The sequence below is a fragment of the Gilliamella sp. Lep-s35 genome, from assembly GCF_009795845.1.
In the GTDB taxonomy this organism is placed as follows: Bacteria; Pseudomonadota; Gammaproteobacteria; order Enterobacterales; family Orbaceae; genus Gilliamella.
On record NZ_WTEX01000013.1, the window covers coordinates 1 to 57,671 of the forward strand.

Below are 57,671 nucleotides of genomic sequence, written 5' to 3' on the forward strand. Positions count from 1 at the left end.
GGTTAACGATTTATAATACCGAAAGACCGCATGAGGCACTAAATAATATGACGCCGATTGAATTTAAAACACAAAAACAGGCAGCATGATTTTCTACGTGAGTTGTGTACTAAGCTTGGGGTATTTACAATATCAAAATGGGTTTATTGAACGATTTAACCGTTCGTACGGTACAGAGGTATTGGATTTATATCTTTTTGACAAGCTGGAACAGGCAAGCAAGGTTACCGAAGAATGGCTAACAATTTATAACACCGAAAGACCGCATGAGGCATTAAATAACATGACGCCGATTGAATTTAAAACTCGAAAACAGGTAGCGTAATTTTTTAGGTGGGTTTTGTGCTAAAAATGGGGTATTTACAGATTTATATTTAAAAAAATACACATTATTATTTGATATCTGTTGGATTAGTATATCTATTTCCATTGGAACAATACTCTTTCTTTACCAGCTCCTATACTCTTTCTTGAAATCTTTATCAAAGGTATTTCCCCTGTATTTTTCGTATGTGTTCCTCCGCACGGTATTTTATAATCACCACATATCCAATATCTTACATCAGGATATTTGGGATCTACCTCAATTGGAGTGGGAATATTATCAAGGATAATTGAATTGGCTTTTTCTTCTATTATTTTTATCTCTTCCTGGGAAAATCTATAATCCGTAAGAAAATCAAGGCGACCACCCTGTGGTTTTATATGGCATCCGAGTATATGGGTCACAATATCGCTCTTAAGCAAGTCTATAGCCATATACATAACATGAGTAGCTGAATGACTTTGAGTTAATAAATTTCTTCTGTCTGTATTTATTGTAATGATTACTTCATCTCCAGTAGTAAATTTATTTAATAAATATAAATCTTCAGAAAATATTTTATGAATTATTTTACCTCCAATTTTACAATCTGGATAATTAATGTTATTTATTTTGGATGTTTCTATTAATTGAGTGTCAATAAAATTTATTTTTATACTTGGATCGTTTTTTAAACACATTTCCCCGTGATCTCCCTCTTGACCGCCCCCCTCTGGAAACGCTATAGTAGAATCGAGTTCAATATATTCTCCATATATATTAATTATTTTTGCTGTTAAACATTGTATATCTGGGTACAAATAATACGCTTTTATTGTATTCATAATTAAGTGACTTTAAAGTTAAGGATATATTAAATAATATGTTAAACATCATAAGTTATATTGGCAATACTCCCATTGTAAAATTAAAAAATATTTTTGATTATAAAAAAGCACCCATATTCGTAAAACTTGAAGAATTTAATCCAGGAGGTAGTGTAAAATCCAGACCTGGCAAATTTATGGTTGTGGATGCCCATCAACGTGGAATTTTAAATAATAAAAAAATAATTTTAGAAGCAACAGGAGGCAACACAGGCTTAGGAATTACACTTTCAGCTATAAATCTTGGCTATAAAGTTCACTTAGTTATCCCCGATAATTTCAGCCGTGAAAAAATTAAAACATTAGAAAGTTATGGTGCTAAAATTATTCTTTCCGATCATAAAACAGGCCCTGGTTCTCATATTCGTCTCGCCAAAAAAATTTTGGAATCTGAAAATAAATACATAAATTTAGATCAATTTTCTAATCCTGCTAATCCATTATCACATTATTTAACAACTGGCCCTGAAATTATTAATCAATTAAATATAAACAACGTAGATGTTTTTGTTGCAGGGATAGGGTCTGGAGGTACCTTAATGGGAGTGGGAAAATATTTAAAAGGGATAGATAGTAAAACTAAAATCATTGGAGTTCAACCTGAATAATGTGATTTTTTAAATAATAAATTTTCCTCACATAAAATAGAAGCCATTGCTGTCGGAATCATTCCATCTATTGTGGATTTAACTATTATAAATAAAATGATTAATGTTAACTTTGAGGAAGTTATGGATTTAAGAAATTGGTTAAGCAAAAAAAATGGATTATTTGTAGGAATTTCATCAGGAGCTAATATTTTAGCTGCTTTTAAAGAAGCGATGAACCATGAAAAAAATAAAATTATTGTAACAATAGCACCTGATAGCGGTAAAAGTTATATGGAATATTAAAATTATGATAAATTCAAGCATCTCAGATGAAAGTATTTTACTCTCTAAAATTATTTATTTATTAAATAGATTCAACATAAAATATTTATCAAAAGAAGACATTATTTATTTATATGATTCATTAGAAAAGGATAAAAATGCGTTTTTGCAAAAAGATCCTTCAACTCAGGGGGGCTCTACCTATTTATTGTTATCTTTTTCTTCATTTGATAGCGTAGTTGGATATCGTATAGCAAATTATATTTATAAGAAATATGAAGAAAAAATTGACGCAAAAAAAATTTCTGAATATATAAAAGTAAAAACAGGAATAGAAATCCATCCTGCCTCAACAAAGGTTGCAATTTTGTGATAGATCATGGTGTAGGAACGGTCATTGGAGAAACCTGTATTATAGGTAATAATTGCTATTTTTTGCAGAATATTATATTAGGTTCCTCAAAAATTGCGCAGAATAAAGAAGGGGGAAGACATCCAATAATTGGGCACAATGTCGAAATTGGCGGATATGTAAGAATATTCGGGAGAATTACAATAGGTAACAATGTAAAAATATCTCCGCATTCTATTATTTATAATGATGTTCCTGATAACCACATTGTAACAATAAAAAATACTAAACAATATATTAAGGTAGCCGTTCAATGAGATACTTATATTTTTTCCTTACATTACTCTTTGTGTCATTTTTAGCCACTGGAGGGATCTTTGTCAAATTAAGTGAATTAGGACCTATTAGTACAGGTTTTTATAGGGTACTGTTTAGCATTCCAATACTATATCCTTTTTTTAAAATAGAAAAAAGAAATAAAGTGATCTGTAAAGATAAACTTTTACTCTATATTTCTGGAGGATTTCTAGCAGGGGATTTAATACTGTGGAATATATCTTTTTCATATACGACAGTCGCAAATGCAAATTTATTAGCAAATTTAGTCCCTTTTAGTATAGTGCCGGCCTGCTATTTTTTATATAAAGAAAAAATATCAAAAAAATTTTTACTAGGATTGTTTTTAGCTTTATTAGGGCTTTTTATCCTGATCACCGGTAAACAAAATACTAACGAAGGAAATGTCTTTGGTGATTTTCTTGCATTTATGACATCTATTTTTTATGCCTTATTTTTACTCATTGTTTACAAAGTAAGAACTAGAGTATCTAGCGTACAAGTTATGTATTATAGTGCCTTTGGTTCAGTTGTTGTCCTTTTATTAGCCAGTTTAATTATGGAGGGAGTTAGTTACCCTACAAGTTGGAGAGAACTATGGCCTCTTATTGGGTTAGCTATTTTTTCCCAAATACTAGGGCAAGGTGGCCTTAGCTATATTCTAGGAAAAATATCTGCTAGCCTTGCATCAATATTAGTTCTTATGCAGCCTGTTATTTCCGCATTATATGCTTATATTCTTTTTCATGAAAATCTATCTCTCCAAGAAATTCTAGGAATATTTATTGTTATAGTCGGGATTTTCTTTGCTAAAAATAAATAATCTTTCTATCCTTTTTTAAGACTGAATTCGGTACAATTTAGAATTCAGTTTTTAATTTTTGTAGTTGCTGAAGTGGATGGAAAATTAGTTACAGCTTTCTATCAAAAAGAATTCAAAGAATTAGTATGTAAATACCGCTTTTGGGGCGAGGCTCAAAGATCAATTTTACATTGATATAGTTAATAAACAAGTTGTTATATTACTTTTTTAACTGTATTACGATATCGCTTTTGGGCACACAACTGCAGGCTAAAATTTGATTATTTCTTTTTATTGCTGATTGCGTTAGTGGATTGACTTTGCCTTTTTTCAACACAACTAAGCAACGACCACATATACCAGTACGGCAAGAATAAGGTAATGTTATTTTATTTTGTTCTAATTGTTCTAAAATGGTTTGCTTATTATTACCTTTAATGGTTTTTTCTTCGAAAATAATTGAATAACACTGTTCTTCACTTTTTTCTTCAGGTGGGAAAGCTTTAATGTAGTTTTTGGCCGGTTGCCGTGCCAATACTTCTATTTTATCATCAACTGAAATTTTTCCATGGTCTCGAGCAATCATATTTACGCCAAAATCGATTTGTCCTTGTTCATCTGTTCTAAAATACCCTAATGTTTTAAGCGGTTCATTATTATTTAATGGTTTTCCTGTATTAACATTCATTGTGGTTAATATACAACGAGTACAAGGCTTTACAATATCAAAGATTACCTCACCAATTTTAATTGTTTTCCAACCATCTTCGGCAAAAGGTAGTGTACCTTGAATAATAATATTTGCACGAAACTGTCTGATATCAAGTTTTTCTGGGCATAGATGTTGTAAATAATCAAATGAAGATTTATTTATTAGCAAATAAGGATAACCATCAGCAAAACTGACAGGTATTTTTTGGTAGCGTTTTGTGCGACGTGATAATTGATGTCCAAGCCAACGTAATTGCACATCCTTTTGTAAAAACTGGCTTATGAATTGGTTAACCTTAATTGGTGCTATATATGAAGTAAAACGGTTTCCAAAGACTTCGGTTGGTTCAGCATTATTCGAAAAATCGTCTAAATTTATTATGATCTTTTCTCCTGATGGAAGTGTGACATGGATATCATTTTTTATAATAGCTGTTTCTACTTTTAAAAGCTCAGGATATTGCCTTGCAGTAATGAACGTACCATCAGGTTCAGTAATCATCAAAATGCGATCATTCTCAAAGCCACCGTCAACGGCGTTGGCTTTTGTTAATGATATACCTTGCGTCGATTTGACAGGATATATATAGATCTGGTTAATAGAAATCATGATATATTAAGTTAACTATAAATGTGTTGGTATGATTATATAAATATTAATTAATAAATTATAGATAATAATGTAACTCTACTTGATATTATAAAAATATGTTATTTAATTATAATGTTAAACTTTTAATTCTGTATAACTAATTTCTACAATAGAATAATAAACTTTTCCATTAGGCGTCATAACGACTATTTCATCATCAATTTTATGTCCAATTAAAGCTCTGGCAACAGGACTATTTATTGATATCCAATTTTTTTTAGGATCAAACTCGTCAGCTCCAACAATACGATAGATACGCAAATTGCCATCTTCATCCTCTAATTTTATCCAAGCACCAAAAAACACTTTTCCCTCTTGCCTTGGATCTGGATCGACAATGACCAGTGACTCTAATCGCTTGGTTAAGAAACGTACTCGCCTATCGATTTCTCGTAATCGGCGTTTACCGTAGATATATTCGGCGTTTTCACTACGATCCCCTAAAGCTGCAGCATCTGATACTGCTTGAGTAACTTTAGGTCTTTCCTCTTTCCATAAATATTTTAGTTCACGATCAAGCGCTAAGTAGCCTTCTCTTGTTATGTAATCTGCTTTTTTCATATCATGCTATATCTATTATATCGTTTTTCTTTGTTTATTAAGATTGTTTGTATAAAACTTAAAGCTATTTTTAGTTGCAGGAATTTTAAAGTATAAATAGTGAGAATAATTCTTACATCTTATAATTATATCTCGACAAAAGATTTTTTGCAGGTCAAGAAAAATATCCGTTTTAATGCTTGCTTAGTTGATTAATATAAAAATAAACCCCGAATAATATCGAGGTTTGTCAGTGAGTTGCACCATTTTAAATGGAACATTTTTATAAGTAATATCAATTGAAAACCGACTTACTAAGCTTTGTATTTTTTCATGACAATTGAGGCATTAGTACCACCAAAACCGAAACTATTTGACATGACTGTTGTTAGTTCACGCTCGGTTGGTTCAGTAATAATATTCATGCCAATTGCAGCTTCATCTAATTCATCAATATTAATGCTTGGGGTAATAAAGCCATGCTCTAACATTAATAGTGAATAGATAAGTTCTTGTGCACCAGTTGCACTTAGTGAGTGACCCGTCATTGATTTAGTTGATGAAATAGCGGGAATATTATCACCAAATACTTGTTTAATTGCCCATAATTCTTTGACATCACCCACTGGGGTTGATGTGCCGTGAGTATTGATATAATCAACAGGAACATCTAAATCTTGGATAGCAAGTTGCATACAACGCATTGCGCCTTCACCCGATGGGGCAACCATGTCATGACCATCTGATGTTGCGCCATAGCCAACTAGTTCACCATAAATGTGAGCACCACGAGCAAGTGCGTGTTCTAATTCTTCAACCACAACCATACCAGCACCGCCAGCAATAACAAAACCATCGCGGTTTTTGTCATAAGCGCGTGATGCCTTTTCTGGGTTGTCATTATATTTGGTTGATAAAGCCCCCATGGCGTCAAATTCGCATGACATTTCCCAACAAAGCTCTTCACCACCACCTGCAAATACAATGTCTTGTTTACCAAGTTGAATTAGCTCTGCTGCATGCCCAATACAGTGAACTGATGTTGCACAAGCTGATGTCATTGAGTAGCTAATACCTTTAATTTTAAATGGCGTTGCTAAACAGGCTGAAATCGCTGATGACATTGATTTGGTTACCGCATAAGGTCCCACACCACGTAATCCCTTTTCTTTCATTCCAGCAACAACATTATATTGCGTCTTGGTTGAACCACCATAACCTGCAATTAACCCAGTACGAGGGTTAGAAACTTGTTCTGGTGTTAATTTGGCATCCTCAATTGCTTGTTGTAAAGCTAAATAACCATAAATAGAAGCATCATTCATGAAGCGAACAATTTTACGATCAATCAGTCCGGTTGTGTCGAGTTTGACATTTCCGCATACATGGCTACGCATTCCGCTATCTTTCATTTCTTGGGAAAAAGTAATACCGCTACGACCTATTTTTAGTGATTCTAAAACTTCTTTAGTATTATTCCCAATACTTGAAAGAATTCCTAACCCTGTAATTACAACACGTTTCATTTACTATTTAGCTCCTAAGTTATTTGGCTTCATACTTAAAGTGTGTTGATTATAGCGTACGCTTGTAAGCTGAACAATACCTTAGCTCTTTTTTTATTTTAAATAAAATTTTAGCTTGTTATTTTTTAGTAAAAATAGAATATTTGTTTTGTTATTGAGTAGAAAAGTGCATGGTTTTGGTTGCATCCAATAATAAGATTGCTATAATGCTGTATATATATACAGTTTAATGGTGGTTTTAATATGAATGAAAAAATGATAACGAAGCTTGAAATATTAGCTGAATCGGCGAAATATGATATCTCTTGTTCGTCAAGTGGTGCGTCAAGAAGTAACAAAGGTAGAGGTATTGGTAATGCGCATAAATCTGGAATCTGCCATACATTTACTGCTGATGGAAGGTGTGTTTCGTTACTTAAAATTATGTTGACGAATTATTGTATGTTTGATTGCGCTTATTGTATTAATCGACAAAGTAACGACATACCAAGAGCAGGCTTTACACCAAGAGAGTTGGCCGATTTGACCATCGAATTTTATCGTCGCAATTATATTGAAGGTTTGTTTATTAGTTCAGGCATTGTAAGAAACCCTGATCATACGATGGAAAAGATGATCAGAGTGGTAAAAATCTTGCGTAATGAGCATGGTTTTAATGGTTATATTCATATGAAAGCGATCCCTGGTGCAAGTAATGAACTTATTGATCAAGCAGGTTTATTGGTTGATAGGATGAGTGTTAATTTAGAAATCCCAACCGAAGAAAATCTTAAATTATTAGCGCCCGATAAAGATCATCAAAGCATTTATCAACCAATGCGCCAAATTCATCAAAATTTGCTAGAAAATATTGAAGATCGCAAAAAATTTCGATCTACCCCTAAATTTGTACCTGCAGGGCAAAGTACGCAAGTGATTATAGGTGCGACAGATGAATCAGATAAACAAATTTTGCAATTAACGTCTAAGCTCTATAAAAGACCAAGCATGAAACGAGTTTATTATTCGGGATTTATTCCTGTAAATGGCTACGATAAACGTTTGCCCGTTGTTCAAGATGTACCCAGAATGCGTGAAAACCGTTTATACCAAGCGGATTGGTTATTACGTTTTTATGATTTTAGTGTCGATGAAATTGTGAACGATCAGCATCCTGATCTTGATTTAACAGTTGATCCTAAGCTGGCTTGGGCAATTCGCAATCCACAGTATTTTCCTGTTGATGTTAACCGTGATAGTTATCAAAAAATTTTGCGTGTGCCAGGTATAGGGGTTAAATCAGCAAAGTTAATTGTGATGGCAAGGCGTCACCGTAAACTCACTTTTGAGGCACTTAAACGTATTGGGGTAGTTTTAAAACGTGCAAAGTTTTTTGTTGTGTGTCATGAAATGAAAAAATTTAAATTGCTTGATTCATCGGCCGATTATATCCGACTTACTTTGCAAGAACCGCCTTTGCAAGAACGATCTTTATTAGAAGATAAGCCAAATAATGCTCCTGAGCAATTGGCGATGGGGTGGTAAAGTATGTTAGCGTTTTATTATGATAAAAGCTTTGAAAGTTTGCTTTGTGCAGTTTTTGATGCTTTTAAACTTAAAAAAATGCCAGAATGTTTGTTAACGGCACAGCAGGTTGAGCCTTTGTTAGTGTCTGACAGGCATCATGTTGAATTTAGTGAGCTTAAATATGAGCGAGTGCGTGTGGCATTAATTAAAAAGGTTAGCAAAATTGCACTTCGCCATTTAATGTATGTGTGGCTATCAGAATTGCCCGAAAGCGATTTGACTGTTTTTCGTTATATTTGTAAGGTTTTTAAATCATCTCAATCAATCGAAACTGATTTTGCTGATCACGATGTGTTAACCGTGCATGATATTGCAAAAAAAGTAAGTCGAGAACGGCATCGTGTGATGCAATTTGTACGCTTTAATGCTATTAGTCATCCACTTAACAGTGAATTTGAGCATCATGATAATAATGATAAAGTGTATTTTTCGGTTATCGCTCCTATTTATAATGTATTACCATTAGTTCTTAGCTTTTTTAAAGCGCGTTTTGCCGATCAAAAATGGGCGATATATGACGAAAAGCGTGAATATGGTTATTTTTATAATTTACACACTATTGAGCCTGTTTCGCTTGTTAATAAGGATGATTTGATTATTCACAGCCAAGTTAATCAGCAATATCTAACGAAAGAAGAAGCATTATTTCAAACCATGTGGCAACGCTATTGCAATGCGTTAACTATCAAAGAACGTATCAATCCTAAATTACAACGGCAACAGATGCCAAGTCGATTTTGGCATTATCTGCCAGAAATGAGGCCAGTATTAAAATAAACCTTTAATTAAAATGACTTATATTTAAGGAAACGACGCATTGGAATGATAACACATTTCAAACAAAAAAATTAAGGGGTAACTGTTTTTTAAATTCAACGGGAGGCAAATAGCCTAACGAAGAATGTAATCGTTTATGATTATACCAATAAGCATAAGCCGAAAAAGCGCGTTGTAACTCAGCCGTTGAGTTGAAACTCAATTTCAGGATAAAGCGTAAACAGCGTATTCCACCCCGAACCCCTAAAAAGTTATCGGTTCCTAATAAACAAGGTGAATGTTGGTCAATGGATTTTATGAGTGACAGCAGCCGTAATCAACGTCGCTTTAGGACATTCAATGTCATCGATGACTTTAACCGAGAAGCATTAGGCATTGATATTGCGGTCAGTTTACCTGCAGGTAGAATCATTCGTTATCTGGATAAACTGGCTCAATACCATGGTTATCCGTTAAAAATACGGGTCGATAATGGGCCAGAATTCACTGGAAAAACGTTTACTAATTGGGCAAAATTACATGGTATTACTATTGATTATATTGAGCCTGGTAGCCCATATCAAAACGGTTATATTGAGCGATTTAACCGAACTTATCGAACCGAGGTGTTAGATTTATATCTTTTTAACAACCTAGAGCAAGCAAGGAGAATGACTGAAGAATGGTTAACGATTTATAATACCGAAAGACCGCATGAGGCGTTAAATAACATGACACCGATTGAGTATAAAACACTAAAACAGGCAGCGTGATTTTCTATGTGAGTTTTGTACTAAGCTTGGGGTATTTACATTCCGCTTATGCCAATTCATTAAAAAATAATAAATGATTAATAATAAACAATGGTATTAAGATAGTGACAGACCATTTCATATAACCAAAAAAGCCTGGCATGTTGATTTTGTGTTGCGTTGCAATACTTTTAACCATAAAGTTAGGAGCGTTACCAATATAACTTAATGCTCCCATAAATACTGATCCCATTGATATGGCGAGTAATGTTTTTGTCATTGTTGTCATTAATATATTGGCATCACCTGAAGCTAAATTAAAAAATACCAAATAAGTCGGTGCATTATCTAAAAATCCTGATAATAATCCCGATAACCAAAAATATCGGCCATCAATGGGATTACCTTGTTCTGAAGTCACAAAAGATACCAAAGGTGCTAAGGCACCATTGCTACCTGCTCGTAATATCGCGATAACTGGGACTATCGTAATGAAAATACCAATAAATAGCTTAGCAACTTCGATTATGGCATCCCAATTAAATTCGTTACCTGCTCGCACTTGTTTTGGGGTGATTACTATTGATATCAGGCTGATTAGCATAAACATTCCATCGCGAACTAAATTTTGTAACGCAATATTTACCCCTAAAAAGCTAAAACTCACCGATGATTGCCAAATACCCGACAGCAACACACCTATGACAATGGCGATCAATAAAATAATATTAAACTTGCCATAAACCTTAACTGGGTGTGGTTTTGACATTAGAATGTTGGCCTGTATTTTTCCATATTGTTGGCGGAAATAATAGTTATCAATCACATAATAAATGGCTAATAACAATATAGCGTTTAGTAATACGGGTAATAGCATATGCCTTACTGTCCAAGTAAAATTAACTCCTTTTAAAAAGCCAATAAAGAGCGGTGGATCGCCTAATGGTGTTAATCCGCCACCTATGTTAGCCACTAAAAAAATGAAAAAGATAATAGTGTGCGTGGCGTGTTGGCGTTGGCGATTGGCCCTAATTAAAGGACGAATCATCAACATTGCTGCACCCGTTGTACCCATAATTGAGGCCAGTAAGGTGCCTATAGCTAATAAACCAACGTTTAATTTAGGTGTACTAATAACTTCACTTTTAATCAAAATTCCACCCGAAACGGTAAAAAGCGCCAGCAATAATAAAATAAAAGGAATATATTCAACAATAATGGCATGTACGGTTAAGTCGATAGTCGGTTGTAGACCAAAGAAGTAAAACGTAAAAAATAAAAACAGTAAGGTCCAAATAGCAATGATTTTTCCGTAGTGATAATGCCAAAGTCGCGATAAAAAAAGCGGCATTAATGCAATGGATAATAAAATTCCGATGAATGGAATTGAAAAATAAAGCGATAAATCATGGCCATTTAAACCAGTAGCAAAAGTCCCAGATGAAAAGAGAGATAAGGTAATAAAAGTAAAAAATGTTTTCATATCAGATTAAAGACTTTATGGTGATAATATTTTATATAAGGAACAATTATAGCAAAGAGTTTAAAAAATTACTTTAAAATCAATTAATAAAGAAGAGTAAAATTAATTGTTTATCTGAAATATTTTACAAAATCAATGGTGAGTGTGATGATGACTAAAAATACTGGCCAATTCAACACAATATTGCTATAGCATAGGCAATGGTTTTTTCGCATATTACAGATAAAAGCGTTATAATAGCGTGCTATTTGATTATAGAGAGTTTTTCATGCCGACACCGTCATCCATAAAAAAGTCCCAATTACATTGCCGAAACAAACATCAAGACGGTTATGATTTTGCAAAGCTTATCAATATACTACCCGAGCTATCTCACTATGTAAATCGAAATCCCTATGGTAATTTATCGATTGATTTTGCCGATCCGATGGCGGTTAAAATGTTAAATAAAGCTTTGCTGTTTAGCTATTATCAGATGAGTTATTGGGATATCCCAGACGGTTATTTATGCCCGCCTATTCCTGGTCGAGCGGATTATATTCACTATTTAGCCGATTTATTAGCGCAAGACAATCAAAATCATATCCCAACAGGTAAGCAAATTAATGTATTGGATATTGGCGTTGGTGCTAATGTGATTTACCCTATTATTGGTTGTGCTGAATATGGTTGGTCATTTGTCGGGAGTGATATTAATTCAGTTGCGATCAAAGTTGCTTCGTTAATAACACAATCCAATGCGTTATTAAAAAATACTTTGCAGTGTCGATTACAAAAAGACAATAAAGCGATTTTTAGGCATATTATTAAGCCTAACGAGTTTTATACCTTAACGTTGTGTAATCCACCTTTTCATGCTTCGGCACAAGACGCGTTGGCAAGTACGCAAAACAAACTGAAGAAGTTAGGCAAGTTAACGTCTTCCACTCAAAAAACTGTGCTTAATTTTGGTGGGCAACATGCCGAACTTTGGTGTCAAGGTGGTGAAAGTACTTTTATTAGTAATATGATTAACGAAAGTACTCAATATAAAACTCAATGCTTGTGGTTTACTTCATTAGTGTCGAAAAAAGAGACCTTGTCGGTAATCAACAAAAAATTAAAGCAAGCTAATGTTGTTGAAAGCCATATTGTTCCTATGGCTCAAGGGCAAAAAATCAGCCGATTTGTTGCATGGACTTTCTTTAATCAACATGAACGCCAACAACTTTTATCAAAAAACACCTTAAGAACAGAAGTTTAAAAATTATAACTAAATATTTTTAAATAATTTTTTGATGAAATATTGCTTGAGTGCGTTTAGTTCATTTCTATAAATATTTCGATAGCTTATTGTCTTGCTTTTGGTTAAGATGGGTGATTATTTAATCACCACCGTTAACTCACCTAAATCTTCAATAAGCATAGGAAATACCGATATGAATAGTAATCAAACAGCTCAGCTCATTAAGCAGCTACAAGGTATTGTTGGACAAAAATACACGTTAACTAATCCTAACCATACGCTACCTTATCGCCAAGGTATTCGTTTTGGTGAAGGTGATGCATTGGCTGTTGTGTTGCCTGGAACGTTAGTTGAGCAGTGGCAGGTGTTAAAAGCGTGTGTTGAAGCGGATGTTATTGTTATTACACAATCTGCAAATACGGGCTTAACAGGGGGCTCAACACCAGATGGTAATGATTATGATCGTCCTATTGTGATTGTCAGTGCTCGCCGTTTGGATGGCATTAACGTGATTGAAAACGGCGAGCAAGTTGTTTGTTTGCCGGGTAGTACGTTATTTCGGTTAGAAAAAGAGTTAAAAAAATATCATCGCGGTCCTCACTCAGTTATTGGGTCATCTTGCATTGGTGCATCAGTGATGGGGGGTGTATGCAATAATTCAGGTGGAGCGCTTATTCAGCGTGGTCCTGCTTATACGCAAATGGCGGTGTTTGCTCAATTAGATGCGCAAGGTCAGTTGCACTTAGTCAATCATTTAGGTATTGAATTAGGAGATGAACCAGAAAAAATTTTACAAAATCTGCAAAATCATGCTTATAGTGATAAAGACATTAAGCGTGATGCAGGCTTAGGTCATGATCATCATTATTGTGATCATGTTCGTGAAATTGATGCCGATACGCCTGCTCGGTTTAATGCTGATCCAGCTCGTCATTATGAAGCCTCTGGCAGTGCAGGCCGTTTGATGGTTTTTGCTGTGCGGCTTGATACTTTCCCTTTAGAGAAAAAATCAGCCGTATTTTACATAGGTACAAATGATATCAATGAATTAAATGGTATTCGTCGCCATATTTTAGGCCAATTTAAAACATTGCCTGTGTCGGGCGAATATATACACCGTGTGGCGTTTGATATTGCCGCGGTTTATGGTAAACCGTCCTTTTTAGCTATTAAAAAGCTAGGTACGGATATGATGCCACGCATGTTTGTGTTTAAGAACTTTGTTGATCGTGTTACGGCGAAAATTCCATTTTTTCCAAAGAACTTTTCAGATCGGTTTTCTATCTTTGCTTGCAAATTTTTGCCAAATCATTTACCAAAATCAATGCGTGATTATCGTGATCGTTATGAACATCATCTTATTTTAAAAATGGCCGATGATGGGATTGCAGAAGCCGAGGCTTTTTTAAAAGATTATTTTCAAAATAAAAATGGTAATTACTTTTTATGTGATGAAAAAGAAGCCGAAGCAGCAATGCTACACCGTTTTGCAGCAGCAGGTGCGGCAACGGCTTATCGTAATGTACATAGTAAAACGGTAGAAAACATCGTTGCATTAGATATTGCATTAAAGCGTAATGATACCGATTGGTTTGAAACGCTGCCAGAAAACATTGATCAAAACTTTATTTATAAAATGTATTATGGGCATTTTTTCTGTTATGTATTTCATCAAGATTATATAGCTAAAAAAGGGGTGGATTGTGATAAAGTTAAGGAGGAGATTTTAGCATTGCTTGATCAGCGTGGTGCGCAATACCCAGCCGAGCACAATGTTGGGCATTTATATCATGCCAATGCGGATTTGAAAAAATTCTATCAAGAACTTGATCCAACAAATAGCCTTAATCCTGGTATAGGTAAAACCTCTAAGAAGAAAAATTGGGCTTAATTCTTTGTTGTTAACGTTAAATTTTAGGGTTATAAACAATAAAAACCGCTAGGAACCCATCTAGCGGTTTTTATTTCAGTATCCTAATGTAATAAATCTACTATCACACTATTTAATCACAATAATTTTTTTAATTGATATAACATTTCTAACGCTTGTTTTGGCGTTAATGCATCAGGGTCGATCTGTTTTAAGGCTTCTTCAACTTCTGATGGTTCTGGTTCGTCAATAAAGGAGAGTTGCGATTTGTCGACATGGCTGTTAGCCGATTGTTTTGAGATCACTTCTAACTCTTTTAGTTTTTGTTTAGCACGTTTTAAAATCGGTCTTGGTACACCAGCAAGCCCAGCAACGGCAATCCCAAAACTTTTACTAGCAGCGCCTTCTGAGACTTCGTGAATAAAAGCCACTGTGTTGTCGTGTTCAATGGCATCAAAGTGGATGTTATAAACGCCTTGCATATGCTCAGGAAGTTGTGTCAGTTCGAAGTAGTGCGTGGCAAATAGTGTCATTGATTTGATCTCATTGGCAAGATTTTCAGCACAGGCCCAAGCAAGCGAAAGCCCATCATAGGTTGAAGTCCCTCGACCAATTTCGTCCATTAAAACAAGGCTTTGCGCTGTCGCATTATGCATAATGTTGGCTGTTTCGGTCATTTCTACCATAAAGGTAGAGCGCCCCGAAGCTAAGTCATCACAAGCCCCAATACGGGTAAAAATACGATCAACTGGCCCAATTACTGCTTTCGATGCAGGAACAAAACTACCAATGTAAGCAAGTAAAACAATTAATGCTGCTTGGCGCATGTAAGTGCTCTTTCCGCCCATGTTAGGGCCAGTAATAATTAGCATTCGCCTTGCTGGTGAAAGGTGTAGCGAATTACGAATAAACGGTGTTTGTAGAACTTGTTCAATGACAACATGACGTCCGTCTTGAATCTCAATACCTGCTTGTGTTGACAATGTTGGACGTTGATAATTGAGCGTTAATGCTCGCTCAGCAAGGTTAGTTAAAACATCAAGCTCTGCAATTGCCTCGGCACTCGTTTGCATATCAGCCAAGTCTGGCATTAATTGATCAAAGAGTTGTTCGTATAGCTGTTTTTCAAGTGCTAATGCTCGGCCTTTTGAGGTAAGTACTTTATCTTCGTACTCTTTCAGTTCTGGAATAATATAACGTTCTACATTTTTCAATGTTTGGCGTCTAGTATAATGAATCGGCGCAAGGTGGCTTTGTCCACGACTAATTTGGATGTAATAACCATGCACTGCATTAAATCCAACTTTTAATGTATCAATGCCGAGTGTTTCACGCTCTCTTATTTCAAGTTGTTCAAGGTAATTGGTTGCGCCATCAGCAAGATTACGCAGTTCGTCTAATTCACTATTGTAGCCTGTTGCAATCACACCGCCATCACGAATAATAGCGGGTGGTGTTTCAACAATTGCACTGTTTAATAACGTGGCAATATGATCGAATTGGTTAATTTTGGTTTGTAAAGTTTGTAAATAAGGCGAACTAAATTGTCCTAATAAAAAATGTAATTGTGGCAATAAGTTATAGGCATCACGCAAACGCGCAAAATCCCGTGGACGAGCTGTGTGTAGCGCCAGTCTTGCTAAAACACGTTCAAGATCGCCCATTTGTTTTAATAATGGTAATGCGTCATCAATATGTTGTTGTAATTCAGCAATGGCATCTTGGCGGTTTTGTAAAGTTTCAATATGACGAATTGGCGAATGCAACCAGCGTTTAAGCATTCGACTACCCATTGGAGTTTGTGTTTTATCTAATACATCTGCAACCGTATTTGATGTACTGCCCGATAAGTTTTCGGTGATTTCTAAGTTGTGACGAGTTGCGGCATCTAATACCACAAAGTCATATGTTGACTGTTTGATAATTGAACGTATATGGGGTAGAGCTGTGCGTTGGGTATCTTTAACGTATTGTAATAAACAACCAGCAGCACAAAGTGCATATTGGCATGCCTCTACGCCAAAACCGACTAAATCATTCGTACCAAATTGTAAATTGAGTTGTTGTTTTGCTGTTTCTAGATCAAAATCCCATTGTGGACGACGACGCAAACCATGGCGATGTTCAATTAAAGGCATTGATTCAAAATCTTCAGGATATAACAATTCAACAGGGCTTGTTCGTTGCAGTTCAGCTTGCATTGCTTCAAAGCTATCGCATTCAAAAACATAAAAGCGACCAGAACTCATATCAAGCGTGGCATAGCCATAATGTTTTTTATGTTGCCAAATTGAAGCCAGTAAATTATCTTTGCGATCTTCTAGTAATAATTCGTCACTGACTGTTCCGGGTGTCACAATACGGACAACTTTTCGTTCAACTGGTCCTTTACTTGTCGCAGGATCGCCAATTTGTTCACAAATAGCAACCGATTCGCCTAGCGAAATTAACTTAGCTAAATAACTTTCAACCGCATGATAGGGCACACCTGCCATAGGAATTGGTTCACCATTTGACGAACCACGTTTAGTAAGTGAAATATCTAAAAGCTGAGATGCTCGTTTAGCATCATCATAAAACATCTCATAAAAATCACCCATACGATAAAATAATAAAATATCAGGGTTTTCAGCTTTAAGTTTTAAATATTGCTGCATCATTGGGGTGTGGTTGGCTAAATTTCCGTTATCATTCATGGCGACTGTTCTTTTTACTGTTTATTTTCAATTGGTTGTAATTTTTGTTTGTCTCACTAAAAATCATGAAATCTCATAAAAATGCAGATATACGCAATTATTAGTGTAACCAAAAGTATAACAAAATACACTTTTTATAGTATAAAAAACAAGTTGGCTACACTAACTAATAGTATCATTATAACCGATTATTGTTTTCTAATAGAGATCTATTTTTATGGCAAATGACGGAAAAAAGGATTATCCCATCAGGCTATACTGATATCAAGCTTGCTGATAAGCCATTAACCGATATAAAAGAGAAGAGAAGAGAAGAGAAGAGAAGGTTAATTTGTTGTCTTTCCACTTACGTGTAAACTGTTATCACAAAAAACTGACCGAATATACATGGTGTTAACAAAGTGGTAATGAAATGTTAGCCATTTTCCACTGGACTACACACGAGTTACGTTGAACTGTACGTGGATTATCAAGGTTACACTGTCCCAGTTAAGTTTCCCAGGCTATATTAGGGCACTTAGGTAAAGGAAGTGAAGGAACTTGTGATCTGTATAGTTATGATAATGAATGCTGAGAATGGTTACAGAAATTGGGGATTTGAATGGTTTGCATGAAACTAATGGAAAGGATTGATGATGAGTCAGTATTCACCTCTCCATAATATTACGCCACCGATTATTAATCTGGTTGCTGAAATAAGTGAGAAATTAGGCCACTGGTCGGCAACGGGTAAACTTGCTTCGCCCCAATTACGTAAAGAGAATCGGATACGAACTATTCAGGCGTCGTTAGCCATTGAGCATTTTAGAATCTTTATCAGCATCTTCATGGTCTTGGTTAGCAACTAGCCCAGTTCGTTCATATTTAAGAAATGCTGTACCTAATCCCAACTGTAGAAATTCCTCGTGTTGTTTCCAGTAATTTAAGAAACTACTGGAAACAATGCAAGTTATTGCTGCCGGTAATATTAAAAATCAAATTGATAAATCAGATCCAATGTTTGTGCTAAGCTTGATGTTGCATCCAAATAAAGATTTGGCATCAGCCTATAACGTAAAGTAAATGTCGCTAGTGAATCAAAAATACCGACACCATATTTTAGTTGTAAACTAGGTAATATATACCCACTCACCACAACTTTAGAATTGTTACCAGCACCTTGCGTATCAAGTGTTAGATTTTTGATGCCAAATACATTACCGATATCACCAATATATTTACCAGTTTTTGCTGTGCCAATACCAACTAGTAGTGCTGTCATCATGTCACTATCACTTTGTTCGGCGTTATCAATTCCTTGACCTCGAATTAAGTAGGATAGAGCTTCTTGTTGTGGCATGGCAGGATCAGAAAACACTTCAACCTTAGGTGATTGTGATGATCCTGTAACACGGATTCCTGCCGTGATATTATTGTTTTCCATTGCTTCTGGATTGCGAATTGCTTCAATATCAAGCATGGCTTGATCAGTTGCTCCTGAAAAGGTAATGACGCCTTTGTGAATAATTAAATCTTGTCCATAGGCATAAAATCGCCCTTTGGGAATTAATACTTCGCCATGCAGATCAAGGCCTTTATTGGTTTGTGTCGCCGTTAAATTACCTTTAAGGGATGCTTTTAAACCAAATGCATCGACAGTCACTTTATCACCGATATCAATTTCAACATGGCCATTGATTTTCATGCCAAATTCTTGAGGTTTTATCTCTTTCCGATTAGCGTCGAGCATAACTTCGTCAGGTGATAGATCAACACTTGAAGCCGGCAGTGATTCAACCGTTATTTTCCCTTTGGGAATACTTACTTTTCCTAGTAACGTTAATTCATCTTGTGTGGCATTGATTTTAATATCAGGAACAACAGTCATAACAATCATTGGTGGAACAGACACTTCCATTGCTGCGCCATTAACAGTTAATGAGGCTTGCCATTTATCAAAGGTATTCCAGTTTGCATCACCGTTAATATTCACATTGCCAGCGTGTGTGGTTAAAACACCTTTTAATGTAGATGATTTACCATTGAAATTGATATTAACCTTAGCGGATTTAATATCAATCGGTAATTGGCTTGATTGTATTTCGCTATGTTGCAGGTTTATGTTACCTGTTAACAACGGATCATTTAATGAACCAGAGAATTTAACCATTCCATTAATGTCACCTTTGGCATAATCTTTGCTGTCTAATAATGGATTAATAATCGCTAACGCTAAGTGATCTATCTGTAATTGACCACTTAATTTTTTTTGTTCAGTTGGATCTATAATAGCAACATTACCGTTGATTTTGCCTAGCTTATTTAAGTCAAAATTCCAATCTAATTTAGCTTGTTGCTCATTAAACTCTGCATCAATTTTGAATAGTTTGAACGGTAGTGATAGTGCTTGCGAAGTAACCATTTGTTGAATATAAACATCATTACTTGTTATATTCGCTTTTATTGATGGCATTGTATTGTTGTTATTAAATAGGATGTCTATTTTTCCATTAACATTACCAGCAAGTTTGGTTTCACCATTATTTAACATTGGTAATTTCGATAGATTGATTTTTTTGATCGTGATACTGGTATCGCTATTTTTAGCGATCAGTAATTTTTTATCAAGGCATATACTTGAATTATCATTTATCCAACAGTGAGCATTAACGGCGGGTATTTGGTTGTTGACATCATAAGATAAGTCTAACGATTTAGCGAGTTGCCAATTATTATTCTTGCCTAAATTGAGTAGGGCATGTGGCATTGTTCCACTCCATTTTGTGCGATCTTTATCTAGCTGACCTATTAACGAAGTAGTTAATGAAGCTAGCTCACCATCAATCTTCATCGTTAGCGTATGGTGACTCTCGTTACCAGATAGTTCAATATTGGCATTTTTAATGGTTTGACTTGGTAGTTCTATTGATTGTCCTGTAAGTTTGATGTTGCCACTGGCTTGTTCTTTGTATTCAACTTTTCCTGTAAGGTTGGCTTTAGCTACTTTGATTGCATCAAAAGAGAGCGAATTAATCGACAAATTGGTATCGATAATGGTATTGTTAGCTGAACCATTGAGTTTAATATTACCCACAACCGATCCTTCCATACCGTCAACCAATAACGATAATGATTCAAGATTTAGCTTAGCTAGTAGGTTACCTTTTTTGCTTGAGCCATTTAAATTGAGTTGGTTTTTACCCCACTTGATCGCAAAATCATTTGCAGTGACTTTATTTTCAGAATTAATAAACACGCTACCGGATGTTAACAGATCAGCGTGATTGATATTACCTTTTAACTGTAAATCGGATAAATTAAATTCCCATTTATCACCTTCTAATGAACCAGTTGTTTTTAATTGACCGTTTAATTGAATGGGATAATTTGGTAGTTCTTTGGTGATATTAACCTTATTGAGTTTTATATTGGTATCCCATTGTAGTGCTTGTTGCCAATTGGCCTTTCCTGCTATGTTAATTTCGCCTTGAGGTAACTTAATGGTACCATGTTCAATGATTGCATCTTGATTGGTGCCAGTGCCTGCAATGTCAAAGACCATGTTGGCCAACTCTTTACTTTTTAGGTTACCTTTCGCTGATATTTGATATTGTTGCACATTACCATTTATTGATGCGGCAAAATCATCTAATTGATACTGTGCTTGCCCTTCGATTGGCCATTGGATATGCTTACCTTCAAGTTGGGTCATAATAGGCAAGTATTTTTCTATAAAATTGATGTGCCCACTTATTTTCATTTGATTTGAGCCATCAAGGGTTGTGTTGGTTAACAGCTTTCCAAGCAATTTGCCAGAAAATTGTGCATTTAATTGGTTTTGTTCGGTATTTGCTTTGACTAACGCTAATAACGGCCAGTCATCACGCAAAGTAATCTCGCCCGATACAGAAGCATGCCCATTGGCATAAGGTGTTGTTGCATCGGTGTCGAGTTGTTTTACAATAATACGACTATTAATAATATTGGTTTGAATTGCAACATTATTAAATCGATAATCTTGTCCAGCTATATGTAATAGCCAATTATCACCGGTTAAGCTTGTTACATTAATATCTAATGGAATGTTAACTTGAGGTAGTGATTCAATTAGAGGTTGATTAAATAGTTGTGTGATTTTTTCATTAAGTGCAATATCTTTGTCATCTGTTTTTTTAATGGGCAGATTGGTTGCTTTATTATCTGCAAAAATAGCACTTAGATCCATTGCCACAGTAGGGTATACATAAATTTGTTTACTTGCCCATGTGGCTTTGCCGGTAAAATCAGACATGCCAAATTGCATATCATTTACTGTGACTTTGATATGAGTTAAGTGGATATTTTTAATGTCTATAGGCAATGGAGTTTTGATAACTAAAGGTTTTTCTGAAGTAGGTTTATTATCAGTTGAACTTTCGATTTCATTAGGTGAATTTTCTATTTTTGTCGTATCAATATTAACCGTTACACCATTAGCATCAAATTGCTTTATACATATTTCAGTTTTTAATAAACAAAGCCCAGTTAGTGAAAATGAAGCATCATTAACCTGAACATCAATACCTGGTAATTCAAGTGAAAGCTCTTGTATATGCAGATCATGAAATGTTCCTTCAACTTGGGCTATCTTTAACTCAGGTAACAATTTATTTAAAACATAGGTGGTTAATTTTACACCAAGACTTGTGTATATAAATAAGGTCACAAAAGCAATTAAAAAGACAATGACAGCTAAAATAGCTATACTGCGTTTTTTCCATTTACGTATTCGTTTTATTTTTTTTATTTTTTTAATTCTAATTGAATTTTTAGCCATATTATAATTCGCTTCCTAGACCAATATATAGGTGAATAGACACAGTGTTTTTGTTAAATGGTGTTGCTAAATCCATTTTTATTGGTCCAACAGGCGAAGCCCAACGAATACCAATCCCTGTTCCTGTATAAAATTTGGTTGTATCAACTTTATCTATGGCTTCACCAGTGTCAACAAAGGCAGCTCCCCACCATGAACCCGATAAATTATATTGGTATTCAATTGAGCCTGTAATGAGCTTTGAAGCACCTTTTAATTTGCCTTTTTTATCTTTAGGCGAAATAGATTGATAACTATAACCACGAATACTACGCTCACCTCCAGCAAAAAATCGAAATGATGGTGGAACGCGATCAAAGTCACTTGCTTGTATAATACCAAAATTACCACGAGCAATAAATCGATGTGATTTTTTTATAGAGCGAATCCAAGTTTGTTGTGCTTGAAAGCGAATTAAATTAATATCTGACCCCAATGAATTTGCAGCAGCTTCGATGGAGTAACGTTGTGAATCTCCCCACATTGCTAATAAACTACCATCAGAACGGACTCTAGATAAGCTAATTGAAGGATAATATAAAAATGTTTTAAAGCTTGCATCGCCTTGGGTAAAGTCATCGCGTAATATATTAAAACCTAAAGCGGTTTGCCAGCCATAAAAATTATCCCAGTTGCGTAGTATTCCAAAAGTATGAGAACGTGAATAGGTATCATTATTATCTATCTTTTTATAACCACCTTGAATAGTATAATATTGCTCAATAGGGGATTTTTTTAATGGTATTTTGTAACTCATGGTAATTATTTGTTCCGGTGAGGATAGCGATAAATTACTTTGAAAACTTTGTCCTCGGCTATTTATCCATGGTTTATTCCAACCAATTTTACCATGTACACCGTTATCTGTTGAAAATCCTAAACCTAAGTCCATGTTATTTTTTTTGCGTGGCGAGGTTTCAACATCAATTGGAAGTATTTTATCTTCTGTTAAATGAGGAAAATCAGGCACAACCACTACAGAATTAAACCAACTTGTTGAGGTAAGGCGTCTATTTAACAATGATAACTGTTCGGCAGTATATTCTTCACCTTCTTTAAATGGCACAATATTAGCTAAATAATCATCCCGAATTTTGGCATTATGAAAAGTCACTTTTCCTAGACGATAACGTTTACCTGTAGTGTAATCAATATTCCAAAATGCTTTATTTTCAGACATTGAAACAGCTAATTGATGTTTGGGCATATCGGCATCGAAGTAACCTTTTTTGAGTGATAAACTTTGTAGGCTTTTTTTAAATGACTCATAAACACCATGATTTAGCACATCACCGATTTTAGGTAAGTTGTTTTTTAATAAATAGTTAAAATCAGGATCTTGTTGTCCATCACCAGTTATATTTACATTAAGTTGCTCAATCAATACAGGCGTGCCTGGTGATATATTAACAGTAAGAACCTTGGCATTTTGTACGTTATATTCGAAAGTGGGTGAATAGTAACCTAAAGCGCGTAGTGCTTTTTTCACTTCGCTTTCAAAATACCGCTTAAAATTGGGGGTATCCTCAACTTTATTAGGGGTAATTAATGAAATGCGTGCATCAACGTTGTCGGCTAATTCTCCTGATAATCCTTTAATGGATAGTTTCATGTCAGCATAACTTGATGTTGCTGTCATTATCAAAAGTAAACCTAACGAGCAGGAAAATCGTGCCACATATACCTCGTATAATATTAAGATTCGAGTAAACTTACATGGCCAATATAAGGTAAATGACGATAGTGCTGTGCATAGTCAATACCATAACCCACCACAAATTCGTCAGGAATTGAAAATCCGATATATTTAACAGGAACCTCTACTTCACGCCTTGAAGGTTTATCCAGAAGTGTGCATATTTCAATACTACGAGGATGACGTAATTTTAATATTGCCATTACCTTACTCAAGGTATTACCTGTATCGATAATATCTTCGATAATTAATACATCTTTATCACGAATATCTTCATCTAAGTCTTTTAATATTTTTACATCACGATTACTAATGACTGCATTGCCATAACTAGAGGCGGTCATAAAATCAACCTCGTGTCCGACTGTGATTTTACGGCTCAAATCTGCCATAAAAATAAAAGAGCCACGTAAAAGCCCAACTAAAATAAGTTCGTTTTGACTATTTTGATAATCTTTACTAATTTGTTGTCCAAGCTCGATGACACGGTTTTGGATATCATTAGCTGATATCATCATTTCTAATGTATGTTTTTTCATTAATAATTCTCAAATTAACTTTTTAAAAATTAAATTAGATTCTAACAATATTCCTTAATAAAAAGAATAAGCGAACCCATTTTTTATTAAACCAAGATAAGAAAAAATTTTATTTTTTATACTCAAATACCTAGTTTTCCTGAAACTTTTTGACAACTATTTTTGTTATTCTTTTTTTGTAAACGTCGTTTTTTAAAAAACTCACTTAAAATAGCGCTACATTCGTTAGCTAGTACTCCGCCAGTTACTTCTGCATAATGGTTGATGCCTTGCTGAGCAAGAATATTGATAAATGAGCCAGCTGCACCAGTTTTATAATCACTAGCACCATAAACAACACGTTTAATACGGCTATGGATAATGGCACCTGCGCACATAATACAAGGCTCCAGTGTGACATAAAGCGTGGTATTAATTATGCGATAGTTATTTAAATTTTTACCAGCTTGCTCAATCGCTATCATTTCAGCATGCGCAGTAGGATTATGTTTGATAATGGATTGATTAAATCCTTCGCCGACAATTTGATTATTTTCATCAACAATCACCGCACCGACAGGGATTTCTCCAAGCGATTCGGCGTGTTTAGCAAGCATGAGTGCATGGCGCATCCAAATTTTATCTGACATTTTAGAACTTATAGATTATTTAGATTTAGAACATCACGCATGTCATATAAACCAATCGGTTGTTTGGCAAGCCAAATCGCAGCTCGAACAGCGCCATTAGCAAATGTCATGCGGCTAGATGCTTTATGGCTGATTTCAACACGCTCGCCAATATCAGCAAAGATAGCAGTATGTTCTCCTACTATGTCACCTGCTCGGATAGTTGCAAAGCCGATAGCGCCTTGTGGTCTTTCCCCAGTATGACCTTCACGGCAGTAAACTGCACGATCTTTTAAGTTGCAATCAAGTGCATCTGCAATGGCTTCACCCATGGCTAATGCTGTACCAGAAGGAGCATCAACCTTGTGACGGTGATGGGCTTCAATAATTTCGATATCGGTATAATCGCCCATAATTTTGGTGGCTTTTTCTAATAATTTTAACACTAGGTTAACCCCCACACTGAAGTTGGCTGCAAACACAATACCTATTTTTTGGGCTGCATCGGTAATGGCTTGTTTACCTGCATCATCAAAACCGGTTGTACCAATGATCATCATTTTTTTATTTTCAACACAAAAAGTTAAGTGGGCGAGCGTGCCTTCAGGTCGAGTAAAATCAATTAATACGTCAAATTGGTTTTTAGCTTGTTCCAGATTATCGGTAACTTTTATGCCACAAATACCGATCCCTGCAAGCTCACCTGCATCACTACCAATTAGTGATGAACCTGCTCGTTCAAATGCTGCACCTAAGGTAACTCCTTCAATTTGCGAAACAGCTTGGATAAGTTGCCGTCCCATTTTGCCACCTGCGCCGGCAATTGCGATACGAATCATGTTTGTTGACATATAACTTTCCTTATTTTTTATGAATATAAATAAATATTATAGCGGAAAATACATAACTTATACACATCAGCTAAACTTAAATGCTACAATTTTTGAACCGTTTTATATAAAAATATAATTAGGAGTTATTATGCGATCTCCGTGGTATTTTGGTTGGAATATCGTTATTGCGGCTTCTTTTCTCACTTTGCTTTCTAGTGGCTTGAGGATGAGTATGGGAGTTTTTTTTCTTCCCATTGCAAATGATCTTAATTTTAGTCGTAGCGTTCTTTCTGGAATTATTGCTATAGGTATGCTTTTCTCTGGAATTGCTATGCCAATAGCGGGATATTTAGTTGGTAAATATGGCACTCGTTTTGTCCTAATATTTGGTTCCATCATTATTATTTCTACTGTTTGGGCTGCTAACTCAACTGATTATTGGAACTTTTTTCTATCTTTTGGTGTTGCATTATCTTTTGGTACTTCTTTTGTTGGTTCTGTCAGTTTTACGCCTATTGTGGCACGTTGTTTTATCAAGCGTAGAGGATTGGCTTTATTTCTTTTATCAACAGGAAGTATGGCAGGTATTGCAGTGATGTTACCTGTTTTTGCTTTCTTCATTCCTATTTATGGATGGCAAACAACGCTAATTTCGTTTGCTGTGATTTTTATGATTATCGCTTTGCCTATTGCTTTGTTTATTATGAAAGATAATCAATCTGAAATCGAAGTCTCTAGTATAGAGCCTGTTATCAATCAAAAAATAGAGCCTAGTATCAAACTTATAGATGTGTTAAAAACACGTCCATTTTGGCAACTGAGTTTTGGGCTTTTTACCTGTGGCTTCAGTATGAATTTATTAGGAACACATGGAGTCCCAATGCTTATCGATCATGGATTTGATCCTATTACTAGCTCTAATGGTATTGGTTTGATTGGTTTAGTCGCTATTTTTAGTACCTTAGTTTTGGGTTATTTATCTGATATAGTGCAACGAAAAAACATTTTAATGATGGTCTATTTAATACGAGGTTTAGGTTTTATTGCTCTTGTTTTAGTATCAACTAAATGGCAGCTTTTTACTATTGCAGCAGTGGGTGGTTTGGTTTGGGCTGGTGCTTTGTCGATGTCTGGAGCCATTACCGCTGATATTTATGGTGTACAAATTGTGGGACTACTTTCAGGATTAACCTATTTGGGACATCAAATTGGTGCGATGATTGGTTCATGGTTAGGTGGATGGGCTTATGATCATTTACACACTCATTTAGTTGCGTTTGGTACAGCAAGTATTTTATTGTTACTGGCGGCGTTTAGTGCTTATCATCTTCCTAAACGATAATAGTTCAAAACAAATGGACGCCAAGTAGCGTCCATTCTTGCTTATAAAACTTTTAATAATTCAACATCAAAAATCAGTGCGCTGTATGGTGGAATTGATGCGCCAGCACCTTGAGCACCATAAGCTAATTCTTGAGGAATATATAAACGCCATTTTGAACCTTCTGGCATAAGTTGTAACGCTTCAACCCAGCCTTTAATTACACCATTGACTGGAAACTCAGCAGGTTGTCCACGTTCAACAGAACTATCAAATACTGTACCATCAATTAGTTGCCCTGTATAATGAACTTGCACGCGATCGGTTGCTTTAGGTAATGCGCCATCGCCTTGTTTGATGATTTCGTATTGTAAACCTGATTCAGTCGATTTAATGCCATCTTTTGTGATGTTTTCTGCTAGAAAATCTTTACCTGCTTGAGCAATTTTTTCTGCTTGTTTGGCCTTTTCTTTGGTCGCTTGTTCATGTACATGGCGTAATGCTTCATGTAATTCTTGTAGTGGCAGAGCAGGTTGATTACCCGATAATACGTCTTCCATTGCTAATTTTAATGCATTTAGTTCTAAATTGTTCAACCCAGATTCTTTTAATTGTTGTCCAATTTGTAAGCCGATTGCATAGCTTGCTTTTTGTTCAATAGTTTCTAACTTCATTTTTTACCTTTAGATAGTTGATTGGTAAGGTTTATTAATAAGGTGATTAGTTTGGAGATACGTAAGTAAAAGTCAAGTAATAATTTATATTATCAAATGTTATTACTATATTCATTAAATAACTTCGAAAGAATTTATTAATTTGGCTAGCACTTAATTAAAAGATCAGCGATAATACAGGTCATTGAATTTTAAAGAATGGATTAAGTGTAGATGCTGTTTCGTAAATTTTCCGCACTTGCAGTTGTCACGAGTGTTTTATTAACAGGTTGTTCTGTTATTGATCGCTGGGTATATAGGCCTGATATCAATCAAGGTAATTATGTAACACCAGATGCTATTGAGTTATTGCAAGTAGGGCAAAGCAAAGAACAAGTTGTGTTTATTATGGGCTCGCCAATGTTAACTTCTGTTTTTGGTGATAATGTTTGGTATTATATTTTCCGTCAACAACCTCAACATGGTGAAGTTAGTCAAAGAAGCTATGCTGTTTATTTCGATGATATGGGCATTGTGAAAGATATCAAGGCCTCAGAACTAGAAGGCTCCAAATCATTAGAAGAGATGAATAAACAAGGCATATCTGACCCAATTGATACTAAATCTGACGACGATATTCCTGAATCTTGATAAAAATATAGATAAAAAGCCTCGTTTATTAACGAGGTTTTTTATTTTATATCTAAAAAATATTAAATTATAACGATAGTTATTAATAATAACCGTTACTATATGAAGCAATAATAGTAATAACAATTATCATGTACACAATGAAAAACAGCATTGATGCGATAAATGTAATTAGACAATATTTCCAGTAACTATATAGATTTTCAATAGCATCAATAATATCGTTTTCTTTTTTAAGCGTTGCAGATAAGCTAAATGCTCCTCCTGACTTAAAAAGTTTTATCCCAGCAATAATTTGTGGAATACCAATAATAGCAGTGATTATACCTAGACAGGCAAAAGCACCCATAATTATAAAAATAACGCCAAAAACTTGTTGCATAGTAGCAATAAAACGCATATGTTTTATCAATAATTCATTAGTTTGAAAAGAAATTGTATTTGTTTTATTTATATCCATTTTTTAACCCTTATATTGTTGTTCTATTTGAATTTGCCAAAAAGCAACAATAGGATAATAGTTTTTTAATTAATGTCGAGTTTTTTGAAGTAAATTGAGTTTGGGCAATTGGTCAATATTACGATCATTTGCAATAAGTTAAAAAATTAACTTTAGTTAAAAATTTGTATTATTTTAGTATAAGATAATTTTAAATAAACAATAATAGGAGGTAATTTTGCATCTTTCACCAAAAGCTTTTAGGATTTTAGGAATTATTGCTACAATAGCATCGTTAGGGATGTATGTTTCTTATATTCCACAAATCATCGATAATTTACATGGTTTTAAATCCAATCCTACTCAACCGTTAGCCGCATCTATAAACTGTACACTTTGGGTTTGTTATGGCTTGTTGAGAGAAAAGAAAGATTGGCCAATTGCAATTGCTAATTCACCAGGTGTATTTTTTGGTTTAATTGCTTTTTTTACAGCTCTTTAATTGGTATTAAATGATTGAGTTTTAATTAATCTGCTTGATTTTTATTAATATTAATAAAAAGTAATAAAAAATTTAATAAACTTACTTTTGAGGTAAAAGTAAAATTTTAAAATAAATTGGTTATTATTTGCTCTTGTGTGAAATTTTTTAATAATCAATAATTTATGTAGTTATCAACAGGTTTGTTAAATACTTATCAAATTGTACAGTGAATAAATCAAGTTGATAAGTTTGCTTTAATATTACTTAATAAAATGGCTAGATGTTGGTATGTAATTATTTTTATAATTTATTTTTAACCACACATTAAAGCAAGATAGACAGATTGACCAATCGTTTTATACTGCATTCAGTAGTTACATCATATCTAAAAGGAAAGAAAATGAAAAAATTAATTGGTGTATTTTTACTTGGGGTGTCTATGATGGCTACGGCGTCAAATTGTGACGAAATTAGCCGTAATATTAATGAAAAAATTAAAAATAATGGTGTTGATCCATCGCACTTTCAACTAAAATTAGAATCAACTAACACTCCAAAAGAACAAATTGAAGGTAAAATTGTAGGCTCATGTGATCATGGTCAGCAATATATTGTTTATATACGTTTAGATGAAGTGGTAGCCGAGTCACAAGTTCAAGCAACTAACGCAACAAGTGAAACTTTACAACAAAATGTTGATAAAGTAACACAGCCATCAACTATCAATCCAACCGAACAAAATTTAGAACCTAAGCCTGTAGAAGAACAATAATAGTTAGAGCTTTAATTAATTTAAGTCATGTAAGGTTAAAAAATAGGGCTAAATGCCCTATTTTTGTAGGAAGGCAATTATAGCAAATCGCTGTAATTTGCTTTTACATCATCACTCCAAACACTTGCTTGCACTTGCCCAATGTGCTTTTGTTGTAAAAGTAACATGACCAAGCGTGATTGCCCAATTCCTCCTCCAATTGTTTGTAGTAGCTCACCATTGATTAAAGCTTTATGCCAACTATATTCTAGTCGTGATTGGTCATTAGTGATGTTTAACTGACGTTTTAGTGCTTCTGGATTAACGCGAATCCCCATTGATGAAATTTCAAATGCACTGCCTAATATAGGATTCCAAACCAAAATATCGCCGTTTAAGCCTTTAGACCCCATTTCGTTGTCAGAACTCCAATCATCATAATCGGGTGCTCTAATATCATGTCTTTCATTATTAGACAATTTGCCACCAATTCCAATTAAAAAAACAGCGCCTAGCTCTTTAGTAATAGCATTTTCTCGTTCTTTTGGCGAAAGATTTGGGTAACGTTTTAATAGCTGCTCACTCTCCATAAATGTAATAGATTCTGGTAAAAAACGTGATAAATGGTATCTTTCAGATACTGCTTTTTCAGTGGTTTTGATAGCTAAATAAATTTTTTCAACGGTTTGTTTTAAATAAGTTAATGTACGATCTTCAGGGCGTATTACTTTTTCCCAGTCCCATTGATCCACATAAACCGAATGAATTGGTGACAGTTGATCTTCATCAGGCCGTAATGCTTTCATGTTGGTGTATAAACCTTCTTCAACTTGAAAGTGATGATCACTTAAAATTTTACGCTTCCATTTAGCAAGAGAGTGAACGACTTCAAATTGAGAATTAGCAATAGCTTTAACTTTGACTTGTACTGCATTTTCTTTTCCTGACAAATTATCTTGAATACCATCACCGATTCGACTTAATATCGGGGCTTGTACTTCAATAAGCGATAAATTTGCTGCCAATTGCTCAGAAAAAAATTGTTTTACAAAATTTATACGTTGCTGCTGATCTCTAAAAGATATCGTCATGTTTACTCTTTAATTATTTATTAATCAGAATACCTAAATTAAACTAGAAAATAAAAATATGCAAGTTAGAACAATCAGTGCTTTTTAAATATATATGGAATTATTCTAATAAGATATTTTATTCAATCTGATCATTTTTTGTGTGAAATAAGCCAAGGTAAGGCGATGTTAGCCTGTATAATGTAGCGTTATATTAGGCGTAATTTCTTGTACCAAAATCGTTAAAAGTGTTAACCATTTTTTTATGTTTAAGCTTATCCGTAACAGGTTATTTCACATTGCCTGATTCGATTAAAGTTGGTTCGGATACGTCTTATGCACCTTTTGATTTTATTGATGCTAATGGTGAATTTACTGGATTCAACATTGAAATCACGAAAGCCTTGTGCGAAAAGATCAATATTAAATGTACTTTTCAATCGACTGATTTTGATGCGCTGATCCCGTGGTTATTATCAAGAAAGATTGATATTATCTCGTCTTCGCTAATGATGACCGAAAAACGTAAAAAACAGATCGCTTTTTCTGACGAAATTTTTATGACTTATTCTCGTTTGATTGTTAAAGAAGGTACTAATTTAATGTCTAATGCTGAGTCATTAAAAGGTAAGCGTGTTGGGGTTGAGCAAGGGACATCGCAAGAACATTTTGCTAATGAGATGTGGCGTTCGAGCGGTGTAGTTATAGTGCCTTATCAAAATCAGTCACAGGTATTTTCTGATCTAGTGGCAGGTCGTTTAGATGCGGCATTGCAAGATGAAGTAACTGGCAGTTATGCCTTTTTAAAACAGCCACAAGGTAAAGGTTTTACTTTTGCAGGCGATGCATTGACTGATGCAAATTATTTTGATGTTGGAGTAGGTATTGGTTTTCGTAAAAACGATAATGAACTACGTGAAGCGTTTAATCAAGCTTTAAAAGATATTTTAGCCGATGGTACTTATCAAAAAATCAACAATAAGTATTTTGACTTTAACCTATATGGTAATAAAAAATAAACCATGCAAGGCTATATTCCGTTAATTCTTCAAGGCGCATGGCTAACGATTATTTTAGCGCTAACCTCTTTATTGTTGGCTATGATTCTGGCATTGTTTGTGCATTAGGTAAGTTGGCAGATTCTAAAGTATGTAATGTATTTTGTCAGGCCTATACATCGTTAATTCGAGGTGTACCCGATTTAGTGTTGATGATGCTCATCTTTTTTTGGTTTGCAGTTTTTACTCAATAATATTACAGATTATTTTAATATGCCTTTTATTGAAATCGATCCACTAATAGCAGGTATTATGACTTTAGGTTTTATTTATGGCGCTTATTTTACCGAAACCTATCAACCATTTCATGCTTTTGGTATTGCAGCAGTGATTTATCTTTGTATGAGCTTTACGTTGATTTTTAGTTTTAAAAAGTTAGAGCAATACTGCTTGGTTTTTCAGCGAGCTAATGTGAAAAATGATTAATAACTTCATTTAAGCTATGAACTGATATTTCCTTATTCGTTTATAATTTTATAGTTCTATTCTTATTAAAATAATAAAGAAATCTGACAATTGCGATAGCAGTTGTCAGATTTTGAATTTCCGATATATTAATTTACAGGATAGAATTCACTTGTAGAATCACTGTTATCGCCTTGATCATGGTGACTTGAGCCTGGTAATGCTCTAGCTCGTTCAATAGGCACATAGCTGCCACTCGGAGTTTCAACTTGGCATTCACCTAAGAAGATAGAATATTTAGTGTTGGCATGCATGCTTTCTCCCCTAAAATAACAGTGGGCAGCATTATATAAATCAGCTCGGCAAAGAATTGCAACAGCTAACCAAACAATAAGGACTGCTAACGATACCCATTTTAAATATTTCCAGATGAAGGACCAAAAACCAATTTTTCTAAAATGGCAATATCCAAAAATAAGTAATATGACGGCAACAAATGCTAAACCTTCGTATAACCAAAATAGCCACATAGCAATCTCCTATTTTTTTAGCTTTTACTATTCTATACTAACTTTGCTTATACATCTATATGTTTACATCCATGAACTGTTACGAATAATGCCGACAGCAAGCCCTTCAATGGCAAAATTTTGATGTTCTAAATCGACTTTGATTGGTGAAAATTCGACATTTTCGGCAATAAGGTGTACATGTTTTCCCTTACGTGATAAACGTTTAACCGTAACTTCGTCATCAATACGAGCAACCACAACTTGCCCGTTTTTAACATCTTGGGTTTTATGTACAGCCAACAAGTCGCCGTCAAATATACCAATATCTTTCATTGACATACCTTGTACTCTTAATAAAAAGTCTGCGCGAGGTTTAAATAGTGAAGGATCAACTTGGTAATGGCTTTCAATATGCTCTTGCGCTAATATTGGTGATCCAGCCGCGACTTGCCCAATGAGTGGTAAACCTTCTAGTTCATTTTGCTCAATAGGTGTTTCAAGTAAAAGGCGAATACCACGTGATGAGCCGGCGATCATTTCAATTGCACCTTTTTTAGCTAAAGCTTTCAGATGTTCTTCAGCTGCGTTGGCTGATCGAAATCCTAATTTTTGCGCAATTTCGGCGCGTGTTGGTGGCATACCAGTGGTTTGAATATTGTCTTTAATTAGGTCATAAATCTGTTGTTGGCGTTCGGTTAACGGTCTCATTTACGTATTCCTGTTTTTATATACATATACATGTGATTATATACAGCTAATAATATAAAACAACTGTTTTATTCTAAATTATTTGACAGTAAGCGATAAAATTTTCAAATTTTTGACATTATGCGTTATTTTGGTGAGTAATTTTGTTAGTTTAATAGACAATAAATTTTCCAATTAACCGATAATTTTTGCTTATATTTAGCGTTATATAATCAAGTTTTTATATGCTATAATAGCGCAATTTTTGTTGGATTGGAATTTGCCTTATGTCTTATATTGTTGCGCTCAGTGGTGGTATTGCCAGTGGTAAGAGCACCATCACCAATTTGTTTGACAAATTGGGGGTTCCTATTATTGATGCAGATATTATTGCAAGGCAAGTTGTGCAAGTTGGTAGTGATGCATTTAATCAAATTGTTAAGCACTTTAGCCAAGAAATTTTGCTTGCTAATGGCGAACTTGATCGTAGTCAACTCCGTGAGATTATTTTTAATAATGACCATGAGCGGCTATGGCTTAATCATTTATTGCATCCCATTATTCAACAAGAAACCCAAAAACAAATTGCTATGCAAAGCTCATTATATGTGATCTGGGTTGTGCCGTTGTTAGTTGAAAATAATTTACATACGTTGGCTGATCGTGTATTGATAATCGATACACCTGTATCGTTACAATTGGAACGATTAGTAAAAAGAGATAATATTAGCGAATCATTAGCTAAAAAAATGATACAGTCGCAAGTGTCTTTACAAAAACGTTTATCTTATGCTGATGATATTATCGTTAATGATGGTAATCTTGCGTCGCTAACTTCGCAAGTTAGTCAATTACATAAACAATATTTAGATAACTTTAATTGTAAGATTTAAATAGATGAATAACATTATTTTTGAACATCCATTAAATGAAAAAATGCGCACTTGGCTTCGTGTTGAATTCTTATTAAATCAATTAAATACGCATTGTCATTTTGATCAAAATAATGCATTGGTTTTTTTTCATGCATTGTCTGAGTTATTAGAAATTATTGAACGTAACGATGTTAAAACTGATTTTATTAAAGAGCTTGAATTGCAAAAACAAAAGTTAACTTCATGGTTAGCATTTGATGGCGTGGATTATGATTTACTTAGCAAGTTGATTGGCAAGTTTGATGCTTTTTTAGCTCAATTTAATGCTGTCGCCCGTTTGGGGCAGCCGTTAAAAGATGACCGTTTTATTACTTCAATTCGTCAACGTTTAATGATACCTGGTGGTTGCTGTAGTTTTGATTTGCCGTCATTCCATTTGTGGCTGAAAATTCCACAAGAAAAACGTGATATGCAAGTAAAAAATTGGCTACAACATTTATCGCCCCTAGATGAATCTTTAACATGTTATATGCAATTGATAAGACAATTAGGGGAATTTAAACCATTTATTTATACTAACAACTTTTTTCAAGAAACTAATGGTGATATTAATTTGATTCGTATTCGAGTTTCCTTAGAAAAAAACGTGTATGCTCAAGTATCAGGTCATATGTCGCGCTATAGCATTCGATTTTTACCACTTGACGCTTGCGATAGCGTAAATACCGATGGTATTGATTTTGAATTAGCTTGTTGTTAGTGCTTTAAGTACTGATTATTTAAAAAAGAGTCACAATGAATAAACAAACCGTTACCTATGTCAATTGCCCAACTTGTCAAAAACAAGTTATATGGAGCAAAAAAGATAGCCCGTACCGACCATTTTGCAGTAAACGCTGCCAACTTATTGATTTAGGCGCTTGGGCAACTGAAGAGCATCGTATTGCCGATAAAGATATCACCGAACAAGATCTTTGGAGTGAAGAAGATCTTAGCGATTTTACAGGTAGACATTAATGAAGATTCTTGGTATTGAAACTTCATGCGATGAAACAGGCATTGCAATTTATGATGATGCCAAAGGTTTAATTGCCAACCAGCTTTATTCGCAAATAAAATTACATGCCGATTATGGTGGTGTGGTGCCTGAACTGGCATCGCGCGATCATATTCGTAAAACCGTGCCATTAATTCAAAGCGCTTTAAAAGAAGCGAATTTAACTGCTCAAGATATTGATGGCGTTGCTTATACAGCAGGTCCTGGTTTGATTGGTGCGTTAATGGTTGGCGCATCAATTGGACGTTCACTTGCTTATGCTTGGAATGTGCCGGCAATTGCTGTGCACCATATGGAAGGGCATTTGCTTGCGCCAATGTTAGAAGATAATCCGCCCGAATTCCCTTTTGTAGCACTACTCGTTTCTGGTGGGCATACGCAGTTAATTAAAGTGACCGGTGTTGGACAATACCAATTAATGGGGGAATCGATTGATGATGCGGCAGGCGAAGCCTTTGATAAAACAGCTAAACTACTTGGGCTTGATTATCCTGGTGGTGCAAAGTTGTCAAAATTAGCTGAGCAAGGTTGTGCTTCTCGCTTTCACTTTCCGAGGCCAATGACAGATAGACCAGGGCTCGATTTTAGTTTTTCAGGGCTTAAAACTGCGGCGGCTAATATTATCCATCAAAATACGCACGATCAAGTTATAGATGACCAAACTAAAGCAGATATTGCGAAGGCTTTTGAAGATGCCTTAGTTGATACGCTGGTTATTAAATCTCGCCGCGCACTTGAACAGACAGGATTTAAGCGTTTAGTTATTGCCGGTGGTGTCAGTGCCAATAAAACATTACGCCATAAACTTGCGCAACTTATGGCACAGCGAAACGGGCAGGTTTATTACCCAAGACTTGAATTTTGTACTGACAATGGTGCCATGATTGCTTATGCAGGAATGATCCATTTAAAAGCAGGACAACATTCTGATTTGACCATCAATGTGAGACCAAGATGGCCTCTTAGTGAGCTTAATGTAAACTAGGGATTATTTTAGATTTAGCAATAAAAAATTCAAAAGTGGGTATAAGCCCCACTTTTTTATGTATGCCTAATCAATGCTATTGATTGGTGGGTTTAATTTTATTACTTCTATTTTTTATTTACATATACAGCTATAATTTTTTTAGAATGTAAATAACAATAACAATAACAATAACAATAACTATAACAAGAAATTATTTTGAGATTAACTATGAAAACGTATATTCCAGGCAAAGATGCCGCCCTAGAAGATTCAATTAACTATTTTCAACAACAACTAACAAAATATGATCTAGAAGTGAAAGAAGCTTCTTGGCTAAACCCAGTGCCTAATGTGTGGTCAGTACATATTCAAAATACTAAGTGCCCACTCTGTTTTGCTAATGGTAAAGGCGCTAGTAAAAAAGCCGCATTGGCATCGGCCTTGGGAGAATATTTTGAACGCTTATCAACTAATTACTTTTTTTCTGATTTTTATTTAGGCGAAAAGGCCGCAAATGCTGATTTTGTGCATTATCCGACCGAAAAATGGTTTTCTATTCCTGAAGATAATTCCCTACCGAAAGGACTATTATCCAAAGAACTACTTAAGTTTTATGATCCCGATTATGAACTAAGTGCTACGGATTTAATTGATTTACAATCAAGTAACGGTGAACGAGGTATCTGCGCTTTACCTTTTGAACAGCAGTCTGATAAACAAACTATTTATGTGCCAGTTAATTTAATTGCTAATTTATATGCTTCTAATGGTATGTCGGCCGGTAACACTCGTAATGAGGCACGAGTACAAGGGTTATCTGAAATTTTTGAGCGTTATACTAAAAATAAAATTATTGCCGAAGCTATTAGCTTACCGGTTATTCCAACCGAAGTGATTAACCGTTATCCAACCGTTTTAGCGGCAATTGATGCACTTGAAAGTGAAGGCTTTCCGCTTTACTGTTTTGATGCTTCTTTAGGTGGGGAATTTCCCGTTATTTGTGTAGTGTTATTTAATCCACAAAATGGAACTTGTTATGCTTCGTTTGGTGCACATCCTAATTTTGGTGTTGCGCTTGAAAGAACTGTAACAGAATTATTACAAGGACGTAGTTTAAAAGATCTTGATGTGTTTTCGCCACCAAGCTTTGATAATGATGATGTTGCAGATCTTAGCAATTTAGAAACGCATTTTATTGATTCAAGCGGTTTTATTTCATGGGATTTATTTAATGAGCAAGCTGATTATGAGTTTGTCGATTGGGACTTTTCAGGCACAACCGATCAAGAATTTGCTAATTTAATGGCCATTTTTGCTCGTCACAAAACCGAAGTGTTAATTATGGATTACCAACACCTTGGCGTTTATGCTTGCCGTATTTTGGCTGTTGGCATGTCGGAAATTTACCCTCCTGAGGATCTTTTAATTGCTAATAGCAATATGGTTATTGGTTTGCGTGATCTTATTTTATCGTTGCCTGATAAAAAGTATACAACCAAACAGTACTTAGACATTATAGAGCAGCTTGATGATGAAGGGCTTGATGATTATGCGCGTGTTCGTGAATTACTTGGTATTGCAACAGGTAGCGATAATGCGTGGTTAACACTGCGTGTTGGCGAATTAAAAGCTATGTTAGCATTAGCAGGTAAAGATCTAACACAAGCACAACAATGGATTGATTGGACGATTGAAATGAATGAATCGATTTTCACTCCTGAGCGTAATCATGCTTATCGTTGTTTACAAACATTAGTTAATTTTATTTTGCAACGTGGTAAAAAGCAGTTTAATAACTATCAAACTGCATTTAATAAAATGTATGGCAAAAACTGTGTTGATGACATGTGGCAATATGCTAATGGTGAAAAAACATTTTTTGGTTTGTCAGATTTTGCGACAGACCAGAAAACCACCAATAATAATTTAGAACAATTTGCTATGCATCAAAAGCTATTAGCAGTGTATAACAAATTACATCAGGCGATGCTATAGCTTATATCATGTTATAAGTTATATATTCAACTTCCACCGTATTGCCTCGGTGGAAGTGATAATGTTATTTAACCTTGTCTTGCAAATTCACCTGCTTGTTTAACTAATTCTTCGCTAGGTGTAATACCTGTATATAATACAAATTGTTCAAGCGCTTGAAGTACTGCAACATCAGCACCTGAAATAATAGTTTTGTTTAACTGTTGGGCATATTTTATCATTGGTGTTTCAACGGGGAGAGCAACGACATCAAACACAATATCAGCGTTATTTATCATTTTTTTGGGAAAAGCTAATTCTTGCGCTTCAATACTGCCAAGCATGCCAATTGGCGTTACATTAATAATAAGCTTTGCTTGTTGTGGTGGGATATTTTGTTCATCTTTTACCCATTGATATCCATAGCGTTTGGCTAACGCTTCGCCTTTGGATTGGTTACGGGCGACAATAATGCCATTTTTAAAGCCAGCATCATAAAAAGCCCCAATTACTGCATTAGCCATACCACCACTACCTTTTAAGACAAAAGGTGTAGTATTATCAATCTTATTTTCTACAATGAGTTTAGCAACAGCAATATAATCAGTATTATAAGCTTTTAAATAGTGATTAGTGTTAACAATGGTATTAACCGATTGAATGGATTTTACTGAATCATCTAATTCATCAATAAACTCAATACAAGCTTCTTTGTAAGGCATTGAAATAGCACAGCCACGAATTGCCAAGGCTTTAATGCCATAAATAGCATCTTTCAAATTATTGGTAGTAAAGGCTTTATATAAGTAATTAAGATCAAGTTTTTCATACAAATAATTATGAAAACGAGTACCAAAATTGCTTGGTCTTGCCGAAAGGGACATGCAAACAGTGGTGTCTTTATTAATAATTCTTGTCATAACAACAACCCCTTGTGATATAGTACAATACTTTTTATTTTACCACTTTCTTTATTAACGTATATTTAATTATGGTTGCAAATAATAACGGCCCTAAAATTCAGCAAGAAAAAGCAACAGTGAGTACGATGATCTATTTATATTGCCGTAAACAACATCATAGCCAACATCATCAGTTATGTGAGGAATGCAACGATCTGTTGCAATATGCTATGCAACGCTTAACAATGTGCCGTTTTGGTGAAGAAAAAACGACGTGTGAACGTTGCCCTAAACATTGTTATCGTAAAGATTACAAACAAAAAATAAAACAAGTAATGCGGTTTTCTGGCCCAAGAATGTTAATTTATCATCCTACAATGGCATTGAGGCATCTTTATAAAAACTTGGTGAGTAGGTAAGTTATTACTATTATTAACGTCTACTATGGCAAAACAAATATTAACTCGTCATAAAGTTAAAATTAGGGTTTAGTATATTCTATTGATTAAAAATACTAATTTCCGAAATAGCCTAAAACTTCCCCCGATTTGTATACTGTGAAAAATTTGTTATTATTAGAAACAGAATTTAAAATAATGGCTTGATAAGAGTCTGGATCAAAGAAATGTCTATTGCAGTTGTTGAAGTTAATCGTCAAGCAGTTATTCATAATGTTGAGTATCTAAAAAAAATGGCTCCAAATAGTCAACTAGTTGCGATTATAAAAGCCAATGCTTATTCACACGGTAGTGAGGAGATTGCTCAATTATTACATGATAAAGTAAATTATTTTGGTGTATCACGCTTTACCGAGGCCATGCAATTGCGGAACAAGGGTATTAACACGCCGATTCTGGCTTTGGAAGGTTTTTTCCCGCATGATGATTTGGATTATTTTATTGATTTTAACATTCAACCAGCTATTCATAGCAAATGGCAAATTGACATATTGCAAACATCCCTCCGTAAAGATCAAATTACCACATGGTTTAAGCTTGATACAGGAATGCATCGTTTAGGTTTTTGTCCTGATGAAGCAAAAGAAGAATTTTATCGTTTGGCTAGTTGTTCAGTGGTTTGTAAACCGATTAATATTATGAGTCATTTTAGTTCGGCTGATGATCTCACTTCAAAACAAACGTTAAAGCAAATAGAACTATTTGATCAGTTTATTGACTCAATTGATGACAAATCACTGATTGGTAAATGTTCACTTGCCGCATCGGGCGGTATATTAGCCTGGCCAGAAGCTCAGCGTGATGTTGTGCGTCAGGGTATTGCTTTATATGGTGTTTCACCTTTTGATGAACCAATTGCTGAGCTACAACCCGCAATGACGTTTAAATCTGAATTAATTACAGTACGAAAACACAAAAAAGGTGAATCAGTTGGCTATGGTCAAATTTGGTGTAGTCAGCAAGACACTTTGCTCGGTGTGGTTGCCATGGGTTATGGTGATGGCTATCCACGCAATATTCCAGAAAATACCCCTGTATTGATTAATGGGCGAAAAGTACCCATTGTAGGTCGCGTTTCAATGGATATGATTGTGGTTGATTTAGGTATTAACAGCCTTGAAAAACCCGGTGACGAAGTCATATTCTGGGGATCAGAACTTCCTGTTGAGGAAATCGCAAAGCACACTGGAATTAGTGCTTACGAATTAATAACGCGCTTAACTTCACGCGCAAAAATTCATTATATAGATAAATAAATTAAATTATGATTAAAAAAATATTTTTATACACTTTACTCACCCTTATATTAATTGTTGGTGGCTCGATCAGTATTGGTTATTACTTTTTACAGCAGTTTTCTAAACAGCAAATGTACGTTACTGCCGAAAATCAAATGTTTGTTTTGAAAAAAGGCACATCCATGCATCAGTTAGTTGAGCAAGTCAAAGCAAGCCAATTGCTCGAAAGGGCATATTTGCTCCCTTATTTGTGTAAATTAGAGCCATCATTAAGATCCATTAAAGCAGGGACTTACCAATTACATCCACACATGACGGTTGAAGAGTTTTTGCAATTATTGGTATCAGGCAAAGAGAGTAATTTTTCGATTAAATTTGTTGAAGGTAAGCGGGCTAAAGATTGGTTAAATGTTGTTCAAAATACGCCGTATATTCAACAAACTTTAGCGGGAAAAACTGATGAAGAAATTGCTAAACTACTTGGTATTGAAGGGTCGATAGAAGGTTGGCTATCACCTGATACTTATCTTTATACCGCAGATACGTTAGATATTAATATCTTAAAACGCGCACATATGATCATGAAAAGTAATTTACAAAAAATCTGGGATAATCGCGATGGAGATCTTCCTTACCAATCGCCTTATGAACTCCTGATTATTGCATCAATTATTGAAAAAGAAACTGGCATCAGTTCTGAACGGGCGAATGTGGCTTCGGTATTTGTTAATCGTCTAAAAAGAAAAATGAAGTTACAAACTGATCCAACCATTATTTATGGTTTAGGTGACAACTATAAAGGTACCATTAGGCGAGTTGATTTAACTGATACTCAAAACCCTTATAATACCTATGTTATTGAGGGGCTTCCCCCAACACCAATTGCAATGCCAAGTTTAGCCTCGCTTGAAGCAGCAGCGCATCCAGCTAAAACCAATTATCTATTTTTTGTTGCTAATGGAACAGGCGGCCATACTTTTTCAACTACTTATAGCAATCATCAACAAGCGGTGAATGTATATCGACAGTTATCGAGTAGTGGGAATTAGCCTCAAAAAAATCAAATAATGATTTTAATAACGAGTTTTTATTGAGTTATTTTGGTTTTAATTTGTGATATACATTAATGTACTGCATATTAATGCGGTACATTTTGTTTTGTTAATTACGATAAATCATCAAGTTGTTTAATAAGATTGAGCAGATGATTAACATCTTGTTCTTGCTCTTTTAGTGCTTCCTCAAAATAGGGATGCAGAGCAAATTTAGGTAAATTTGCTTTGGCATCAATCATTGCTTGTATTCGCGGAATAAAAATCCACTGCAACCATTCGTGCGCTTGCATGGTATCGATAGCAAAGGGCTCTTGGCTTAAAAAAGCATCAGGATTTGGCGGTGTGGTTTGCCATAGGTCGATTTTTTGCAATTCTATAATAATTTTTTCAAGTTGCTTAAGTAGCATGTCTGCTTGTGATTTTTGTGCAAGCAAATTTTGATAATACTGCCAATCAAAACAAGGCCCAGGATCGGTTTTGCGATCGGGGGCAATATCGCTATGACCTGCGATATCTTTGATAGCATAAGTCTGTTGTAATAATAATGTGATGTTTGCTAATTGTTGATATTGTTGTTCGGTAAAATTGTCGCTATCACATCCTTCCATTTCAATACCAATTGAAAAATCGTTACAGTTTTCTTTTCCTTCAAATACTGACTTTCCTGCGTGCCATGCCCGTTTATCAAATGGAACAAATTGAATTATTTCACCATCTCGTCGAATAAATAGATGACTTGACACTTCAAGTTGATAAATCGATTCAAAATATGGATCTTGCTTAGGATCGAGCTTACCGGTAAATAACTGTTCAACATAAGGACCGCCATATTGATTGGGTGGCAAGCTGATATTATGGATGACAAGTAACGATATCGGTTTATTTGTTGGACGTTCATTATAAAAAGGCGAAACAACCTGTTTTACACCTTGTAACCAACCATTAATAATTTTTAGGGACATATTGACTCCAACTTATCTAATAAACCGATGTATGGATTTGTTTTGCGATCTGTTTCACGAAAATTAGACATACAACGTAACAATCAAGTGCATAATGGATTTTGCATTCCAACCTAGCTATTTCGTTATTATTTCATTTTTTTGTCTTGCTATAAAGAATGTTCTATTAAATAACTGACTGAAAAATTGAGGTGCTTATGTCTAATCAATCGGGGTTTACATTATTTGAACTGATGATAGCCATTGTTGTCATTGCTATTTTAACCGCTATCGGTGTACCAGCCTATCAAGGATACGTAAAAAAAGCCGCACTGACTGATATGTTACAAATAATGACATCATATAAAACTGCTGTTGAAATTTGTGCTGTTGAACAAGGCGGTTTAACTAACTGTAGCAATGGTAATAATGGTGTGCCAGCAAGTCGAACGTCGAATTATGTAACTTCAATTACAGTCAATAACGGTATTATCACCTTGGTCGGAACCAGTGCTTTAACAGGGTTAACAACGACACTAACCCCCACAGTTAACGCCACTCATGGCAATTTAGATTGGAGCCGAGTTTGCACCACATCACCTGTTGATGCCAGTTTAACCAGTGCTTGTGAAGATATTTTTAAATTTTAATGTTTGTGTTTAAAAATTAACTGATAAGGAAGCACCATTATGCAAGAAGAACAGCTAATTGAAAGTATTGATAAATTACTGCTTGAAGCATTAGATAAGCGTGCTTCGGATATTCATTTTGAGCCTTATCAACATAGTTATCGTATTCGTATGCGTATTGATGGTGTTTTGCACGATATGCTATCACCGCCCCTTGCATTAGCTAAACAGATAACAGCAAGATTAAAAATCATGTCTCAACTAAATATAGCTGAACATCGATTACCGCAAGATGGTCAACTCATTATTGATCGTTATACCATGCGTATTGCCACTTTGCCTGTAATGAATGGCGAAAAAATTGTTTTAAGAGTAATGGATAACCATGAATCTGAATTAACCATTAATGATTTAGGGTTAACGGATGCAGATCTGTTAACATTCAAACAAATTTTAGACTACCCACAAGGATTGATTTTAGTTACAGGTCCAACAGGTAGCGGTAAAACGGTGACGTTATATAGTGGATTAAAGCGGTTAAATAAAACCGAACGTAATATTTGTAGCGTTGAAGATCCCATTGAAATCCCCCTAGAGGGCATTAACCAAACTGCGATTAATCTTAAAGCTGGCTTAACATTTGCTATTGTATTGCGTGCCTTATTGCGGCAAGATCCTGATGTGATGATGATTGGCGAGATTCGCGATCGTGAAACTGCCGAAATTGCCATTCAAGCTGCACAAACAGGGCATTTAGTGTTATCTACATTGCATACTAATTCAAGTGTCGAGGCAATAACACGATTAAAGCAAATGGGAATAGAAAATTATCTATTGTCATCAAGTTTAAAATTAATTATTGCTCAGCGGTTAGTTCGAAAATTGTGCCCACACTGTAAAGTTGTGGCCAGTGATTTGGTTAAGTTAGACAATCAATACCAACCCCATTATTTAGCTTCGGGATGCCCAAATTGTATTGGTGGTTATAAAGGAAGGATTGGGTTATATGAATTTTTAGTCATCAGTTCCGACATTCAACAGCAAATATTAATCAATCAAACTATTTTACCTTCAAATATGACTTCGCTAAAAATGGCTGGACAAAAATTAGTGAAGCAGGGAATAACAACATTAGCTGAATTAAATCGAGTTTTGGGTGATACAGTATGAAACGGCTCTATTATTGGTATGATGTTGATTTTAATCAACACAAAATTATCGCTGAATCATCACAGGCTGCTAAACGGCATTTATTGTTACAAGGTAAAATCGCCATTAAGATTAAAGCAGGTAATATTATTACCGCACATAGCTTTAATCGTACTGATTTGCTGATGATTACTAAACAATTAGCGACGATGTTAAAAGCTGGATTATCTATTATTGATACATTGCAATTACTTGCCCAAGAGCAAACTAAACCTCACTGGCAATATTTGTTGCTTGATATTAAGCAACAAATAGCTAAAGGCGAATTTTTATCCCAAGTATTACGGCAACACTCTTCGGTATTTTCTGCCCTGTATTGCGAAATTATAGCAACAGGCGAACTGACAGGACAGCTTGATGAAAGTTTTGAGCAATTAGCGTTATTGCTTGAAAAATCAATCAAACTACAAAAAAGTTTGAAAAAGGCAATGCGTTACCCAATGTTTTTATTATTGGTTGCGATAATTGTAAGTTTGGTGATGTTGTTGTTTGTTTTGCCAAAATTTTCCGATATTTATCAAGATTTCGATGCCGAGTTGCCTGCTTTTACACAAGGTGTGATTGATTTTTCTAATTATTTGCAACAAAGCTGGTTAATTTGGTGTGTAATTTTTTTTATTAGCTATTTTTGTTATCAGCGCTATTTAAAAGTACGCTATCGCCATAAAATCGAAAAAATAATAATCAAAATCCCTTTTATTGGTCGAGTGATTCAAACTAGCTGCTTAACGCAAATTTTTCAAACCATTGCGATCACCCAAAAAGCAGGCATACCATTATTAGCGGGTTTAGCTGCAGCGGCGAATACCACTTATTATTGCCTTTATCGTGATAGCCTTTCGAAAATTATAGATAGTATTGAGCAAGGACACTCATTTAGCCATGTATTGCATCAGCAATTATATTTTCCTAGCTTATGTGCCCAGCTTATTCATGTAGGCGAAGAGTCAGGTACGTTAGATTTAATGCTTGATAAGTTAGCTAACTATTATCAAGAACAAAATCAAACCCTAACCGATAATTTATCGCAAGCGTTTGAGCCATTATTAATGCTAGTATTGGCGTTGATTATTGGTAGTTTAATTGTAGCTATGTATTTACCGATATTTCAAATGGGCGAAGTGATTCACTAATGTTAGCATTTATCATTATCTGTTTAGGGCTTTGTGTCGGTAGCTTTGTTTATGTTGCTTATTGTCGCTATTTGCCAACAATTACGCCATGCCAATATTTATACCGTATTTGCATTAATCGATCTGTTTGCTCGCACTGTCATCATCGACTTAATGCTTGGCAATTAATTCCCATTGTTTCTTGGCTGATATTAAAAGGGCGTTGTTATTACTGTAAAACTAAAATTTCATGGCATTATCTTATTGTTGAATTATTAATCTCGGCTTTATTTGCTATTACCTATTTTGATTACGGTTTGGGTTATCAAAGTGTTATTTTAATGCTACTTGGTTGTTATTTTTTACTGTTAGCTTTAATCGACTTTAAATACTTTTTATTACCGGATTTGTTTACCCAACCGTTAATGTGGACGGGTATAATGCTAGCTTATTTTGACATGGCTAATATCACCTTAACCGATGCTTTAGTAGGTGTTTTTTTGGGATATCTATTATTAAAAATACCTGCTACTTTATTTCATTTAATATCTAAAAAGCAGGGATTAGGGGGCGGTGATATCAAATTGCTTGCCGCTCTTGGCGCTTGGTTGCCTTATAATTGTCTACCTCTATTGTTGTTTTTTGCTTCATTACTGGGGATTTTATATTCTCTTTTTTTGCATTATATACTTAATAAAAATACGTTAAAAGGTATCCCATTTGGTCCGTTTTTATTAATTTCTGGATACATAATTGCTTATTTTTGCCAAAGTTTTCAGGAATGTTTGTGTTCAAGTTTGAGTTTTTGGTGATAATTAATAATGTATTAAAAGCATTATATAACGTTGTTATTTTTTTATATTCACAATATATAACTAAAATTGATATTCATAGTGAAAATAGTTCTTTTCATAAAAATAGAAATCACGTTATAGTGTTAATTAAATCAGATTGTCCGTTGTAATGAGTGACTAATTAAGGAATAACTTATGATATCAAATAATATTAATGAACTAAAAAATGAAATGATAGCGTGGCGGCACCATATTCATGCTCATCCTGAAACCGCTTTCGAAGAAGTTAACACGACACAATTTATTGTTGAAAAACTCCAGTCTTTTGGGATTACTGAGCTCTATACCCATTTTGCCCCAACGGGAGTTGTTGGCATTATCAAAGGTCAGCAAGAAGGGCGGTGGATTGCGCTACGAGCAGATATTGATGCATTAGATATTATCGAAGAAAACAACATTGATTATTGCTCAACGGTTCGTGGCAAAATGCACGCATGTGGACATGATGGACATACAGCTATGTTACTTGGCACAGCTAAGTATTTAAGCGAACATCGTAATTTTGTAGGAACGGTTGTTGTTATTTTTCAACCTGCCGAGGAAAATGAAGGTGGCGCACGAGTGATGGTTGAAAATGGATTATTTGAGCAATTCCCAATTGAAGCCGTATATGGCATTCATAACCAACCTAATATGAAGTTAAATCACTTTTATATTAATCATGGTCCAATGATGGCATCGTATGATGTATTTGAGATCAAAATAACGGGTGTTGGTGCTCATGCTGCTGCTCCTCATCTAGGTAAAGATACAATTTTAACTGCCACACAAATTGTGAATAGTTTGCAAAGCATTGTGAGCCGTAATGCTGATCCTTTAAGTTCGTTGGTAGTTAGCGTAACACAAATTCATAGTGGTGATACTTGGAATGTGCTACCTCAAAAAGCGGTGATTCGTGGTACAGTTAGAACATTTAGCGCTCAAGTACAAGATATGGCTGAACAACGAATTAAACAAATTGCAACTGGTATTGCAACAGCCTTTGATGCAAAAGCAGATGTGGATTATCAACGTCGTTACCCAGCAACGATTAATTACGCAAAACAAGCTGATATTGCAATTGCCGCTGCTAACAAAGTTGTTGGGCAAGAAAACTTAGTTATTGATCCGCTTCCTTCAATGGGATCTGAAGATTTTGCTTTTATGCTGCAAAAAATACCAGGAGTATATGTTTGGTTAGGGACAGGGAAAGGAGCTAACTTACATAATCCTGCCTTTAATTTCAATGATGAAGTGTTAGCAACAGGTGTAAGTTATTTTGTTGAAATTGTTAACCAAGAACTAGCTAACCAAAAATTAACTAATTAAGCAACTAGCTGAAAACGGTAGATATATAAAACTGGTGGGATAAATATTAATTTATTCCCCCAGTTTTAGCTGAATAATAGATTAAAACATCAATCGGCTATTGTCATTACCGTAGATTCTAAATACGGTATTTAAATCAATTCCATTACTTAGTACTACTTGGACACAAATTCCATCTTTGTCATCTAGTTTTGTTGTAGCTAAGACTAAGCCTCCCTCTCGCCAACCACTAGCAAGTTTGTATTCAATGGTGTCTCCTACTTTCGGCAAAACGTCGCTAGTACCTTTAATGAGATACATACCACGCGTATTTGCACCACGAAACTGCGCTCTAGCGACCATTTCCTGTCCACAATAGCAACCTTTATCAAAGCTGATAGCATCATATAATTGTAGGTTACAAGCTTGTGGTAATAAAATGGCCATATTGCTATCATCAATAACTGGATAACCCGCCAATAAATCAAGCTTTAACCAGTCGCTACATGGATTTAAATCATTTGGAATCGGTTCTGGCGTTATCATAATGACGCGTATTTCAGGTAAAGATAACTTGATGTAGGTGATATTATTTTCAGTTAAACAGCTTCTATCGTTTAGTTTTGCTTTGATTTCAGTAGAAATGGCATCGCCAACCAATCCAATCATATTTAAATCTTGGGCAGGTTCGATAGATACTTTAGAAAAAACAGCATATTTGGCAAGTTCAGCAACCTGTTTTTTTACAACGCTTTTGCGTTCAATGTAGTAAATATCGTTACCTCGTTGAAATAACAATAAAGTACTCCACATTTTTCCTTTATTGTCGCAATGAGCTGCATAAAGTGTAGAATGTTCAGAAAGTCGGTTAATATCGTTAGTTATTTGTCCCTGCAGAAAAGTTCGATTATCCTTGCCAGAAACTTTAACCAACTGCCAGTCTGCAAGTGAGATTGGTTTAGAAGAAATATTGCTCATATTTGTACCTTTTGGTAATGAAGAATTCTAGTACTATTATGACTAGAAATACTTAGGTTCTGAGTGTATATAAAAAATAAAAAAATAACAACAAACCAATCTGCAATCTTTGAATAAAATTGTTAGTTTTATGGGGGATTGATGATATATAAAAATTGATATTATCGATATTCAATTTTATTTATAATGCCTTTAGCTCATTGACTTTATTGATTTTTATTGCAAGTTGATGCAAAATGACTCACTATATAATAAATCAATAACATTGGAGGCAACAACCATGATGAAGCTGTCAGGTGCAGAAATGGTTATTCAATCTTTGATTGACCAAGGAGTAAAACAGATATTTGGTTATCCCGGTGGTAGTGTTCTTGATATTTATGATGCAATTCATACACTAGGTGGAATTGAACATATTTTAGTTCGCCATGAACAAGCTGCGGTACATATGGCCGATGGTTATGCAAGAGCAACGGGCGATGTGGGCGTGGTTTTAGTTACATCAGGTCCAGGTGCAACTAACACTATTACAGGTATTGCAACCGCTTATATGGATTCGGTACCGTTAATAATATTATCTGGGCAGGTTGCTAGCAATTTAATTGGCAATGATGCATTTCAAGAGTGTGATATGGTTGGTATTTCACGTCCAATTGTAAAACACAGTTTTTTAGTCAAAGACAGCAAAGACATACCTGAAACCATCAAAAAAGCGTTTTATATTGCCTCAACTGGTCGGCCTGGCCCTGTCGTTATTGATTTACCTAAAGACATTGTTAATCCTGCCAACAAATATAATTACCATTATCCAAAATCAGTGACTATGCGCTCTTACAACCCAACCATACAGGGGCATAAAGGGCAAATTAAAAAAGCGTTAACCACTTTATTAACAGCTAAAAAGCCTGTTTTGTGTATCGGTGGTGGGGTGATTGCGGCAAATGCCAGTGATGTAATTAAAAAATTTGCTGAAAAATTAAATTTGCCAGTAACGTCAACACTAATGGGAATTAGTGCCTTTCCTGGCACTGACAAACATTACCTTGGCATGGTTGGTATGCATGGTGTTTATGAAGCCAATGTTGCAATGCATAATGCTGATGTTATTTTGGCTATAGGGGCAAGGTTTGATGATAGAACAACAAATAATGTTAAAAAATATTGCCCAAAAGCCAAAATTATTCATATTGATATCGACCCAACCTCAATATCAAAAACCATTATGGCAAGTATCCCTGTTGTGGGTGATGCTAAAATGGTGGTTGAAACAATGCTATCTCAAATTGATGAGCTAAATGTAGAGCGTGATTTAGATGCATTAGTTGATTGGTGGAAGCAAATTGAACATTGGCGAGCTCGTCACTGTTTAGCGTATAGCCATGAAGGTGAAAGCATCAAACCTCAAGAAGCGGTTGAAGTATTGTATAAATTAACGAAAGGCGATGCATTTGTAGCAACCGATGTTGGCCAGCACCAAATGTTTACAGCGCTTTATTACCCATTTGATAAGCCACGTCACTTTATTACCTCCGGAGGGCTTGGCACAATGGGATTTGGATTGCCAGCAGCGCTTGGAGTTAAATTGGCATTCCCAAAAAAGACCGTAGTTTGTGTAACGGGCGATGGTAGTATTCAAATGAATATTCAAGAGTTATCAACCGCATTGCAATATGGCCTACCTGTGCTTGTTTTAAATTTAAATAATCGTTTTTTAGGTATGGTTAAGCAATGGCAAGATATGATTTATGCAGGCAGGCATTCTAGCTCTTATATGGAATCACTCCCCGATTTTGCCAAGATTGCCGAAGCCTATGGCCATGTTGGAATGGTAATTACTAAACGTGAAGAACTAGAACCAAAACTCAAACAAGCATTAGCCATTAAAAACCGCTTAGTTTTTGTTGATGTTATGACCGATGCTACTGAACATGTTTACCCAATGCAAGTTCGTGGTGGTGCAATGAACGAAATGTGGCTTAGCAAAACGGAGAGAACTTAATGCGTTATATCTTATCAATTTTAACCGAAAACGAACCGGGCGCATTGTCACGAATTATCGGCTTGTTTTCGCAACGTGGTTTTAATATCGAAACTATCACCACTGCGCAGACTGAAGATCCTACCATGCACCGTATGACAATACAGACTAGTGGTGACGAACACGTCCTTGAACAGATCCAAAAACAGCTACATAAGCTAGTTAATGTTTACCGCGTGCATGATTTAACCGAAGGACCTCATGTTGAGCGCGAAATTATGCTCGTTAAAGTTGCTGCAAAAGGATCTGATGCTCGTGATGAAGTTAAACGTTGCGCTGATATTTTTAGAGGATCAATTGTAGATGTAACAGCAACACATTACATCGTACAATTATCGGGTACTAGCGAAAAACTAGACTCATTTTTAGCCTCGATACGTGAAACTTGCAACATTGTTGAAATTGTTCGCTCTGGCATTATTGGTTTATCGCGTAGTGAAAAAACAGTTAAATAACTATATTTATAATTAACCTATTTATAATTAACATATTTATAGATAACTTATTTAATCAAGGCGAGGCGCATTATGCGCCTTAATTTTGCCAAAGATACAATAATAAAAAAATATAAAAATATAAAAATATAAAAGAAAAATTATATTGTTAACTTTATTTATTACTAGTAATAATATAAGGAAAATATAGGGATGGAGTTTTATTGGTTATTTAAAGTTTTTTTGATAGGACTTGCTTTATTTTCTTGGATTAGCTATAGGTCAGAAAGACATCAAAATAAACAAAATTTAAATGATATTGTTAATGAACGCATTTCAATAAGAAAATTAACTGAAGACGAATTTCAGCTTCTAAAACCTTATTTGGATAATAAATGGTTGGTGTTTCCTTATAAATATCAATCTTCTCTAATTGATTTAGAAGTATCAGAGTTAGTAGGGGATTGTGTACGACATAGTTTATACACAAATTCTGAAGAAACATCATTTTATTATGAGATTGGCGGCATTGAACTCTTTTTTCCTTATAATATGTATCATCATATTTCAGATTTTAACGAGGTTGAAGTTGTTTTTACCCAAAGATATGCATTTGTTGTTAAAATCAATGGTTATGATATAAAAACTGCTGCAGAGTCTCAAAATGGGGTCATATACTCAGAGCTCGATGAACCTTGGCTATACGAACAATCTTTTGATCTTGAAACTTTAGAAGATGATGAGCTAAGTAGTGGCAAAGCAGCGAAAATAAAATCAGAAACTGATAACAAAATTAACAATGTTCAATTGTTAGAGCGAGAAGAAACACCATTAGAATCAAAAAATAAAAACAAAAAAACGAATGGCATATTATCAGCGTTTTTTTTGGTATCAATGACAGTATCTTTCCTGATGTATTGGCATTTGACTAATTCTGCCATTCTTGTTTTAGTCATTTTTAGTTTTATTCTTTTTATTCTATTTTATTGGTATCAGCCAAAGTCTAAATACGATTTACACAAAGTAAAATGTATTAAAGGCTTAATTAGCGCTAAACAAACTAATACCAAAAAAGTGACTGTTGGTAAAAATTATATTTTAAACGTTCCACATTATTGGTTGCCGTTCCTTCCTGATAAATCGTCCATTCCAGCTAACATGGAGGTAACAGTAGATGATAAAAACTTAATTTGTTATCAAAACACGCTTTCAATTAACAACGAAATTGAACGATTTGGGCCACCCAAATTTGTTAAATGCAATTTAATCCTCTTTATTACAGGCATTGTTTTATCTATTGTTGTCTATTTTCAAGCAAGTATTATTGATAATGCGTTATTGGCTTATCGGACTGTTAATGAAAGTATAACATCTTGGAATCTAGAAGATGAATCAACCTTAAAAAATAGCCCAATTAAAAAGGTGATTTGGTTAACATAAAAATGAGTGGCGTATCATGTGATGTCAATGAAAAGAGCAATGAAAAAGGATGCCATACATTATTTATCAACAATCAACCTATTGAAAATAATCACGTAGCATCAATGGCGGATCAAATGAAAAGCTTGTTTGATAATAATTTTATTGATACTCATATTGATCGTGATGTTATGAGAGTACAGCAATATCAAGACAGATTGAATGAAATGTATAAACAATATGATAGGCGAGCATCAATCTATAGCATGAATATCAAAAGCCTTTATACAAAACTAAAAAATATAGGAAAAATTGTTACTACTTTAGATAAAGCTTGCAACGTTTTTGAATTGGATTGTCATAACGTTAGAAAAGAATTATCTATATTTTATAATAGTTCTAATTGGCAAGAAATAGTTAAAAATGCTGAAAAGTATCCAACTTATGATGAGGTGGTTGATAGCAATCTATATCTAGGCTTGATAGCTTAATTTCAACATTAAAGAAAGATATATTAGTAAAAATAAAGAGTAAAGTTTCAAATTATCAGCATCAAAAATCGAGCCTAAAAATTGATTTATTTAATTATAGCTACAAAGACATAAGCACCCTAGATCGTGTAAATAATGGAAATCTTCAACAAGATTCATTATTAGAATTAAAGTTAAATCATTATTATGATGTTCTATTGGCCAAAGCAGGAACAATCAATGTTGTTGGATTGGTTAAAGACATTTATTATCAAGATAACAATACAATATCAGGTTTAAAGGTTGATGCAAATTATTGTTACAGTATGAATTTAAATGATCTATTTTCATTAACATCGCCAGTTTTAATAAGTTTGGTTATTTTTATTGTTACCGCCTTAACCTCATTTTTTAATGGCATAATAATGTGTTATAAATTAATTGCAAATCGTCGACGACAAACAGAAATCATTAAATTTTATAAAAATAGAATAATCTAATTATGATATAACCTATTGTGATGTAGAAATTAAACGTAATTGCATTTAATTTATACATTTTTAAATATAAAAAAATAGAAATAATAACAACGATAAAATAAGGAAAACACAAAAAATGGATACAATTTCCACTTTAAAAATCATTTTACTCTTAATTACGTTATTTAGTGCCTTAATTGGTCTAAGTAAATGGTCTGATTTTAAATCTGAACGTAAGCAAAACAAAAAAAATCTAGAAGATTTTATAAATAACCGCAAAACAACAAGAAGATTAACAGCAGAAGAACTTGAGCTTATAACACCTTACCTTACCAATAAAAAATTAGTTAAACCTTATAAATTAAAATCATCATTAATTGACTCCGAAGTATCAATTATTGAGGGTTCTTGTATTCGCCACAGTTTTTATACCAATTCAGAAGAAACGGATTTTTATTATGAGATAGATGGTATTGAAGCGCTATTTCCTTATAATTTACAGCTATTTTCTTTAAGTCATAATGTTGCGGAAGTGGTTTTTACCTCGAATTATGCGATAGTTATTAGTTTTAATGGCTATAGTTTAGACACATTAGCGGATTTTGGTGCTACACCTAATAAAAAAAATAGCCTATATAGTTCATCGCCTTCATCTTCCGAGTTAACTCGGCCAATAAATGAAGATGAGTTGCAACTACTTGAACCTTATCTCAATAACCCAACCATGGTCGAAAATTATGAGCATAGTTCCACGTTAGTTAGTTCTGATGTGTCAATTATTATTGGTCCATGCATTGCTATTAACCATTCTAATAATAGCAACGATCCTATCTATACTTATCAAATTGGTGATATTGTTGTCTTTTTCCCTTATGACATGGAACGATATGTTGAAGATATTAACATCGTGCAAGTTGTCGTTACTGAACACTATGCATTAGTAGTCAAAATCAATCAATATGACTTAAAAACAGCAAAACAAGAACAACTGCAGCAACAACGGCAAAAGCAACAAAATAAAAAAACTTATTTTGAATCCGCTTGGAAAAGCAAAAAAGAAGAAATCTTACCGGAACAAAACCTAGCCGATGCCAATGACAGCATAATGAAATTTGATGAAGAATATATTGAAATAGAACCTATAATTAGTTATAAAATAGTTGAACAACGTCAAGAAACACCGATAGAATCTTCAAATAGAAACAAAAAAAACAATGGCATATTGGCTGCTGTTTTTTTAGCTTTAACTGTTATAATCTATATTAAATATTGGTACACTTTTGACTCATGGTTACCGCTATTTATTGGGCTGAGCTTGCTTGTATCTATTGTCTTTTACCTGCGTAAGGCACAATCTTGTACCTTAGAGGTTAACTGCATAAAAACAAAAATTCACTATAAAGACGACATAAAAAACAGAATACTCGTTGGCGATAATCGAACTTTAAAATATCCCGCCTATTGGACTCCTTTTTTACCTTATAAATCTGATGAAGATGTTGATATTGATGTCATTGTAAAAAAAGAAAAACTACTCCGTTATGGCAATTTATTGTCCATCAGCCGTGAAATTGAAGAATTTGGTCCACCCAAATTTATAATGCGCAACCTTATTTTATTTGTTACTGCGTTTATTTTATCCATTATGACTTTCAAACTAGTTGATATCACCAGCAATTTGCAACTAGCTACTTATCCTTTAGATAGCAATGTTTCTGTTTGGGACATTAAAGATGCCAAATCTTTAAAAAACAGCCCAATCAAAAAAGGCGATTTAATTAATATAAAACTTAAAGGTGCATCATGTAATGCAGAAAGCGATATGTATTTGGAAGATTGTGATAAAGTGTTTATCAACCAACAAATTGCGAGCAATATTGAAGAAGCCAAAGCGAATAGTAATTTAGTCGACGCATTATTTGACGGCGACTTAATTAAAACAGTACGCGACAACGACGTAAAACAGCTTGAAAAAGAGCTAAATAGCGAAAAAAACAAAAAAAACAGCAACTACAACAAGGAATACCAACCCGGCAGTGTGTTAAGCAAACTGTTACATGTTGATCGCTTAATTCTAACTGTTGACCAAAGCTGCCAATTATTAGAAGAAGACAAATGCAAACAAATAAAACTAATTCTAATCAAAACTATCAAACTAACCGACAATGAGCTAGAGCAATGGCCACAACTAGTTGAATATAGCAAACAACACCATAACTACGACAAAATTATCGTAGCAAGTACGCTTGAATACTTAGAGACACAAATCAGCAACTTACAAAAAAGTATGTCATTTTACTACCTAGACAAAGCAAACACAGCTCTAACTAATTATCAACAATCACCACAAAGTGTCAGCTTAGCGTTAGCAAATGCAAATGAGATCAAAATCAACTATCCAGATGAAGACAAAGACAAAGACAAAGACAAAGACAAAGATATAGTCTTGTTAAAAACATACTATAATGCCTTATCAGGAAAGGGCGGAAAGGTCAAAGTTTCAGGTTTAGTGACAGGGGTTGATTACCAAAACGACAACACCGTTTCGAGTCTAACTATCGATGATGACCTACTATATCGCATCTATCAACACCAGCTATTATCATTAACTTCACCAGTATTTATTGGTGTTGTTATTTTTATTATTACAGCTTTAATGGCATTGTCTAATGGTATAATAATTTGCTGCAAACTTATTGCCAATAATCAACGAAAAAACAACATCATCAAAGCATATGAAAATAGAATCAAATAATTACTCTATTTAATTGATATTTTTAGCCTATATTCGCTAAACGTGTAATTAATCTAGTTGAAATTGTTCGTTCTGGTATTATTGGTTTATCATGTAGTGAAAAGCAGTAAATCATTAATTTTAGTGGTTAAGAAATTAAGACTCAATTGTTTCAGATAGTTATTATTATAAAATAAGATTTATAAGGAATTAGTTATAATGCAGATATTAGGTTTGGTCTTCTTAATTCAATTTATTATTTCATTTGTTTTTTATCCGATAAAAAAGTATAGAAGTACTAAGTATAAAAAAAAGCTAATGGCAGGTAGTTCGGTTAACAACCTCAAATCTATTAGAATGTTAACTGAAGAGGAAAGAAAAAGTGTAGAAAGCTATTTATCGATAACATGTGACCAATCATCAGGGAAAAAAAGTCATTTAGTTTCTAGAGAAGTGATGTCAATATCCGGTGAGTGTGTCAAACAAACTGAATTTTCGCCTTCCGAAAACACTTATTTTTATAAAATCCATAATATTGATATTGTATTTCCTTTCAACATGGATTGTTACCTTAGTGATTATAACGAAGTTGAGATTGCGCTTACGCAAAATTTCGCTATCGCGGTTAAGTTAAATGATCACAAAATAGGTTCAGCATTATATGCTACCTATTTGGCAGATGAAAAAAAT

General features: G+C 34.5%; 57 protein-coding genes and 2 pseudogenes (1 of these 59 running past the window's edge). 39 read left to right on the top strand and 20 right to left on the bottom strand.

The annotated features are described in order from the left end of the window. Positions 1-8 precede the first annotated feature (8 nt). Positions 9-89 carry an IS3 family transposase gene (locus GQ590_RS12885; RefSeq protein WP_368669163.1) on the top strand — a complete coding sequence of 27 codons (81 nt, stop codon included), beginning with the start codon at positions 9-11 and terminating at the stop codon, positions 87-89. A gap of 44 nt (positions 90-133) precedes the next feature. After that, positions 134-325: pseudogene (locus tag GQ590_RS07130) on the top strand (transposase); the annotation flags it as partial. A 95-nt stretch (positions 326-420) separates the two neighbouring features. Here GQ590_RS07130 and GQ590_RS07135 read toward each other — a convergent pair. After that, a complete protein-coding gene (locus GQ590_RS07135) occupies positions 421-1,149 on the bottom strand; it encodes an alanyl-tRNA editing protein (protein WP_160409098.1) in 729 nt (242 codons plus the stop codon). A 38-nt stretch (positions 1,150-1,187) separates the two neighbouring features. Here GQ590_RS07135 and GQ590_RS07140 point away from each other — a divergent pair, with 38 nt between their 5' ends. From GQ590_RS07140 to GQ590_RS07155, 5 genes are all read left to right on the top strand, one after another. Next, positions 1,188-1,799 carry a PLP-dependent cysteine synthase family protein gene (locus tag GQ590_RS07140; protein WP_202112920.1) on the top strand — a complete coding sequence of 204 codons (612 nt, stop codon included), beginning with the start codon at positions 1,188-1,190 and terminating at the stop codon, positions 1,797-1,799. A 123-nt stretch (positions 1,800-1,922) separates the two neighbouring features. Next, the gene (locus tag GQ590_RS12260) at positions 1,923-2,084 is read left to right on the top strand and encodes a hypothetical protein (RefSeq protein ID WP_202112921.1); all 162 of its coding nucleotides are present in this window, start codon (positions 1,923-1,925) and stop codon (positions 2,082-2,084) included. Positions 2,085-2,088: 4 nt separating this feature from the next. Then, complete coding sequence (locus GQ590_RS07145; RefSeq protein ID WP_160409100.1) at positions 2,089-2,436, top strand: hypothetical protein; 348 nt, start codon at positions 2,089-2,091, stop codon at positions 2,434-2,436. Further along, positions 2,433-2,732 (top strand): hypothetical protein, encoded by a 300-nt coding sequence (locus tag GQ590_RS07150; RefSeq protein WP_160409102.1) that lies wholly within the window; start codon positions 2,433-2,435, stop codon positions 2,730-2,732. The genes GQ590_RS07145 and GQ590_RS07150 overlap by 4 nt, the downstream gene beginning before the upstream one ends. Further along, a complete protein-coding gene (locus tag GQ590_RS07155; RefSeq protein ID WP_065566497.1) occupies positions 2,729-3,574 on the top strand; it encodes a DMT family transporter in 846 nt (281 codons plus the stop codon). Before GQ590_RS07150 ends, GQ590_RS07155 begins: the two co-directional genes overlap by 4 nt. A gap of 199 nt (positions 3,575-3,773) precedes the next feature. Here the strand turns inward: GQ590_RS07155 and GQ590_RS07160 are convergent, their stop codons facing one another. The 3 genes from GQ590_RS07160 to fabB all read right to left on the bottom strand — a co-directional run bounded on the left by GQ590_RS07160 (position 3,774) and on the right by fabB (position 6,982). Continuing rightward, positions 3,774-4,874, bottom strand: a complete 1,101-nt coding sequence (locus tag GQ590_RS07160) for a YcbX family protein (RefSeq protein WP_160409103.1) — start codon at positions 4,872-4,874, stop codon at positions 3,774-3,776. A 117-nt stretch (positions 4,875-4,991) separates the two neighbouring features. Next, positions 4,992-5,477, bottom strand: a complete 486-nt coding sequence (gene greB / locus GQ590_RS07165; RefSeq protein WP_160409105.1) for a transcription elongation factor GreB — start codon at positions 5,475-5,477, stop codon at positions 4,992-4,994. A gap of 293 nt (positions 5,478-5,770) precedes the next feature. Beyond that, positions 5,771-6,982, bottom strand: a complete 1,212-nt coding sequence (fabB, locus tag GQ590_RS07170; RefSeq protein WP_065636530.1) for a beta-ketoacyl-ACP synthase I — start codon at positions 6,980-6,982, stop codon at positions 5,771-5,773. Positions 6,983-7,225: 243 nt separating this feature from the next. Between fabB and GQ590_RS07175 the strand changes: the two genes are divergently transcribed. Further along, positions 7,226-8,506 (top strand): putative DNA modification/repair radical SAM protein, encoded by a 1,281-nt coding sequence (locus tag GQ590_RS07175; RefSeq protein ID WP_160409108.1) that lies wholly within the window; start codon positions 7,226-7,228, stop codon positions 8,504-8,506. 3 nt (positions 8,507-8,509) lie between these two features. Further along, positions 8,510-9,325 (top strand): TIGR03915 family putative DNA repair protein, encoded by an 816-nt coding sequence (locus GQ590_RS07180; protein WP_160409110.1) that lies wholly within the window; start codon positions 8,510-8,512, stop codon positions 9,323-9,325. 58 nt (positions 9,326-9,383) lie between these two features. Here GQ590_RS07180 and GQ590_RS12890 read toward each other — a convergent pair whose 3' ends face one another. Next, a complete protein-coding gene (locus GQ590_RS12890; protein ID WP_160422565.1) occupies positions 9,384-9,527 on the bottom strand; it encodes an IS3 family transposase in 144 nt (47 codons plus the stop codon). Between GQ590_RS12890 and GQ590_RS07190 the strand changes: the two genes are divergently transcribed. Next, complete coding sequence (locus tag GQ590_RS07190) at positions 9,517-10,077, top strand: IS3 family transposase (RefSeq protein ID WP_160422567.1); 561 nt, start codon at positions 9,517-9,519, stop codon at positions 10,075-10,077. The two genes, GQ590_RS12890 and GQ590_RS07190, sit on opposite strands and share 11 nt — an antisense overlap. A gap of 46 nt (positions 10,078-10,123) precedes the next feature. On the opposite strand, the gene GQ590_RS07195 is transcribed toward GQ590_RS07190, so the two are convergent. Next, complete coding sequence (locus tag GQ590_RS07195) at positions 10,124-11,539, bottom strand: sodium:proton antiporter (protein WP_160407813.1); 1,416 nt, start codon at positions 11,537-11,539, stop codon at positions 10,124-10,126. Between the two features lie 268 nt (positions 11,540-11,807). On the opposite strand from GQ590_RS07195, the gene rlmF reads away from it, so the two are divergent. After that, positions 11,808-12,782 (top strand): 23S rRNA (adenine(1618)-N(6))-methyltransferase RlmF, encoded by a 975-nt coding sequence (gene rlmF, locus GQ590_RS07200; protein WP_160407815.1) that lies wholly within the window; start codon positions 11,808-11,810, stop codon positions 12,780-12,782. A 175-nt stretch (positions 12,783-12,957) separates the two neighbouring features. Next, complete coding sequence (gene dld, locus GQ590_RS07205; RefSeq protein ID WP_160407817.1) at positions 12,958-14,655, top strand: D-lactate dehydrogenase; 1,698 nt, start codon at positions 12,958-12,960, stop codon at positions 14,653-14,655. A gap of 116 nt (positions 14,656-14,771) precedes the next feature. On the opposite strand, the gene mutS is transcribed toward dld, so the two are convergent. Further along, the gene (gene mutS / locus GQ590_RS07210; RefSeq protein WP_160407819.1) at positions 14,772-17,330 is read right to left on the bottom strand and encodes a DNA mismatch repair protein MutS; all 2,559 of its coding nucleotides are present in this window, start codon (positions 17,328-17,330) and stop codon (positions 14,772-14,774) included. A gap of 635 nt (positions 17,331-17,965) precedes the next feature. Between mutS and GQ590_RS12895 the strand changes: the two are divergent. After that, positions 17,966-18,133, top strand: a pseudogene (locus GQ590_RS12895) (Fic family protein); the annotation flags it as partial. Positions 18,134-18,297: 164 nt separating this feature from the next. Here GQ590_RS12895 and GQ590_RS07215 read toward each other — a convergent pair. The 5 genes from GQ590_RS07215 to dapB all read right to left on the bottom strand — a co-directional run bounded on the left by GQ590_RS07215 (position 18,298) and on the right by dapB (position 25,858). Further along, complete coding sequence (locus GQ590_RS07215) at positions 18,298-22,125, bottom strand: translocation/assembly module TamB domain-containing protein (protein WP_160407821.1); 3,828 nt, start codon at positions 22,123-22,125, stop codon at positions 18,298-18,300. A gap of 1 nt (position 22,126) precedes the next feature. Beyond that, positions 22,127-23,803 carry an autotransporter assembly complex family protein gene (locus tag GQ590_RS07220; protein ID WP_160407823.1) on the bottom strand — a complete coding sequence of 559 codons (1,677 nt, stop codon included), beginning with the start codon at positions 23,801-23,803 and terminating at the stop codon, positions 22,127-22,129. A 56-nt stretch (positions 23,804-23,859) separates the two neighbouring features. Then, on the bottom strand, positions 23,860-24,399 hold the full coding sequence (gene hpt, locus GQ590_RS07225) for a hypoxanthine phosphoribosyltransferase (RefSeq protein ID WP_160407825.1): 540 nt from the start codon (positions 24,397-24,399) through the stop codon (positions 23,860-23,862). 122 nt (positions 24,400-24,521) lie between these two features. Then, positions 24,522-25,028: a tRNA adenosine(34) deaminase TadA gene (gene tadA, locus GQ590_RS07230; RefSeq protein WP_160407827.1), complete on the bottom strand. Its 507-nt coding sequence runs from the start codon at positions 25,026-25,028 to the stop codon at positions 24,522-24,524. An 8-nt stretch (positions 25,029-25,036) separates the two neighbouring features. Then, entirely contained in the window at positions 25,037-25,858 is an 822-nt protein-coding gene (dapB, locus tag GQ590_RS07235; protein ID WP_160407829.1) for a 4-hydroxy-tetrahydrodipicolinate reductase, read from the bottom strand. A gap of 130 nt (positions 25,859-25,988) precedes the next feature. Here dapB and GQ590_RS07240 point away from each other — a divergent pair, with 130 nt between their 5' ends. Next, on the top strand, positions 25,989-27,182 hold the full coding sequence (locus GQ590_RS07240; RefSeq protein WP_160407831.1) for an MFS transporter: 1,194 nt from the start codon (positions 25,989-25,991) through the stop codon (positions 27,180-27,182). 41 nt (positions 27,183-27,223) lie between these two features. Here the strand turns inward: GQ590_RS07240 and GQ590_RS07245 are convergent, their stop codons facing one another. Further along, entirely contained in the window at positions 27,224-27,835 is a 612-nt protein-coding gene (locus tag GQ590_RS07245; RefSeq protein ID WP_160407834.1) for an FKBP-type peptidyl-prolyl cis-trans isomerase, read from the bottom strand. A 213-nt stretch (positions 27,836-28,048) separates the two neighbouring features. Between GQ590_RS07245 and bamE the strand changes: the two genes are divergently transcribed. Beyond that, positions 28,049-28,465: an outer membrane protein assembly factor BamE gene (bamE, locus tag GQ590_RS07250; RefSeq protein WP_065636718.1), complete on the top strand. Its 417-nt coding sequence runs from the start codon at positions 28,049-28,051 to the stop codon at positions 28,463-28,465. Between the two features lie 82 nt (positions 28,466-28,547). On the opposite strand, the gene GQ590_RS07255 is transcribed toward bamE, so the two are convergent. After that, positions 28,548-28,925 carry a DUF5362 family protein gene (locus tag GQ590_RS07255; protein ID WP_160407836.1) on the bottom strand — a complete coding sequence of 126 codons (378 nt, stop codon included), beginning with the start codon at positions 28,923-28,925 and terminating at the stop codon, positions 28,548-28,550. Positions 28,926-29,142: 217 nt separating this feature from the next. Here GQ590_RS07255 and GQ590_RS07260 point away from each other — a divergent pair, with 217 nt between their 5' ends. Beyond that, a complete protein-coding gene (locus tag GQ590_RS07260) occupies positions 29,143-29,406 on the top strand; it encodes a SemiSWEET family transporter (RefSeq protein WP_081300196.1) in 264 nt (87 codons plus the stop codon). Positions 29,407-29,788: 382 nt separating this feature from the next. Next, complete coding sequence (locus tag GQ590_RS07265; protein WP_160407838.1) at positions 29,789-30,160, top strand: DUF1161 domain-containing protein; 372 nt, start codon at positions 29,789-29,791, stop codon at positions 30,158-30,160. A gap of 77 nt (positions 30,161-30,237) precedes the next feature. Here GQ590_RS07265 and asnA read toward each other — a convergent pair whose 3' ends face one another. Next, positions 30,238-31,230 (bottom strand): aspartate--ammonia ligase, encoded by a 993-nt coding sequence (gene asnA / locus GQ590_RS07270; protein WP_160407840.1) that lies wholly within the window; start codon positions 31,228-31,230, stop codon positions 30,238-30,240. Positions 31,231-31,457: 227 nt separating this feature from the next. Between asnA and GQ590_RS07275 the strand changes: the two genes are divergently transcribed. Genes GQ590_RS07275 through GQ590_RS07285 form a run of 3 tightly spaced genes read left to right on the top strand, consistent with a single transcriptional unit; the run spans position 31,458 to position 32,693 of the window. Next, complete coding sequence (locus tag GQ590_RS07275) at positions 31,458-32,228, top strand: lysine/arginine/ornithine ABC transporter substrate-binding protein (protein ID WP_160407842.1); 771 nt, start codon at positions 31,458-31,460, stop codon at positions 32,226-32,228. A gap of 38 nt (positions 32,229-32,266) precedes the next feature. Next, entirely contained in the window at positions 32,267-32,461 is a 195-nt protein-coding gene (locus tag GQ590_RS07280; protein ID WP_160407844.1) for a hypothetical protein, read from the top strand. A 19-nt stretch (positions 32,462-32,480) separates the two neighbouring features. Beyond that, positions 32,481-32,693 (top strand): hypothetical protein, encoded by a 213-nt coding sequence (locus GQ590_RS07285; RefSeq protein WP_160407846.1) that lies wholly within the window; start codon positions 32,481-32,483, stop codon positions 32,691-32,693. A 128-nt stretch (positions 32,694-32,821) separates the two neighbouring features. Here GQ590_RS07285 and GQ590_RS07290 read toward each other — a convergent pair whose 3' ends face one another. Then, entirely contained in the window at positions 32,822-33,202 is a 381-nt protein-coding gene (locus GQ590_RS07290; protein ID WP_160407848.1) for a hypothetical protein, read from the bottom strand. Positions 33,203-33,265: 63 nt separating this feature from the next. Continuing rightward, the gene (lexA, locus tag GQ590_RS07295; RefSeq protein WP_160407850.1) at positions 33,266-33,892 is read right to left on the bottom strand and encodes a transcriptional repressor LexA; all 627 of its coding nucleotides are present in this window, start codon (positions 33,890-33,892) and stop codon (positions 33,266-33,268) included. A gap of 266 nt (positions 33,893-34,158) precedes the next feature. Between lexA and coaE the strand changes: the two genes are divergently transcribed. From coaE to ycaO, 5 genes are all read left to right on the top strand, one after another. Next, positions 34,159-34,764 (top strand): dephospho-CoA kinase, encoded by a 606-nt coding sequence (coaE, locus tag GQ590_RS07300; protein WP_160407852.1) that lies wholly within the window; start codon positions 34,159-34,161, stop codon positions 34,762-34,764. Positions 34,765-34,768: 4 nt separating this feature from the next. Continuing rightward, positions 34,769-35,506, top strand: a complete 738-nt coding sequence (gene zapD / locus GQ590_RS07305) for a cell division protein ZapD (protein WP_160407854.1) — start codon at positions 34,769-34,771, stop codon at positions 35,504-35,506. Positions 35,507-35,541: 35 nt separating this feature from the next. Further along, complete coding sequence (gene yacG / locus GQ590_RS07310; RefSeq protein ID WP_160407856.1) at positions 35,542-35,763, top strand: DNA gyrase inhibitor YacG; 222 nt, start codon at positions 35,542-35,544, stop codon at positions 35,761-35,763. Next, a complete protein-coding gene (gene tsaD / locus GQ590_RS07315) occupies positions 35,763-36,788 on the top strand; it encodes a tRNA (adenosine(37)-N6)-threonylcarbamoyltransferase complex transferase subunit TsaD (protein ID WP_160407858.1) in 1,026 nt (341 codons plus the stop codon). The genes yacG and tsaD overlap by 1 nt, the downstream gene beginning before the upstream one ends. Positions 36,789-36,998: 210 nt before the next feature. Beyond that, positions 36,999-38,765 (top strand): 30S ribosomal protein S12 methylthiotransferase accessory factor YcaO, encoded by a 1,767-nt coding sequence (gene ycaO, locus GQ590_RS07320; RefSeq protein WP_160407860.1) that lies wholly within the window; start codon positions 36,999-37,001, stop codon positions 38,763-38,765. A 68-nt stretch (positions 38,766-38,833) separates the two neighbouring features. Here ycaO and GQ590_RS07325 read toward each other — a convergent pair whose 3' ends face one another. Continuing rightward, entirely contained in the window at positions 38,834-39,664 is an 831-nt protein-coding gene (locus tag GQ590_RS07325) for a shikimate 5-dehydrogenase (protein WP_160407862.1), read from the bottom strand. Positions 39,665-39,735: 71 nt separating this feature from the next. Here GQ590_RS07325 and GQ590_RS07330 point away from each other — a divergent pair, with 71 nt between their 5' ends. The 3 genes from GQ590_RS07330 to mltG all read left to right on the top strand — a co-directional run bounded on the left by GQ590_RS07330 (position 39,736) and on the right by mltG (position 42,391). Continuing rightward, complete coding sequence (locus GQ590_RS07330) at positions 39,736-40,065, top strand: nitrous oxide-stimulated promoter family protein (protein WP_160407865.1); 330 nt, start codon at positions 39,736-39,738, stop codon at positions 40,063-40,065. A 206-nt stretch (positions 40,066-40,271) separates the two neighbouring features. After that, the gene (gene alr / locus GQ590_RS07335) at positions 40,272-41,360 is read left to right on the top strand and encodes an alanine racemase (RefSeq protein WP_160407867.1); all 1,089 of its coding nucleotides are present in this window, start codon (positions 40,272-40,274) and stop codon (positions 41,358-41,360) included. A gap of 8 nt (positions 41,361-41,368) precedes the next feature. After that, the gene (mltG, locus tag GQ590_RS07340; RefSeq protein ID WP_160407869.1) at positions 41,369-42,391 is read left to right on the top strand and encodes an endolytic transglycosylase MltG; all 1,023 of its coding nucleotides are present in this window, start codon (positions 41,369-41,371) and stop codon (positions 42,389-42,391) included. A 116-nt stretch (positions 42,392-42,507) separates the two neighbouring features. Here mltG and ampD read toward each other — a convergent pair whose 3' ends face one another. Continuing rightward, positions 42,508-43,359 carry a 1,6-anhydro-N-acetylmuramyl-L-alanine amidase AmpD gene (ampD, locus tag GQ590_RS07345; protein WP_160407871.1) on the bottom strand — a complete coding sequence of 284 codons (852 nt, stop codon included), beginning with the start codon at positions 43,357-43,359 and terminating at the stop codon, positions 42,508-42,510. A gap of 197 nt (positions 43,360-43,556) precedes the next feature. Here ampD and ppdD point away from each other — a divergent pair, with 197 nt between their 5' ends. From ppdD to GQ590_RS07370, 5 genes are all read left to right on the top strand, one after another. After that, positions 43,557-43,988, top strand: coding sequence for a prepilin peptidase-dependent pilin (gene ppdD, locus GQ590_RS07350; RefSeq protein WP_160407873.1), 432 nt, complete (start codon positions 43,557-43,559; stop codon positions 43,986-43,988). Between the two features lie 39 nt (positions 43,989-44,027). Next, the gene (locus GQ590_RS07355; protein ID WP_160407875.1) at positions 44,028-45,137 is read left to right on the top strand and encodes an ATPase, T2SS/T4P/T4SS family; all 1,110 of its coding nucleotides are present in this window, start codon (positions 44,028-44,030) and stop codon (positions 45,135-45,137) included. After that, positions 45,134-46,309 (top strand): protein transport protein HofC, encoded by a 1,176-nt coding sequence (gene hofC, locus GQ590_RS07360; protein WP_160407877.1) that lies wholly within the window; start codon positions 45,134-45,136, stop codon positions 46,307-46,309. The genes GQ590_RS07355 and hofC overlap by 4 nt, the downstream gene beginning before the upstream one ends. Continuing rightward, positions 46,309-47,100 carry an A24 family peptidase gene (locus GQ590_RS07365; RefSeq protein ID WP_160407879.1) on the top strand — a complete coding sequence of 264 codons (792 nt, stop codon included), beginning with the start codon at positions 46,309-46,311 and terminating at the stop codon, positions 47,098-47,100. The genes hofC and GQ590_RS07365 overlap by 1 nt, the downstream gene beginning before the upstream one ends. A gap of 177 nt (positions 47,101-47,277) precedes the next feature. Continuing rightward, positions 47,278-48,450, top strand: a complete 1,173-nt coding sequence (locus GQ590_RS07370) for a M20 aminoacylase family protein (protein ID WP_160407882.1) — start codon at positions 47,278-47,280, stop codon at positions 48,448-48,450. An 81-nt stretch (positions 48,451-48,531) separates the two neighbouring features. On the opposite strand, the gene ygfZ is transcribed toward GQ590_RS07370, so the two are convergent. After that, positions 48,532-49,407, bottom strand: coding sequence for a tRNA-modifying protein YgfZ (gene ygfZ, locus GQ590_RS07375; protein ID WP_160407884.1), 876 nt, complete (start codon positions 49,405-49,407; stop codon positions 48,532-48,534). Positions 49,408-49,687: 280 nt separating this feature from the next. Between ygfZ and ilvI the strand changes: the two genes are divergently transcribed. The 6 genes from ilvI to GQ590_RS07405 form a co-directional block, all read left to right on the top strand. Beyond that, the gene (ilvI, locus tag GQ590_RS07380) at positions 49,688-51,406 is read left to right on the top strand and encodes an acetolactate synthase 3 large subunit (RefSeq protein ID WP_160407886.1); all 1,719 of its coding nucleotides are present in this window, start codon (positions 49,688-49,690) and stop codon (positions 51,404-51,406) included. Then, the gene (gene ilvN, locus GQ590_RS07385) at positions 51,406-51,900 is read left to right on the top strand and encodes an acetolactate synthase small subunit (protein ID WP_065561163.1); all 495 of its coding nucleotides are present in this window, start codon (positions 51,406-51,408) and stop codon (positions 51,898-51,900) included. The genes ilvI and ilvN overlap by 1 nt, the downstream gene beginning before the upstream one ends. Before the next feature lie 192 nt (positions 51,901-52,092). Next, the gene (locus tag GQ590_RS07390) at positions 52,093-53,319 is read left to right on the top strand and encodes an IgaA/UmoB family intracellular growth attenuator (protein WP_160407888.1); all 1,227 of its coding nucleotides are present in this window, start codon (positions 52,093-52,095) and stop codon (positions 53,317-53,319) included. 2 nt (positions 53,320-53,321) lie between these two features. Beyond that, positions 53,322-53,789: a hypothetical protein gene (locus GQ590_RS07395; protein WP_160407890.1), complete on the top strand. Its 468-nt coding sequence runs from the start codon at positions 53,322-53,324 to the stop codon at positions 53,787-53,789. A 594-nt stretch (positions 53,790-54,383) separates the two neighbouring features. Beyond that, the gene (locus GQ590_RS07400) at positions 54,384-57,002 is read left to right on the top strand and encodes an IgaA/UmoB family intracellular growth attenuator (RefSeq protein ID WP_160407892.1); all 2,619 of its coding nucleotides are present in this window, start codon (positions 54,384-54,386) and stop codon (positions 57,000-57,002) included. A gap of 198 nt (positions 57,003-57,200) precedes the next feature. After that, a protein-coding gene (locus GQ590_RS07405) for an IgaA/UmoB family intracellular growth attenuator (protein ID WP_160407894.1) crosses the window boundary here: on the top strand, positions 57,201-57,671 show its 5' end (the start). 1,239 nt of this gene lie beyond the right edge of the window; only the first 471 of its 1,710 coding nucleotides appear in the window; the start codon lies at positions 57,201-57,203; its stop codon lies beyond the right edge, outside the window.

Coding starts and splice junctions, on each gene's coding strand:
- GQ590_RS07135 (WP_160409098.1), bottom strand. CDS start 1,149: ATGAATACAATAAAAGCGTATTATTTGTACCCAGATATACAATGTTTA.
- GQ590_RS07140 (WP_202112920.1), top strand. CDS start 1,188: ATGTTAAACATCATAAGTTATATTGGCAATACTCCCATTGTAAAATTA.
- GQ590_RS12260 (WP_202112921.1), top strand. CDS start 1,923: ATGGATTTAAGAAATTGGTTAAGCAAAAAAAATGGATTATTTGTAGGA.
- GQ590_RS07145 (WP_160409100.1), top strand. CDS start 2,089: ATGATAAATTCAAGCATCTCAGATGAAAGTATTTTACTCTCTAAAATT.
- GQ590_RS07155 (WP_065566497.1), top strand. CDS start 2,729: ATGAGATACTTATATTTTTTCCTTACATTACTCTTTGTGTCATTTTTA.
- GQ590_RS07160 (WP_160409103.1), bottom strand. CDS start 4,874: ATGATTTCTATTAACCAGATCTATATATATCCTGTCAAATCGACGCAA.
- greB (WP_160409105.1), bottom strand. CDS start 5,477: ATGAAAAAAGCAGATTACATAACAAGAGAAGGCTACTTAGCGCTTGAT.
- fabB (WP_065636530.1), bottom strand. CDS start 6,982: ATGAAACGTGTTGTAATTACAGGGTTAGGAATTCTTTCAAGTATTGGG.
- GQ590_RS07175 (WP_160409108.1), top strand. CDS start 7,226: ATGAATGAAAAAATGATAACGAAGCTTGAAATATTAGCTGAATCGGCG.
- GQ590_RS07180 (WP_160409110.1), top strand. CDS start 8,510: ATGTTAGCGTTTTATTATGATAAAAGCTTTGAAAGTTTGCTTTGTGCA.
- GQ590_RS07195 (WP_160407813.1), bottom strand. CDS start 11,539: ATGAAAACATTTTTTACTTTTATTACCTTATCTCTCTTTTCATCTGGG.
- rlmF (WP_160407815.1), top strand. CDS start 11,808: ATGCCGACACCGTCATCCATAAAAAAGTCCCAATTACATTGCCGAAAC.
- dld (WP_160407817.1), top strand. CDS start 12,958: ATGAATAGTAATCAAACAGCTCAGCTCATTAAGCAGCTACAAGGTATT.
- mutS (WP_160407819.1), bottom strand. CDS start 17,330: ATGAATGATAACGGAAATTTAGCCAACCACACCCCAATGATGCAGCAA.
- GQ590_RS07215 (WP_160407821.1), bottom strand. CDS start 22,125: ATGGCTAAAAATTCAATTAGAATTAAAAAAATAAAAAAAATAAAACGA.
- GQ590_RS07220 (WP_160407823.1), bottom strand. CDS start 23,803: ATGACAGCAACATCAAGTTATGCTGACATGAAACTATCCATTAAAGGA.
- hpt (WP_160407825.1), bottom strand. CDS start 24,399: ATGAAAAAACATACATTAGAAATGATGATATCAGCTAATGATATCCAA.
- tadA (WP_160407827.1), bottom strand. CDS start 25,028: ATGTCAGATAAAATTTGGATGCGCCATGCACTCATGCTTGCTAAACAC.
- dapB (WP_160407829.1), bottom strand. CDS start 25,858: ATGTCAACAAACATGATTCGTATCGCAATTGCCGGCGCAGGTGGCAAA.
- GQ590_RS07240 (WP_160407831.1), top strand. CDS start 25,989: ATGCGATCTCCGTGGTATTTTGGTTGGAATATCGTTATTGCGGCTTCT.
- GQ590_RS07245 (WP_160407834.1), bottom strand. CDS start 27,835: ATGAAGTTAGAAACTATTGAACAAAAAGCAAGCTATGCAATCGGCTTA.
- bamE (WP_065636718.1), top strand. CDS start 28,049: ATGCTGTTTCGTAAATTTTCCGCACTTGCAGTTGTCACGAGTGTTTTA.
- GQ590_RS07255 (WP_160407836.1), bottom strand. CDS start 28,925: ATGGATATAAATAAAACAAATACAATTTCTTTTCAAACTAATGAATTA.
- GQ590_RS07265 (WP_160407838.1), top strand. CDS start 29,789: ATGAAAAAATTAATTGGTGTATTTTTACTTGGGGTGTCTATGATGGCT.
- asnA (WP_160407840.1), bottom strand. CDS start 31,230: ATGACGATATCTTTTAGAGATCAGCAGCAACGTATAAATTTTGTAAAA.
- GQ590_RS07280 (WP_160407844.1), top strand. CDS start 32,267: ATGGCTAACGATTATTTTAGCGCTAACCTCTTTATTGTTGGCTATGAT.
- GQ590_RS07285 (WP_160407846.1), top strand. CDS start 32,481: ATGCCTTTTATTGAAATCGATCCACTAATAGCAGGTATTATGACTTTA.
- GQ590_RS07290 (WP_160407848.1), bottom strand. CDS start 33,202: ATGTGGCTATTTTGGTTATACGAAGGTTTAGCATTTGTTGCCGTCATA.
- lexA (WP_160407850.1), bottom strand. CDS start 33,892: ATGAGACCGTTAACCGAACGCCAACAACAGATTTATGACCTAATTAAA.
- coaE (WP_160407852.1), top strand. CDS start 34,159: ATGTCTTATATTGTTGCGCTCAGTGGTGGTATTGCCAGTGGTAAGAGC.
- zapD (WP_160407854.1), top strand. CDS start 34,769: ATGAATAACATTATTTTTGAACATCCATTAAATGAAAAAATGCGCACT.
- yacG (WP_160407856.1), top strand. CDS start 35,542: ATGAATAAACAAACCGTTACCTATGTCAATTGCCCAACTTGTCAAAAA.
- tsaD (WP_160407858.1), top strand. CDS start 35,763: ATGAAGATTCTTGGTATTGAAACTTCATGCGATGAAACAGGCATTGCA.
- ycaO (WP_160407860.1), top strand. CDS start 36,999: ATGAAAACGTATATTCCAGGCAAAGATGCCGCCCTAGAAGATTCAATT.
- GQ590_RS07325 (WP_160407862.1), bottom strand. CDS start 39,664: ATGACAAGAATTATTAATAAAGACACCACTGTTTGCATGTCCCTTTCG.
- GQ590_RS07330 (WP_160407865.1), top strand. CDS start 39,736: ATGGTTGCAAATAATAACGGCCCTAAAATTCAGCAAGAAAAAGCAACA.
- alr (WP_160407867.1), top strand. CDS start 40,272: ATGTCTATTGCAGTTGTTGAAGTTAATCGTCAAGCAGTTATTCATAAT.
- mltG (WP_160407869.1), top strand. CDS start 41,369: ATGATTAAAAAAATATTTTTATACACTTTACTCACCCTTATATTAATT.
- ampD (WP_160407871.1), bottom strand. CDS start 43,359: ATGTCCCTAAAAATTATTAATGGTTGGTTACAAGGTGTAAAACAGGTT.
- ppdD (WP_160407873.1), top strand. CDS start 43,557: ATGTCTAATCAATCGGGGTTTACATTATTTGAACTGATGATAGCCATT.
- GQ590_RS07355 (WP_160407875.1), top strand. CDS start 44,028: ATGCAAGAAGAACAGCTAATTGAAAGTATTGATAAATTACTGCTTGAA.
- hofC (WP_160407877.1), top strand. CDS start 45,134: ATGAAACGGCTCTATTATTGGTATGATGTTGATTTTAATCAACACAAA.
- GQ590_RS07365 (WP_160407879.1), top strand. CDS start 46,309: ATGTTAGCATTTATCATTATCTGTTTAGGGCTTTGTGTCGGTAGCTTT.
- GQ590_RS07370 (WP_160407882.1), top strand. CDS start 47,278: ATGATATCAAATAATATTAATGAACTAAAAAATGAAATGATAGCGTGG.
- ygfZ (WP_160407884.1), bottom strand. CDS start 49,407: ATGAGCAATATTTCTTCTAAACCAATCTCACTTGCAGACTGGCAGTTG.
- ilvI (WP_160407886.1), top strand. CDS start 49,688: ATGATGAAGCTGTCAGGTGCAGAAATGGTTATTCAATCTTTGATTGAC.
- ilvN (WP_065561163.1), top strand. CDS start 51,406: ATGCGTTATATCTTATCAATTTTAACCGAAAACGAACCGGGCGCATTG.
- GQ590_RS07390 (WP_160407888.1), top strand. CDS start 52,093: ATGGAGTTTTATTGGTTATTTAAAGTTTTTTTGATAGGACTTGCTTTA.
- GQ590_RS07395 (WP_160407890.1), top strand. CDS start 53,322: ATGAGTGGCGTATCATGTGATGTCAATGAAAAGAGCAATGAAAAAGGA.
- GQ590_RS07400 (WP_160407892.1), top strand. CDS start 54,384: ATGGATACAATTTCCACTTTAAAAATCATTTTACTCTTAATTACGTTA.